Here is a 57,171-nt window from a genome sequence, read left to right as displayed (position 1 = left end):
TCTGGATCTTCATCGACTATGCGGGCCTCATCGCTGGCAAGCCAGCTCCCACAATGTCCGTGCCGTTCACAAACATTCCCACACCACACAGAAACCTGTGGGAGCTGGCTTGCCAGCGATGGGGCCGGGACAGGCGCTACAAATCCCACAGCACAAAATGATTTCTCCCACACTGGCCCCCATCCCCCATGTCAGCTAGCATCGCCCTTTTGCCAGGACTGCCGACCATGAAGATTGTTTCCTTCAACATCAACGGACTGCGGGCCCGTCCGCATCAGCTGGCGGCGCTGATCGAAAAACATCAACCGGACGTGATCGGCCTGCAGGAAACCAAAGTCCACGACGACCAGTTCCCGCTGGAAGAAGTGCGCGCGCTCGGCTACCACGTGTACTTCCACGGACAGAAAGGCCATTACGGTGTCGCCCTGCTCTCGCGCCAAGAGCCGATCGCTATTCACAAAGGTTTCGCCACCGACGAAGAAGATGCCCAACGGCGTTTTATCTGGGGCACCTTCGCCGATGCCAATGGCGTGCCGGTGACTATCATGAACGGTTATTTTCCCCAAGGCGAAAGCCGCGACCACCCAACCAAATTCCCGGCCAAGCAACGTTTCTACAGCGATCTGCAAGCGTTGCTGGAAAGCCAGTTTCACAACGAACAGCCGCTGGTGGTGATGGGCGATGTGAACATTTCCCCGGAAGACTGCGACATCGGCATCGGCCCGGACAACATGAAGCGCTGGCTGAAAACCGGTAAATGCAGCTTCCTGCCGGAAGAACGCGAGTGGATGGCGCGCCTGAAAAACTGGGGCCTGACCGACAGCTACCGGCACCTGAACCCGGACGTGACCGACATGTTCAGCTGGTTCGACTACCGCAGCCGTGGTTTTGAGGATGAACCGAAGCGTGGCCTGCGCATCGACGTGATTCTCGCCTCCCATGGTTTGCTGCCACGGGTGAAGGACGCCGGCGTGGACTACGAATTGCGCGGGATGGAAAAGCCCTCCGACCACGCGCCGATCTGGCTTGAGCTGGCCTGATCCCAAACCTTACGCAATTCCTGTAGGAGTGAGCCTGCTCGCGATAGCGGTGTACCGGTCAACATTTATGTCGACTGATCCACCGCGATCGCGAGCAGGCTCACTCCTACAGGGGGTCCGCTGTCATCTTTCGGTCATGCGCCTGACTTAATCTCCCCGGCAATCCCCCAGGCCTGATTCGGTGCCGGCATGTCCCTGCGTGTGTTCTGCGTTTTTCTATTCAGCGCCTGGCTTCCGGTCTGCGCCGCTGCCCTGCACTTGCCGGAAAACGGCCCGGCCCTGCGCATCCAGGGTTCCAACACCATCGGCGCCGAACTCGGCCCGGCCTTGGTGGAAGGTCTGTTGCAGGAACAAGGCCTGTTGAAAATCCATCGCGAAACCCCGGACGCCGCCAACGAACAGCGCATCGTCGGCCAGACGACCGAAGGTCAGCGCGTGGTGATCGAAGTGGCCGCGCACGGTTCCAGCACTGGTTTCGTCGCCCTGAAAAACGCCAGCGCCGACCTCGCCGCCGCTTCCCGCGAAATCAAGGACAGCGAGTTGCAGGCCCTGCAAGCGCTGGGCGACCTGAAAAGTCCGGGCGCTGAGCAGGTCATCGCCATCGATGGCCTGGCGATCATCGTTCATCCCGACAATCCATTGCAGCAACTGGACACCGAGCAACTGGCGCGGATCTTTGCCGGCGAGGTGAAAACCTGGGAAGCGCTCGGCGGACGTGGCGGCCCGATACATCTTTATGCACGCGATGATCAGTCCGGCACCTACGACACGTTTAAGGAACTGGTCCTCAGCCATCGTGGGAAAAGTCTGAACAGCGCGGCGAAACGTTTCGAATCCAGCGAGCAATTATCCGATGCGGTCAGCAGCGATCCGCAGGCCATCGGTTTTATCGGTCTGCCTTATGTCCGCCAAGCCAAAGCCGTGGCCATCAGCGACGGCGCATCACTGCCGATGCTGCCCCTCGGCAGCCTGATTGCCACGGAGGATTACCCGTTGTCGCGACGGTTGTTCTTCTATCTACCGCCACAGCGCCAGAATCCTTGGGCGAAAGCTTTGGTGATGTTTGCGCAAAGTCGCCAGGGCCAGCAGATTGTCGCGGCCAATGGTTTTGTCAGCCAGACCGTGCACGCCATGAGCGTGGCGCCGAATGCGCTGATGCCCGAGGGTTATCAAGCGCTCAGTCGGCACGCCCAGCGTCTGACGGTGAATTTCCGCTTCGAGGAAGGCAGCGCGAGCCTGGACAACAAGGCGCGGCAGGATATGGCGCGGGTGCTCGACTATATAAAGCGTCATGACAAGAGCGAGCGGGCGGTGACGTTGGTTGGCTTTGGCGATGCCAAGGATGACCCGGCACGTGCGGACCTGCTGTCGAAGCTGCGGGCGATGGCGGTGCGCCGTGAGCTGGTCAGGAACGGTGTGGTGCTGCGCGAGGTTCGCGGCTTCGGCGCGTTGATGCCGGTGGCGGCGAATGATGCGGACGAGGGGCGGATCAGGAATCGGCGGGTTGAGGTTTGGGTGTACTGACTCAGCCCCTGATGTAGTGAACCGGCTTACGCCATCGCGGGCAAGCCCGCTCCCACGGGTTTCGATGGTGAACACGAGACTCATGTCCACTGCAGATCCCTGTGGGAGCGGGCTTGCCCGCGATGAACGATAACGCGGTGTTACTGACCGCTACGCAGCATTTCCTTCGGCACATACTTGCCGATTTCGAACTTGCCGATTGCCGCGCGGTGCACTTCGTCCGGGCCGTCGGCCAGGCGCAGGGTGCGTTGCATGGCGTACATGTAGGCCAGCGGGAAATCGTTCGAAACCCCGGCGCCGCCATGCATCTGGATCGCGCGGTCGATCACTCGCAGGGCGACATTCGGCGCGACCACCTTGATCTGCGCGATCTCGCTTTTGGCGATCTTGTTGCCGACGGTGTCCATCATGTACGCGGCTTTCAGCGTCAGCAGGCGCGCCATGTCGATCTCCATCCGCGAGTCGGCGATCTTGTCGATATTGCCGCCCAGACGCGCCAGCGGTTTGCCAAACGCGGTACGGCTGACTGAACGTTTGCACATCAACTCCAGCGCGCGCTCAGCCATGCCGATCGAACGCATGCAGTGGTGAATCCGTCCCGGGCCGAGACGCCCCTGGGCGATCTCGAAACCGCGACCTTCACCGAGCAGAACGTTTTCATACGGCACGCGCACGTTGTCGAACAGCACTTCGGCGTGACCGTGCGGCGCGTCGTCGTAACCGAACACCGGCAGCGGGCGGACAATTTTTACCCCGGGGGTGTCGACCGGCACGAGGATCATCGAGTGCTGCGCATGACGCGGCGCATCGGGATTGCTCAGGCCCATGAATATCAGGATTTTGCAGCGTGGGTCGCAGGCGCCGGAAGTCCACCACTTCTTGCCGTTGATTACCCACTCGTCGCCATCGCGCACCGCACGGGCAGCCATGTTGGTCGCGTCGGACGAAGCAACGTCGGGCTCGGTCATGGCGAACGCCGAGCGGATCTCGCCGCGCAGCAACGGTTCGAGCCAGCGCTGTTTCTGCTCTTCGTTGGCGTAACGCACCAGCACTTCCATGTTGCCGGTGTCCGGCGCCGAGCAGTTGAACGGCTCCGGCCCCAGCAACGAACGGCCCATGATTTCCGCCAGCGGTGCGTACTCAAGGTTGGTCAGGCCGGCCCCCAGTTCCGATTCCGGCAGGAACAGGTTCCACAGGCCTTCGGCTTTGGCCTTGGCTTTGAGCTCCTCCATGATTGCCGTTGGCTGCCAGCGATCGCCCTCGGCAACCTGGCGCTCGAACACGGCTTCGGCCGGGTAAACGTATGTGTCCATGAACGCGGTCACGCGCTCACGCAGTTGTTGAACCTTGGGCGAATAAGCGAAATCCATGGGCAGCACCTTCTCTGATGGAGGTTGTTCAGGTCATGCAATCGATGCTAGAACAGCGCTGATAATTTACCTAGCCTATTCTCGGCGTGTATAAACATTCATCACCGATATATGATCGGCTGATAGCCAGCCCTCACATCGCCCAAATAACAAGAGATGCCGCGTTATGAATCTGAGCAAGGTCGACCTCAACCTTTTCATCGTCTTTGACGCGATCTACACCGAAGCCAACCTGACCCGCGCCGGGCAGATTGTCGGTATCACCCAGCCGGCGGTGTCCAACGCGTTGGCGCGGTTGCGCGAAACCTTCAACGATCCGTTGTTCGTGCGCACAGCGCAGGGCATGGTGCCGACGCCGATGGCGCAGAACATCATCGGCCCGGTGCGCAACGCCCTGTCGCTGTTGCGCGTATCGGTGCAGGAAAGCCGCATTTTCAACCCGGCGCAAGCGGTCAAGACCTACCGCATCAGCATGACCGACCTCACGGAAGCAATCATTCTGCCGCCCTTGTTCCAGCGCTTACGCCGACTGGCGCCGACGGTAATCATTGAAAGCTTTCTGTCCAAACGCCGGGAAACCACCAAGGAACTGGCGGCCGGGCGTCTGGATTTCGCCGTCGACGCACCGCTCAACACCGACCCGCAAGTACGCCACGTCAAGCTGATGGATGACCGTTACGTCTGCGCGATGCGCAAGGGTCACCCCATGGCGGGCAAGGAAAAACTCTCGCTGGATGATTACCTGTCGCTGACTCACATTCACATCTCCAGCCGTCGCAGCGGGCTGGGTTATGTCGATCTGGCGCTGGGCAAAATGGGCATTCAACGCAAGATCGCCCTGCGCTCTCAGCACTATCTGATGGCCTCGCAAGTGATGCAGCAGACCGACATGGTCATGACCGTGCCGGAACGTTTTGCCCGACGCCATGACCTGCAATCGTTCAATTTGCCGGTGAATGATGTGCCGTCGGTGGAAACGCACCTTTATTGGCATGAGAGCACCGATCAGGACCCGGCGAATCGCTGGATGCGCGAGCAGATGATCGAGTTATGCCAACAGGTGACGGCGCAGGAGAAGAAACTGGATAAGGTGTAGGGCTTGAAAACCGTGGCGCAGCCATCGCGAGCAGGCTCACTCCTGCAATTGATCGCATTCCAACTGACGAAACGCGACCAATTGTAGGAGTGAGCCTGCTCGCGATGAGGCCAGCCAGGACACCACAAATGATCCTGCTTGACGTAAACGTCAACACGCCATTAGCTTAGCGCCATGCCCTTTCTCCGAGCGCTTTCATGAGCAGCCAGACCTACAGCATTTCCGACCTCGCCCGCGAGCTGGACATCACCACGCGGGCCATCCGTTTTTATGAAGAACAAGGCCTGCTGCGCCCCGAGCGCCGTGGCCAGGAGCGCATCTACTCGCCGCGCGACAAGGTCAGCCTGAAACTGATTTTGCGTGGCAAGCGCATCGGTTTTTCCCTCGCCGAATGCCGCGAGCTGATCGAGCTGTACGACCCCTCCAGCGGTAACACCAGACAGCTCAACAGCATGCTGGCAAAAATTGCCGAACGCCGCGAACAGCTCGAGCAGCAATTGCTGGACATCGAACAGATGAAGCTCGAGCTCGATACCGCTGAAGAGCGCTGCGTGCAGGCGCTGGAGCAGACGCTCAAGAGCCAGCAAATAGCCCAGTAACCGGGCACTACATCTTTCCCTGTGGGAGCGGGCTTGCCCGCGATGGCGTCGGGTCAGCCAACATCATTGCAGGATGTTCCGGCCTCATCGCGGGCAAGCCCGCTCCCACAGGGATCACCACGAATCCACGAAGCAGGTCCCGCCCATGTCCCTCCCCTCCCAAGTACGCCTGATCGAAGTCGGCCCGCGCGATGGCCTGCAGAACGAAGCCCAGCCGATCAGCGTCGCCGACAAGGTGCAACTGGTCGATGCCTTGAGCGCCGCTGGCGTTGGCTACATCGAAGTCGGCAGTTTCGTCTCACCGAAGTGGGTGCCGCAGATGGCCGGCTCCGCCGAGGTGTTCGCGCAGATTCAGCGCAAGCCCGGCGTGACCTACGGTGCGCTGGCGCCGAATCTGCGCGGTTTCGAAGATGCGCTGGCAGCCGGGGTCAAGGAGGTCGCGGTGTTTGCCGCCGCGTCCGAAGCGTTCTCGCAGCGCAACATCAATTGCTCGATCAGCGAAAGCCTGGCGCGGTTTGCGCCGATCATGCAAGCGGCGCAACAACAAGGCGTTACCGTGCGCGGTTACGTTTCCTGCGTGCTCGGCTGCCCGTACGAAGGCACGGTCGCGCCGGAGCAAGTGGCGATGGTCGCGCGCGAGCTGTACGCGATGGGCTGCTACGAGGTTTCGCTGGGCGACACCATCGGCACCGGCACCGCGGGCGCGACGCGCCGCCTGTTCGAGGTGGTGTCGGCGCAGGTACCACGAGAAAAACTCGCCGGGCATTTCCACGACACGTACGGCCAGGCCATGGCCAATATCTACGCCAGCCTGCTCGAAGGCATTGCTGTGTTCGACAGCTCGATCGCCGGTCTCGGCGGCTGCCCGTATGCCAAAGGCGCGAGCGGTAACGTTGCCAGCGAAGACGTGGTGTACCTGCTCAACGGCCTGGGTATCGAGACCGGTATCGACCTGGACGCCTTGATTGCCGCGGGTCAGCAGATCAGCACGGTACTCGGTCGCCCGAGTGGTTCGCGCGTGGCCAAGGCGCGCAGCGCACAGTGAGGTGTTACCGCTGAGTTCCTGGTGTGGGCAAAAGCGAGTAACACGGAAACAAATTGTCTGGCTTTGCCCTCGCTGAAAAAACCAGAAAATTTCAAGCCGTTGATTCTAAAGGTTTTTTAAAAGTTGGCACGACACCTGCTATCTCTATCGCATAACAAGAATAAAAAGCCGCAAACCAATAAAAACAAGACGAAACGACTCTGACATAACAAAAACAACACGGCAGAGACGCAGCTAACAGATTTTTTTGGAGAAGGTGTGCTTTTCAGGGTGCTCTCAGGAGTGACCCGCAACCGGGCAGAGAACAATAAAACTACCTTCAGGTAGCTCCCGAATCGGTTGGATCGTTAAACGAGAAAGCAGATCAGCGCTCAAAAAAATACGTTTGCTCTTGACCCCGGATGGGGGTCGCCAAAAACAGCGGTAAAGGGCCACGGTTGCCAATAACAACAACAGACCGACCCTCAATAATAAAAAAGAGCACGCAACGACAAATTAAAGGGGAGCTTTGGCTCCCCTTTGTGCTTTCTGTGATTCCCGAAAACCATACAAAACACTGTGGGAGCTGGCTTGCCAGCGATTGCGGTAGATCATTCAACATAGATTCTGCCTGACCTGACGCCATCGCTGGCAAGCCAGCTCCCACAGGGTTGTGGTTACCGCTCGATTGTTTTCATTTCCTCAATACTGATCTCGCGCATCCTGAATTTCTGAATTTTCCCCGTCACCGTCATCGGAAACTCCTCGACGAATTTGAAGTGCCGTGGCGTCTTGAAGTGCGCGATGCGTTCCTTGCACCAGGCCTGCAACTCCAGCTCGGACGCGCTGTGGCCGGGGTGGAATTTGATCCACGCGACAATCTCTTCGCCGTAGCGCGAGCAGGGAATGCCGATCACTTGCACGTCGGCCACCGCTGGATGAGTGAAGAAAAACTCCTCGAGCTCACGCGGATAAATGTTCTCGCCGCCACGAATGATCATGTCCTTGTTACGCCCGGCGATGTTGACGTAACCGGCCTCGTTCATGCTCGCCAGATCACCGGTGTGCATCCAGCCCGCCTCGTCGATGGCTTCGGCGGTGGCCTGCGGGTTGTTCCAATAGCCGAGCATCACGCTGTAACCGCGGGTGCAGAGTTCACCGATGGTGCCGCGCGGTACAAGGTTGCCGGCCTCGTCGATGATCTTGCTTTCCAGTTGCGGCTGGGTGCGGCCGACGGTGGTCACGCGCAATTCCAGCTCGTCGTTCGGCCCGGTCTGCAGCGACACCGGGCTGGTTTCGGTCATGCCATAGGCGATCTGCACTTCGCTCATGTGCATCTCGCTGATGACCCGACGCATCACTTCGATCGGGCACGTCGCGCCGGCCATGATCCCGGTGCGCAGGCTAGACAGATCGAACTCGCGGCGTTGCGGCTGATCGAGCATGGCGATGAACATGGTCGGTACGCCGTAAAGTCCGGTGGCGTGTTCTTCGGCGACGGTTTGCAGGGTCAATAACGGATCGAAGGCGTCATTCGGGTAGATCATCGTGCTGCCGTGGGTGATGCAGCCGAGGTTGCCCATGACCATGCCGAAGCAGTGATACAGCGGCACCGGGATCACCAGACGATCACGCGGGGTCAGGCCGATGCTTTCGCCGACCATGTAACCGTTATTGAGAATGTTGTAGTGGCTGAGGGTCGCGCCCTTGGGGAAACCGGTGGTGCCGGAGGTGTACTGAATGTTCACCGGTTGATCGAAGTGCAGGCTGTTGCTGCGTTCGCGCAGTTGCTCGGGCGAGACGCTCTGCGCGAGATCAGGCAATTGCGACCATGGCAGAAAACCTCGCGGCGGCTGCGCATCGAGGCTGATCACCCCACGCAGATCCGGCAGGCGCTCGCTGCTCAATTGGCCGGTGGCGTGCCCGGCCAGTTCCGGCAGCAGCCCCTGCAACATGCCGTGGTAGTCGGATGACTTGAACGACCCGGCGCAGACCAGCCACTGGCAGCCGGATTGCTTGAGCACATATTCGAGTTCGGCGCTGCGATAAGCCGGGTTGATGTTCACCAGAACCACGCCGATTTTCGCCGTGGCCACCTGCGTGATGCACCACTGCGCGCAGTTCGGCGCCCAGATACCGAGGCGGTCGCCGGCTTGCAGACCTAGCGCGAGCAGCGCCCGGGCATGCACGTTCACTGCCTCGGCCAGTTGCCGCCAGGAATAGCGCAACTGCTGATGGCGGACCACCAGCGCTTCACCGTCCGGGTATTGCGCGACGGTTGCGTCAAACTGCTGACCGATGGTCAGCGCGAGCAAGGCCTTGTCCTGCGAACCACGGGTGTAGCTGCGCTGCGGTGCGGCACTGGGTTGATCCATGATGACCCCCTTCTTGTCTTTATTAGTGGGTGTATCGAAATTCCCCTGTAGGAGTGAGCCTGCTCGCGATGGCGTCAGATCAGTCACCCTCGTCGTCGGCTGATAAATCGCCATCGCGAGCAGGCTCACTCCTACAGAAAGCACTGCGCTTTTCAATCCTGAATGATCTTACTCTCGCCCAAGTTGACGTTAACGTAAAGTGTGATTGACAGTCATTCGTCGCAGGCTTACGTTAACGTAAAGGTGATAACTGACCGACCGTTTTCACTGCCACTACAAAAAAGCCAAAAGGTGCCGCATGAGCTATCCATCCCTGAACTTCGCCCTCGGTGAAACCATCGACATGCTGCGCGATCAGGTCCAGTCTTTCGTCGCAGACCAGATCGCCCCGCGCGCGGCGCAAATAGACAGCGACAACCTGTTCCCCGCCGACCTGTGGCGCAAATTCGGTGACATGGGCCTGCTCGGTGTCACCGTCCCGGAAGAATATGGCGGCGCTGGCCTCGGATATCTGGCGCACGTGGTGGCGATGGAAGAAATCAGCCGCGGCTCGGCTTCGGTGGCGTTGTCCTACGGCGCGCACTCCAATCTCTGCGTCAACCAGATCAACCGCAACGGCAATCACGAGCAAAAAACCAAATACCTGCCGCAGCTGATCAGCGGCGAACACGTGGGTGCGCTGGCGATGAGCGAGCCGAACGCCGGTTCCGACGTGGTTTCGATGAAACTGCGCGCCGACAAGCGCGGCGATCGTTTCGTGCTCAACGGCAGCAAGACCTGGATCACCAACGGCCCTGACGCCAACACTTACGTGATCTACGCCAAGACCGATCTGGAAAAAGGCCCGCACGGCATCACCGCTTTCATCGTCGAGCGCGACTGGAAAGGCTTCAGCCGCAGCAACAAGTTCGACAAGCTGGGCATGCGTGGCTCCAACACCTGCGAGCTGTTTTTCGATGACGTTGAGGTGCCGGAAGAGAATATTCTCGGCGTGCTCAACGGCGGCGTGAAAGTGTTGATGAGCGGCCTCGATTACGAACGCGTGGTGCTCTCCGGCGGGCCGACCGGGATCATGCAGTCGTGCATGGACCTGATCGTGCCGTACATCCATGACCGCAAGCAGTTCGGCCAGAGCATCGGCGAGTTCCAGCTGATCCAGGGCAAAGTCGCCGACATGTACACCCAGCTCAACGCCAGCCGCGCCTACCTTTATGCGGTGGCGCAGGCTTGCGAGCGCGGCGAAACCACCCGCAAGGACGCCGCCGGGGTGATCCTCTACACCGCCGAGCGCGCCACGCAAATGGCCCTCGACGCGATCCAGATTCTTGGTGGCAACGGGTACATCAACGAATTCCCGGCGGGCCGTCTGCTGCGCGACGCCAAGCTGTACGAAATCGGCGCCGGCACCAGCGAAATCCGACGCATGCTGATCGGCCGCGAACTCTTCAACGAAACGAAATGAATTTCGTCAGCTGCAAGCCGCAAGCTACAAGCTGCAAGAGAAACGCGCTCTTGCCCCAACTTGCAGCTTGCCGCTTGCCGCTTGTAGCTAAAAGCTGCTTACGGAGCAAGCCCCCCATGATTTTGCACACTCAGCTCAATCCGCGTTCAGCCGAGTTCGCCGCCAACAGCGCGGCAATGCTCAAGCAGGTCGACGCCCTGCACACGTTGCTCGCCCAAGTTGCACAGGGCGGCGGCGCCAAAGCCCAGGAACGACACACGTCTCGGGGCAAATTGCTCCCGCGTGAGCGCATCAACCGCTTGCTTGATCCGGGCTCGCCGTTTCTGGAAATCAGCCAGTTGGCCGCTCACGCGGTGTATGGCGAGGACGTGCCGGCGGCGGGCGTAATCGCCGGGATCGGCCGGGTTGAAGGCGTCGAGTGCATGATCGTCGCCAACGATGCCACGGTGAAAGGCGGTTCGTATTACCCGCTGACCGTGAAGAAACACCTGCGCGCACAGACCATCGCCCAGCAGAATCGTCTGCCGTGCATCTACTTGGTGGACTCGGGCGGCGCCAACCTGCCGCGTCAGGATGAAGTGTTTCCTGACCGCGAGCATTTCGGGCGGATCTTCTTCAATCAGGCCAACATGAGCGCGATGGGCATTCCCCAGATTGCCGTGGTCATGGGCTCGTGCACCGCAGGCGGTGCGTACGTGCCGGCGATGGCGGATGAAGCGATCATGGTGCGTAACCAGGCGACGATTTTCCTCGCCGGCCCGCCGCTGGTAAAAGCCGCGACCGGTGAAGTGGTCAGCGCCGAAGACCTTGGCGGTGCCGATGTGCATTGCAAGACCTCCGGCGTGGCTGACCATTATGCCGAGAGCGACGAACACGCCCTCGCCCTCGCCCGCCGCAGCGTCGCCAACCTCAACTGGCGCAAGCTCGGCGAATTGCAGCAGCGCACGCCGATTGCGCCGCTGTACGCCAGCGATGAGTTGTACGGCGTGGTCTCGGCCGATGCCAAGCAGCCGTTCGATGTGCGCGAAGTGATTGCGCGGCTGGTCGACGGTTCGGTGTTCGATGAATTCAAGGCACTGTTTGGCACCACCCTGGTCTGCGGTTTCGCCCATCTGCACGGTTACCCGATTGCGATCCTGGCGAACAACGGCATCCTCTTCGCCGAAGCCGCACAGAAAGGCGCGCACTTCATCGAACTGGCCTGCCAGCGTGGCATTCCGTTGCTGTTTCTGCAGAACATCACCGGTTTCATGGTCGGGCAGAAATACGAGGCCGGCGGCATCGCCAAGCACGGCGCCAAACTGGTAACGGCAGTGGCCTGCGCCAAGGTGCCGAAGTTCACGGTGATCATTGGCGGCAGCTTCGGCGCCGGTAACTACGGCATGTGTGGACGAGCGTACGACCCGCGTTTCCTGTGGATGTGGCCGAACGCGCGCATCGGCGTCATGGGTGCCGAACAAGCCGCCGGTGTGCTGGTGCAGGTCAAGCGCGAGCAGGCTGAACGCAGCGGTCAGGCGTTCACCGCCGAACAGGAAAACGAGATCAAGCAGCCGATTCTCGACCAGTACGAAGAACAGGGTCACCCCTACTATTCCAGCGCACGACTGTGGGACGACGGCGTCATCGACCCGGCGCAGACCCGCGATGTACTGGCCCTGGCCCTTTCCGCGTCGCTGAACGCGCCAATCGAACCGAGCCGCTTCGGCGTGTTCCGGATGTGATGCTTTCTGTAGGAGCGAGCCTGCTCGCGAATAAGGTCTGTCAGGCAGCGAATGCATCGCCTGATACATCGCTTTCGCGAGCAGGCTCACTCCTGAAGAAACCGTGGAGACGGATGAATATGAGCGACTTCAATACCCTTGAACTGCAAAGCGACCCACGCGGTTTCGCCACGCTGTGGCTCGACCGCGCCGAGAAAAACAACGCCTTCAATGCCGAGATGATCCGCGAACTGATCCTCGCTCTGGACAAGGTCGCCAGCGACGCCAGTCTGCGCTTCCTGCTGGTGCGCGGCCGTGGCAAGCACTTCAGCGCCGGCGCCGATCTGGCGTGGATGCAGCAATCGGCCGAGCTCGATTACCACACCAACCTCGACGACGCCCGCGAGCTGGCCGAGCTGATGTACAACCTCGCCAAGCTGAAGATTCCTGCACTGGCGGTGGTGCAAGGTGCCGCGTTCGGTGGCGCGCTGGGGCTGATAAGCTGCTGCGACATGGCGATCGGTGCCGATGACGCTCAGTTCTGTCTGTCGGAAGTGCGTATCGGCCTGGCGCCTGCAGTGATCAGCCCGTTCGTGGTCCAGGCAATCGGCGAACGCGCGGCGCGGCGCTATGCGCTGACGGCCGAACGCTTCGGCGGACAGCGGGCGCGTGAGATCGGTTTGCTGTCCGAAAGTTATCCGCCAGCCGAACTCGAGCAACAAGTCGACCAGTGGATCAACAATCTGCTGCTTAACAGCCCTGCGGCCATGCGCGCCAGCAAGGACTTGCTGCGTGAGGTCGGCCATGGCGCGCTGACCCCGGCGCTGCGCCGCTATACCGAAAATGCCATCGCCCGTATTCGCGTCAGCCCTGAAGGCCAGGAAGGCCTGCGCGCCTTCCTGCAAAAACGTCCGCCGAGCTGGCAAGCCGCAACCACCACCGAGGAGCCGCGTTGATGAGCGCACCCGTTCTCACCACTCTGTTAGTGGCCAACCGTGGCGAAATCGCCTGCCGCGTCATGCGCACCGCCAAGGCCCTGGGCCTGACCACCGTCGCGGTGCACAGCGCCACTGATCGCGAAGCGCGGCACAGCCGTGAAGCGGACATCCGCGTCGATCTGGGCGGCAGCAAAGCGGCCGACAGTTATTTGCAGATCGACAAATTGATCGCGGCGGCCAAGGCCAGCGGCGCTCAAGCGATCCATCCCGGTTATGGATTTCTCTCCGAGAATGCCGGTTTCGCCCGCGCCATCGAAGCGGCCGGCTTGATTTTCCTCGGTCCCCCCGCCTCGGCCATCGACGCCATGGGCAGCAAATCCGCGGCCAAGGCGCTTATGGAAACGGCCGGCGTGCCGTTGGTGCCGGGTTACCACGGCGAAGCGCAGGATCTCGATACCTTCCGCGCGGCCTGCGAGCGCATCGGCTATCCGGTGTTGCTCAAAGCCACCGCCGGGGGTGGCGGCAAAGGCATGAAAGTGGTCGAGGACGTCAGCCAGCTGGCCGAAGCGCTGGCCTCGGCGCAGCGTGAGGCGCAGTCGTCGTTCGGCGACTCACGGATGCTGGTGGAGAAATACCTGCTCAAGCCGCGGCATGTGGAAATCCAGATCTTTGCCGATCAGCTTGGCCATTGCCTGTACCTGAATGAGCGCGATTGCTCGATTCAACGACGTCACCAGAAGGTCGTCGAGGAAGCCCCCGCGCCGGGCCTGTCCACGGAACTGCGGCGGGCGATGGGCGAAGCGGCCGTGCGCTCGGCGCAGGCGATCGGTTATGTCGGCGCGGGGACTGTGGAGTTTTTGCTGGACGCACGCGGCGAATTCTTCTTCATGGAAATGAACACGCGGTTGCAGGTCGAGCATCCGGTGACTGAAGCCATCACCGGTCTGGACCTGGTGGCGTGGCAGATTCGCGTCGCCCGTGGTGAGGCGCTGCCGATCAGTCAGGAGCAGGTGCCGCTCAACGGTCATGCGATTGAAGTTCGCCTGTACGCAGAAGATCCGGCGAATGACTTTCTACCGGCGACCGGACGTTTGGCGCTGTACCGCGAATCCGCTGACGGACCGGGGCGTCGCGTAGACAGCGGCGTCGACGAAGGCGATGAAATCTCGCCGTTCTATGATCCGATGCTCGGCAAGCTGATCGCCTGGGGCGAGGACCGTGAACAGGCCAGATTGCGCTTGTTGAGCATGCTTGACGAATTTGCCATCGGCGGTTTGAAGACCAACATCAACTTCTTGCGGCGGATCATTGCGCATCCTGCATTTGCTGCCGCTGAACTGGATACCGGGTTTATTCCGCGCTATCAGGAGCAACTGCTGCCAGCGGCGCAACCGTTGAGCGATGCGTTCTGGAACGCGGCGGCGCAAGCGCTGGCGCAGAGTCTGCCGCAGCGTACGCGCGTGGATGATCCGGCTTCGCCGTGGTCTCACAACAGCGGTTTACGCACAGGCTTGCCAGGCGAAACAACCCTGCATTTGAGTTGCGAAGGTCAGGATAAAGCGCTGACGTTGAATGACACCGGCAATGCCAGACTGAGCGGCGAAGCACTCATCGTGGAAGAAGCAGGTGTGCGCCGTAGTTTGCGCACCATTCGCCAGGGCGATGCGCTGTATCTGCAATGGGACGGCGAGTTACGACGTATCGAAACGTACGACCCGATCAGCGCCGTCGATGCCAGTCACAGCCATCAGGGCGGTCTGACTGCACCGATGAACGGCAGCATCGTCCGCGTGCTGGTCGAGGCCGGCCAATCGGTTGAGGCTGGGGCGCAATTGGTGGTGCTGGAAGCGATGAAAATGGAGCACAGCGTTCGCGCGCCGCATGCCGGGGTGATCAAAGCGCTGTATTGTCAGGAGGGCGAAATGGTCGGCGAAGGCAGCGCTCTGGTGGAGCTGGAAGCCGTGTAAATGAAGGATCGATCCTGCGCCTGGCGAGGATCGATCTGACTAGTAACGCGCCGTGGCCTGCACCACGACGCCAATGATTCGACACTCATCGGTCAGCAGGGCTTTCGGCCAGGTTGGGTTGAGCGGTACCAGGTACCGCTGGCCGCCCTGTTCGTCGAGTTTGCGGAAAATCGCTTCCGGGCTGTCGGGCCACTGGGCAATCACCAGTTTGCCCGGCACCGCCTCAACCGCCGGATCGACCAGAATCAGCATGCCTTCGGCAATGCTCTGGCCAGTCGGCGCGGTCATCGAATCCCCCGCTACCGTCAACCAGAACGCCGCGCCGCGTGCGTGATAATCGGTGAGTTCGAAGCGCTGTTTAGCGGAGGCCCTGGTGTAGGACGCCGGGTCGCCTTCGCGCACCTCGCACGTCGTCTGCCAATCGCTGACCGGGTAACGGAAGTACGGGTTGTACTTCTGCGCCAGCGGCATCTCATCCTCCGGCGTAACTTGCGGCTCACGAATCACCAGCACCACTTCGAGAAAATCCAGACCCAGCGCCTGCAGCACGCGGTTCATCTCGGTGACACCGGGTTCGCGACGCTTGTTCAGCCAATGACCGATCCCGCCCTGGGACATGCCGACGCGCTCTCCGAGCTCTGTTTGAGTGATTTTGAGTTCACTCATCTTGGCCTTGACCAACTCAATCCATTTATCCATGTGCAGCACCTTACTGTCGACGCCTTCGGCCGGCAAAACACAAATTGTAGTATTTAAATTCTAGTCACAACTACGCACAGTACTATGCTGAGAGGACGGATTCTCAATCGAACAAGGAGTGCCTCGTCATCATGACTATCAGCAGCAAAGACTTGCCCGATCTGCAAATGGACACCACGTTTACTTCGCCTCAGGGCAACGCGGCAGCGCAACGGGCGCTGGACTATTACTTGAAACCGGCTGTGTCAGAACCCGAGGTGGATGAGCGTTTTTTCGACGTCAAACGTCACCTCAGCGGTGAAGAAGCCCTGGTGCATGCTTCGGACCTGTTGCGCTGTGCGGCGGCGACAGCGTTCAAGGCCGCGGAAACCCTGCAGGGCGCGAGCCGCGATCTGGCGTTTTCCGTGGTGCACATGGTGGATATGGCGCGGGCGATGGTCGACCATTCGCTCGATGGCGAAGAAGCCTGAGCACAGCAGACGGAACGAGACAGGAAAGGATTTTCCAATCAGGCGGATAAAAACATTTGACTTGCAAATGATAATGATTATTATTGCAAGCAGCTGGTCGCGAGATCAGTCGATGGACCAGAGACCTTAGGTCGGTCTTCTGGACTATCTCCTCATCAGGCTAATCACGGTTTTTGACCCGGCTTTTTGCCGGGTCTTTTTTTGCCCGTTTTTCGGGCTTATGGCTTCAGGCTAATGAAGTCTTTGGGTGTTGCGCATTCGATGGCGCGGATAATATCAAAAGAATATCGGATGACAAGCGAAGCCCGGCCACATTGGGGCAAACTTTACCAATTAGCACTTGAGAATCACTCGCACACTCTCTAAGCTGCTTGCGCGTCACGGAGGACGCCCCCCGCTGCAGCCCCCGCAATTCCCCTCGGTTTCAAACCAGCCTGCGTGTAAAGTGACGGCCATAAAAATCGTGTTCAGGAATCGATTATGTCCGTGGCCAAATCCTCGTTCGACATCAGCGCCAATTTCGACAGCGGCAACATTCAAGTCATCGATCTCAGCAATCCGCTCAGCCCGGTTCTGGCGATTCGCCCGGATACCCGCAGCGCACATTTTCAATGGTTCCACTTCAAGGCCAGTGGTCTGCATGTCGGCCAGGAACACTGGTTCCGGCTGATCAACGCCAGCCAGTCTTCGTATAACAAAGCCTGGACCGGCTACCAGGCCGTGGCGTCCTACGATCACGTCAACTGGTTCCGCATTCCGACCATTTTCGAAGGCGACTCCCTGCGTTTCGGCCTCGAAGCCACCCAGACCCACGCCTGGTTCGCCTATTTCGAACCGTACAGCCGCGGCCGCCATGACTGGCTGATCGAGCAGGCACTGAGCAAGGCCGGCACGCAACTGCTGGCGACGGGCAAGAGCGTCGAAGGTCGTGACATCCAGTTACTGCGCAAGGGCAGCGGCGACGAAGGCCAGCGCAAGGTCTGGATCATCGCTCAGCAACACCCGGGCGAGCACATGGCCGAGTGGTTCATGGAAGGCGTGATCGAGCGCCTGGAAAGACAAGACGATCCGGTGCTGAACAAACTGCTGGCCAGCGCCGATCTGTACCTGGTGCCAAACATGAACCCGGACGGTGCCTTCCACGGCCATTTGCGCACCAACGCCATGGGCCAGGACTTGAATCGCGCTTGGCAGAACGCCAGCCAGGAGATCAGCCCCGAAGTACTTTTCGTACAGCAGCAAATGGAAAAGTATGGCGTCGATCTGTTCATCGACGTACACGGGGATGAGGAGATCCCCCGCGTGTTCACTGCCGGTTGCGAAGGCAATCCCGGGTTCACGCCGCGCATCGAAAAGCTCGAAGAGCACTTCAACACACACCTCAAGCAAACGACCAGGGATTTCCAGACCCAGTACGGCTACAGCCGCGACGAACCGGGCCAGGCCAACATGACTCTGGCTTGCAACAGTGTCGGGCAGAAATACGACTGCCTGTCGCTGACACTGGAAATGCCGTTCAAGGACCACGATGACCACCCCGACCAAATCACCGGCTGGTCGGGCAAGCGCTCGAAACAATTGGGCAAGGATGTGCTGACCACCATCGCCGACATGGTCGATATCCTGCGCTGATCCCCTGCCCTCGCTGATCGGCAACCGGCGCATCGACTTGATGCGCCGGTTGCGGCGATCAGCCGCGATCGCGACCGCGCAACATGCTGTCGAGCACTTCGTCACGCCGTATCCAGCCATGGAACAACGCTGCCGCCAGATGCACCAGCACCGTCAGAAACAACAGATACGCCAGATAGCCGTGCGCCTTGCGCAGCAGCGCGAACAACTGAGCATCGGCGGGCACAATGGCCGGCAATTGCAACGCCGTACCGAGCATCACCGGCTCGCCCGAGGCGCTGATCATCGCCCAGCCGAGCAACGGCAACACCAGCATCAATCCATACAACAACCAATGCGAAGCCTTGGCCGCCAGCGCTTGCCAGTCCGGCAGATCAGCCGGCAGCGGTGGCTGGCGTGTGCTCCAGCGCACCAGCAGACGGACGATCACCAGCGCCAGAATGGCAATGCCCAGCGGCTTGTGCAGATGGATCAGCCATTCATGCCGCTCGGACACCGAGGTGACCATGCCGGCACCGATAAACAGCATGGCGATGATCATCACGGCCATCAGCCAGTGCAGCAGCCGCGCCAGCAAAACGAAATGGGTCGGTTGGGTGCTCATGGGCGAGCCTCCTGTTTGGCGGCGGGCAACTGGCTGACTTCGCTGGTGCGGCGCAGGTAGGAATCGGCATAGCCGGCCGATCGGGCGGCGAGCAACGGGTCGTCGGAACCTTGAATGCCGGCCGGCAATACCAGCGGGTCGTAGTTGATGTCACGGCACTCGCCGCTCAGTTGCGGTTGGGTTTTCTCCAGCACCAACGTGCCGGCATTCAACACTTTGCGCTCGGCGGGCCAGTTCTTGCTGGCGTCGTTGACCGGATCCTCAGGATTGGCGAGGGTGATATTCAATTGAAAACGCAGTGGCCCGGATGCCAGGCGTTGCACCAGATCCTTTTCAAGGAAATCGCCGCCCTCGGGCGCGGTAGCACCGGCAGCGTCACGCGCAACGGGGGTCATGCTCCAGCGCACCGCCTGTTTCTTGCCGTTACCGTCGACCAGGTAAAACGCGTTGACGCTGTTATAGGTTTCGGTGGCGTAACTGGCCGACGGTCTGGCCGTCTTGATCCAGGTCAGAAAGGGCACTGCTTCCGGGTGCGCGGCGAAGAACGCCGGGACTTTCGTCGGGTCCGGCTTACCGGTGGCCGGGTCCGGCGACTGCGCCTGCTGTAGCTGATAGAACGCCTCTGGCGTGCCCACCGGAAACACCGGCATGCTGTTCATGCCGGTGCGCCACTGTTGGCCGTTGGCCTGGGTGAAACGCAGCGCCAGACTGCGGATCGGCACGCTGCCGTCCGGCGCGTACGGGTTGCCCGAAGGCAGTGCGAAACGTCCGACCACCGGCGTTTGCGCCTCGTTGAACACTTGTGCAGTGGAGAACGCACGCGCCTCGCCACTGCTCTCGAAACGGCCGATCACGCAGACGCCTTTGCCGTGGTTTCGGCGAAAACCGGGATGCACACCGTTGTTCTTTTCCAGCACATCCACCAGCGCTTTTGGCGTCAGCCGTTGTGGGTCCAAGTTGCCATGCACGTAGGCAAACGCCCCGGCCACAGCGGCGACAACCACGGCAATACCGCCCAGGCGCAATATCAGACTTGCAGCACCCAAGGGTGGACGCTGCGCCCTTCCGGGCGGCGTTGTATCAGGTGAGGTGCGGTCAACCATGAAAGACTCCAGAGCCAAAGGCCAGAAGGAAAGGTGCTATGAGACGTATGCCTCGCAGGTTTATTCCTTCAGAACTGTAGTTTCTTTCACCGCACCGTGTAGGACGCTGCGCTTGAGCGATTCAAAGCTGCTCGAAGCGAGGCTCGCGCTTCTCCAGAAAGGCTTGCATCCCCTCTTTCTGCCCGGGCGTGCTGAACAAACCGTGAAACACCCTGCGCTCAAACAACACGCCGTTGCGCAGTCCCGTTTCCAGCGCATGGTTAACCGCTTCGCGGGCAGCCAGCGCCGCCGTTCGCGGAAATCCGGCGATGCGTCGTGCCACGGCCACTGCCTCTTCAAGCAACTGATCGGCGGCCGTCACGCGTGATACCAGTCCTGCCTGCTCGGCCTCCCTCGCGCCCATCGCACGCCCGGTGAGAATCATGTCCATAGCCTTGGCCCTGCCGATGGCCCGCGTCAGCCGTTGAGTGCCACCCATGCCCGGCATGACGCCCAAGGTGATTTCCGGTAAAGCAAATTGTGCGGACTCAGCGGCGATGATTACGTCGCACATCATCGCCAGCTCACAGCCACCGCCGAAGGCGAACCCGGCGACGGCTGCCACTTTTGGCGTTCGAAACCCAGCGAAAGCATCCCATCCGGCGAAGTAATCTTCGGTAATCATGTCCAGGCACGACTTGGTGTAATCTCCTTGATGTCCGCGCCCGCAGCAAAGTACTCGGGGGTACCGGTAATCACGAAACACCCTACGTCAGGATCGGCGTCCAACCCGCGCATTGCGCCCAGCAATTGGTGCATTACCGCCGTACTCAGGGCATTTCGTGCCTGTGGTCGATTCAACCGGATCAATACGACCCGGCCCATTCGTTCGATCAATACACTCATGGTCATCTCATCGCTCGGAAAAAGTCTGTCGGGAAAGTTTTCGCAGCACGGTCAGGAGTCCCAAATGGCGCCGTAGGCAGGAATGCCGCGTGCTTCCATTTCCTCCACGACCTGCTCGGTCAGTTTCTGATTGGAAATGCAAATGACTGCTTCGGCGCCGAACGACTGCACGGCGGCATAAGCGAGTGTCACCAGATCAGGTTTTCCGAGCACATCGGTATCCCAGATCAGCGCGTCAGGCTGGACTTGCAGGATTTCATCGACCAACGCGTCGCCATAGGTTGTCCTCGGGCTGCGCGTGGACCAGATCAGGCGTATGGGCACTTGCCTGGCCAGTAAATGGGGCAACACGGGCCCGATACCACTGCCGGTGGCGATATACACCACTGACTTGAACAGCGTTTCGATGCGTGCAACGCCTGCAGTGCTGATGCCCTTGACCCAGACATGCGTCGGCGCCTGCTCGATAAAGGCACCCGTCCAGTCGCCGGCACGGGAAATGATCAGTCGGAAACCTTCCTCGCCCGGCGCAGGAATATTCGCGAAGGAGTGCCATTCCCACAGCGGGCTGCGACTGATCGCCGTGGCGGAACCGGCGAACGGCGTGTGATGCGCAAAGCGGGCTATCACCGCGTGTGAAGAAGTGCGGACGAGGCTGACAGGCACTTTACGCAACCGCAGCCAAGGCAGCGCAACGCTGAGCGTCACCAGCAGCAGCACCCAGAACGAGACCGTGCGAGGAACAGCGTCGAACAACGCCGCCGTCGGATTCTGCTCGCGGGCAGACACCACTGTGATTACCCAAAACAACGCCAGCGCAGCCCATCCGGCGAAACGGTGAGTTCGCTCGAAGGCATTATGGAATCGCGCGCGTACAGCCGGGATGGCCATGATCGCGACCAGCAACATCAGCCCGAGCAACCCACCATTGAGGCCGAGCAGCGTCATCGAAACATCACCCGGCCCTGCGTACCGTTGCCAGATCATCGAACCGAACAGCAGCGCAAACCAGGCAATCGCCGCCATCGCGCCACCGCTGTGCAGCCCACCGAAGTGATAGACCTTGGCCAGCGAGCGGCGAATAGCCAGCGGCCAACACGTCGGCGCCCGCGTCGCCAGCCAGAACAACAGATTGATGACGTACTGCTGACGAATCAGGATCGCCAGCGAAAGGTTGGCCATCACCAGCCCGGACAGCACCGGCAAATCCACACTGGCAGAAGACCACCATTGGCCGATTTCAAGCCCGTAGCCCAGCACCGCGACGTTGCACGCCAGCACCAGCATCACCAGGCGGTTGTAATGCGAGAACAGCGACAGCGTTCCCAGCCGCCGCCAGAGTGCACGGCGCGGCGGCAAGACAATCTCCGTTTGCATCGCGCTCATGCAGGCACCTGCGACGCTGTGCCAGTCGCTCGCGTCTGGTGCGCGACTGCCCATTCGAGTAGCAAGCGCTTGTCGACTTTGCCACGGGACGTCAGCGGTATCGCATCCACGGCCAGAATCAGCGACGGCACGCAGTAATAGGCAAGTCGGTTTTCACAGCAGGCGCGAGCGGCCTCAACGTCGATGCTGGCGGGATAGACGAATGCCACCAGATGCCGGCTGTCGAGTTTGAGCGTGACCGCGCGTTCGCAGTTCGGCACAGACTCCAGCACCGTCGATACCGAGTCGAGCTCCACCCGAAAACCGCGGACCTTGACCTGATCGTCGACACGCCCAAGGTGTTCCAGCTCACCGTCTTCAGTCCAGCGCCCGAGATCACGCGTGCGGAACATCATGCGCCCCTGACCCAGAAACGGGTCGGGTTGGTAGCGCTCGCCAGTCAGTTGGGGATTGCCCAGGTAGCCTGCCGTCACGCAATCGCCACCCGCCCACATCTCGCCCTGTTCGCCCGGGCCGCAAAGCTGCCCGGCCTCATTGAGCACATACACGGTGTTATTGGGCGTCGGCTTGCCGATCGTCAGCGCTCCCGCCCCCCGATAATGCTGCATCGTATTGACGATGGTGGTTTCGGTCGGTCCGCATGCATTGTAAAACGTGCAAAACGCCGCCCAGCGATCGGCCAATGGCTGCGGGCAAGGCTCACCCGCCAAAGCGACCACTTTCACCCGACTGCAACGAGCAGCATCCAGCGTGGCGAGCATCGAAGGCGTCGCGATCAGCACATCGCACTGTTCGGCGGTCCGCGCGATGTCCTTGCCGCGAATCAACAGCGTTGCGCCATGGGCCAGACACCCGAGTATTTCCCAGGCCGCCATGTCGAACGCGATGTTGAGGATCTGCCCGACTGTCAATCCGGGCCGCATACCGAGATTGCCGGGTGCGGTCAGCAAAATGTTGCACACGTTGCGCTGAGTCACGCGCACGCCGTTGGGCAGGCCGGTCGTGCCTGAGGTAAACAACACAAAACAGACCGGATCCACCAATGAGCCTGCACCCACGACGTTCTGCTCATCCGCTGACGCACTGACAACGCTGATGAACTCGTCCAGATGAATGCAGTGTTGGGCCGGGGTCAGGGGAATCGCTTGTGCCAGTTCGCCAAGGGTCAGGACCACACGCACCTTGGCGACGTCCATGATGTGACGCAATTGCGCAACGGGGGTAATGCCGACATGTTGCGGAATATAGGCGGCGCCGACTTTCAACACCGCCAGCATGCCCACCAGCATCGGAATCGAACGCTCGACAAACAACGCCACGTGGTCGCCAGGCAATACACCTTGCTCAAGCAACACGCCTGCGAGCCGATTGGCCTGGCGATTCAATTCACCATAGCGAATGAACCGCCCCTGATGCTGCGCGGCAATCGCTTCAGGCCGGACACGCGCCTGCTCTTCGATCGCACGATGGATCAATTGCGCATCCGGTTCGATCTTTGGGCCGCAGCCAAATCGCTGCCATGGATCGGTCTCGACCTTTACTGCGCTATCAAATCCCTGTGTTGCTCGGCGAGTGCTTGCGAACGCTTGCATGGAATATCCCTTTAGCTGATGTCAATCCTGTCTGGTCGCGTCCGCTGTGGCCTGGGTTGCAGCCACAGACAGATGCGCGTCTCAAATGGGTTGAGCAGCGAACGGAAAATCCATTACAAGGACGACAAGAAGCGGCGAATTTTCTTACATGCAGAGCGCATGAAACATTTAGTCATAGAGATGGAATAACCTGCGTCACGGAACGTCTTCCCTAGACTCCGCCCTTTGGCTCCGAGCATTGCCTGCAATGAACATCTCGACATGAACGTACTCGATGAACAACTGCGTGAACTGATTCCCCGGTTACGCCGCTTCGCCGTATCGCTGACACGCAACAGCAGCAGCGCCGACGATCTGGTTCAGGCCAGTCTGGAACGGGCTTTGTCGAGTTGGGGTGAAAAACGCGCCGACGGCGACCTGCGCGCCTGGCTGTTTACAATCCTGTACCGGCAGTTTCTCGACGCGCATCGCCGCTCTCGACGCTATGCGCGGATGCTCGAATTTTTTACCGGTCGCGACGACACCGAACCGTCGGTGGAGCGCACAGTGATCGCTCAATCTACCCTGCAAGCCTTCGACCGTTTGCCCACCGAACAGCGCGCGCTGCTGCTGATGGTCTCGGTCGAAGGCCTGTCCTATAAAGAGGTCGCCGAGATTCTCGGCGTCCCGCTCGGCACCGTGATGTCGCGCCTGTCCCGCGCTCGCCAGGCCCTGCGCCAATTGAGCGACGGCGAAATCAGCAGCCCTTCTTTACGGATACTCAAATGATCAGCCTGCCTCCCAACGAGCGTGATCTGCACGCGTACGTCGACCATCAGCTCAGCGACGCCGACCGGCGTGTGCTGGAAACCTGGCTGGCCAGCCACCCGGACGAAGCGGCGCAGGTTCGTGCCTGGCAGCACGACGCTCAGCAACTGCGTGCAGCGCTGAGCGGTGCGTTGCAGCAACCGGCCAATCCGGCGCTTGATCCGGCAGTGATTCGCCAGCGCCGCCAGCGTCAGTCACGGCGCCATCTGGCCAGCGCGGCGATGCTGCTGATCGCCGTCAGCATCGGTGGCTTCAGTGGTTGGCAGGCACGGGAAATGACCCTCGTGCGCGCCTCGGTGCTACCGATGACCGATGCCTTGCAAGCCTATCGCCTGATTGCCCAGCAAGGCCTGCTTCCGGCCGATTACCAGGTCGACAATGACGGCGACATGCAGCGCTGGCTCGATCGTTATTTCACCCAGGCCAGCCGCTTGCCGGATCTGACGGCGGCCGGGTTCGAACCGGTCAGCGGACGTCTGCTGAGCACCGATGAGGGGCCGGCGGCGATGGTGATGTACGAAGATGACAGCGGCCACAAGGTGAGTTTCTACGTGCGCCCGCCGGGACCGAAAAACACCTTTTTGCCGCGTGGCCGACGCAGCGATGGGGATTTGCAGGCCGAGTATTGGTCGGGCGATGGATACAACTATGCGATGGTCAGCCCGACAGATTTGCCGGCAGCGCAACGGCTCAAGCCGTCGCTACCCTTCTGAACGGGATACCGAGTTCCTGTGGGAGCCAGCAGGCTGGCTCCCACAAGTTGTATTTCGACAGCCTGCACTCACTCGGTCACCTCAACGAAAGCGTGGCCGATCAACCCGTCCTCTGGTTACACTGAACCGCCGCGCCTCTGGGCGCCGGTTTGACGAACACGGAGACCCCGCGAGTGCCTGCCCCACCGCCGAAACGATCCCCCCTGCTGGCGCGCTTGCCGGCATTGCGCCGCTGGCTCGGCAAGGGCGTGCCGGCCAGCGCCGGGCATGACGCCAATGCCCAGGTCATCCGGGATCACTTTCGAAAAAAGGCCTGTGAACAGGGTTACACCCTCAGCCACAGCCAGCAGCGCGTCATCGATTGCATGGCGCAACAGGCCAGCCTGTTGTTCGGCGCCAGCGCGCATACGCCACCGAGCCTGTATCTGTTCGGCGCGGTCGGACGCGGCAAGAGCTGGCTGCTCGACGGTTTCTTTCAGGCGCTGTCGATCACCGAGAAACGCCGACTGCATTTCCATCAGTTCTTTGCGCAATTGCACGCGGGCATGTTCCGTCATCGCGATCAGGACGATGCGCTGGAGGTCACGCTCGATGAACTGCTGGAAGACTGTCGGGTGCTGTGTTTCGACGAATTCCATGTGCACGACATTGGCGATGCAATGCTCATCACCCGGCTGTTCAAAGCGCTGTTCAAACGGCGGATTCTGCTGCTGGTGACGTCCAATTATCCGCCTGAAGGCCTGCTGCCCAACCCGCTGTATCACGCGCGTTTCAAACCGGTGATCGAGCTGATCCATGCGCGCATGCACGTCATGGAAGTGGGCGGTCCGCATGATTACCGCAGCCAGCAGCGGCATTTTCAACATCAAGTGTTTACTCACGGAAATTACGCGTGGCCCGGCACGCCCGCGCAACGCGCAGCACTCGATCTACCGCCCACTGACGCGCAGCCCGTTGCGCTGACCGTCGGCACTCGACAGTTTCAGGCGCGGTTCTGCACGGATCGACGCATCGGTTTCACCTTCAACGATCTGTGCGAACAGCCGACCGCCGTCATGGACTATCTGGAACTGTGTCGACGTTTCGATCATTGGGTCATCGAGGATCTGCCCGAACTGGGCGAATGCCCGATCGCCGCGCAACAGCGCTTCATCAACCTGATCGACGTGCTTTACGACCAGGACAAGCATCTGACACTGATCGGGCGACTGCCACTGCGCGAAAGCCTCGAAGGCGACGCCATCGATCTGGCCCGCACCCGCAGCCGCTTGGGGCAATTGCAAGCCATGCACGACCCGCACTGATACACCACCGATCCCCTGTGGGAGCCAGCCTGCTGGCGATGGCGGTGGGACAGGCAGAACATCAGCGACAGAGAGTCAGCTATCGCCAGCAGGCTGGCTCCCACAGGTTTCGTGGTGCTGAATCGCTTTGCCGTTATCATGTCGCCCCGCGCCGCTCCTTTATCGAAAGCGAACACCGACCATGCACACCCTTGCTCAATTGCGCGCCGGCGAACTGTCGGGCATTACTCGTCTGGATCTCTCGTGTGGCCTGACCGAGTTTCCGCGCGAGATTTTTGCTCTGGCCGACACCCTCGAAATCCTCAACCTCAGCGGCAATGCCTTGAGTCGTCTGCCGGATGACTTGCATCGGCTGAGGCGCCTGCGCGTGCTGTTCTGCTCCGACAACCAGTTCACCGAGCTGCCGGCATGTCTCGGCCAGTGCACGGCGCTGACCATGGTCGGGTTCAAGGCCAACCGCATCGCCAGCGTCCCGCCCGCCGCCCTGCCGCCCTTGCTGCGCTGGCTTATTCTCACCGACAACTGCCTCGAGCGTCTGCCGAGCGAACTCGGTGAGCGCCCTGCCCTGCAGAAACTCATGCTCGCCGGCAACCGCTTGCAAGCGCTGCCGCCGTCGCTGAGCCAATGCCATCGGCTGGAACTGATCCGTATCGCCGCCAACCGATTGACCGAGCTGCCGCAGTGGTTGCTGAGCCTGCCGAGCCTGACGTGGCTGGCCTACGCCGGCAACCCGCTGGAAACCGAGGCGGACGCGGCCGCGCTAGAGGCGACGCCGACAATCGACTGGTCGGCGCTGCATCTGCAACAGCAACTGGGTGAAGGCGCCTCAGGGGTGATCTCGCACGCGGACTGGCAACATGACGACGGTTCGCTGACCCCGGTGGCGGTGAAGCTGTACAAGGGCGAGATGACCAGCGACGGCTCCCCGCTGCACGAAATGAATGCCTGCATCACCGCCGGCCAGCACACCAATCTGATCCGCATCGAGGGGCGCATCAGTGGCCACCCTGACGGCCAACAAGGTCTGGTGATGCAGTTGATCGATCCGTCGTTTGCCAACCTCGCCGACCTGCCGAGCCTGGATTCCTGCTCGCGCGATGTCTACGCCGCTGATCGCCGCTTCAGCGCCGAGGTTGCGCTGAACGTCGCCAAAGGCATCGCCTCGGCAGCGCAGCATCTGCATCGCCAAGGCATCACCCATGGCGACCTGTATGGGCACAACATTCTGTTGAATCAGCACGGCGATTGCCTGCTCGGCGATTTTGGTGCGGCGTCGTTTCACGCTATCGAGGACAATCCGCAAACGCGCGCGCTGCAACGCATCGAGGTACGTGCCTTCGGGGTTTTGCTTGGGGAATTGCTCGCGCGCATCGATAGCGGGCTGAGCGATCGGCAGCGGCTGGCGCTCGAGGCGCTGGAGCAGCGTTGCTGTCAGGCGGATGTGCTGGGGCGGCCGGGGTTTGGTGAAGTGATCGAGAGCCTGGAAACACTGTGACCGCTGCGCGGTCAATCGCGAGCAGGCTCACTCCTACAGAGGATTTGTGTGGTTTGCAAATACCCTGTGGGAGCTAGCCCTGCTAGCGATGGGGCCATCACTGACGCCGCAGATCAGCCTGCCAGACCGACGAACATATCCTGCACGTCGTCATGGTTGTCGAGGCCTTCGAGGAACGCTTCGACCTCAGCCATCTGCTCGTCGCTCAGGCCGCTGACCGGGTTTTTCGGCTGGTAGCCGAGCTTGGCCGAGAGCACGGTAAAACCCTGTTCCGGCAGGGCTTTCTGCACCGCATCCAGATCGGTCGGATCGGTCAGGAACAACGTAGCGCCTTCTTCACCCGGTTCGAAATCCTGCGCGCCGGCTTCGATCGCGGCCATTTCCGGATCCGCGTCCGGACTCTCCGGTGCAGCTTCGATCATGCCGACGTGGTTGAACATCCATGCCACCGAACCGGAAGCGCCCAGTTGGCCCTTACGGAAAGCCACACGAATTTCGGCGACGGTGCGGTTGATGTTATCGGTCACGCACTCGACGATCAGCGGCACCTGGTGCGGGGCGAAACCTTCGTAGGTCACGCGATGGTACTGCACCGTCTCACCCAGCAGACCTGCGCCTTTCTTGATCGCGCGGTCGAGGGTTTCTTTAGGCATCGAGGCTTTCTTGGCCTGTTCGACCACCAGACGCAAATGTGCGTTGGTGGCGGTATCGGCACCGTTGCGGGCAGCGATGGTGATTTCCTTCACCAGTTTGCCGAAGATCTTGCCCTTGGCGTTGGCAGCCGCTTCTTTGTGTTTAACCTTCCACTGTGCGCCCATTACTCACTCTCTTTGATCTGTGGCGCCGAGACATCTATTGGCCGACGCGTGGCGGCAAGTTTATACGGCCTAAAGTCGGCAATCGACCAAAAAAACGCAATGCCGAATCGACAACTTCATCAGACCTTGTAGGGGGATTCTGAAAAACGTCTTTGACACGACCATTCCGCTCTGCGGTTTCGTACCCTCTGACTCCCGTATTGCCTGACAGAGCCTGTGCGAATGCTCAATGACAAGGAAAGTCCTTTCACCCTGACCCTGACCGACAGTGGCCTGAGCCTGCCGGTGGTGGGTTTCGACGGCGAGGAAGCGCTCAACCAGCCCTATCGTTTCGACCTTGAACTGATCGGCCTCGCCCCCGCCATGGCACCGGGCGCGCTTTTACAGCAACCGGCCTTTCTGCGTCTGGACGAGCGGCACGGGATTCATGGCGTGATCGACAGTGCCAGTTACGAACATCGCGGTACGCACCGGATCGGTTATCGATTGAGCCTGATGCCGCACCTGCAACGCCTGGCACAACCGGATAAACGCCGGGTGTTCGTGCAATCGAGCGTGCCGCAGATTCTCCAGCAACTGCTCGCTGAAAACGGCTTGGCCGCAGACGATTACCGAATCGAAATGACGGTCGGTCATTACCCGCTGCGGCCATTTTGCATTCAGTACGAAGAAAGCGATCTGGCGCTGCTCAACCGGCTCTGCGAAGAAGAAGGCATTCACTATCACTTCGAACACCGCGCCGACGGTCACGTTGCAGTGTTCGCCGATGACAGCCTGAGCCTGCCGCAAACGCCGGTATCAGTGCCGTTCAAGGCCGGCGAACAGACGCCTTCGCCCTGCATCAGCGCGCTGTACCAGCACCATCACGCTGCACCGATCTGCGCGTTGCGAACGGTGCGCGATCGCGGCCAACCGGCCAGCAGCGACGCGGCGGCCAATCAACGAATGGCCGATCCACCGCCCAGACCTGCACCTGAACAGCGCCACCATGAACAGCGCAGCCGCCGTCATCTGGAGCGCCAGCGCGGCCAGCAGCGCACGATCAACGGCCGCAGCGACCAGAGCGGTTTGTTCAGCGGCGATCTGCTGCAAGTCTCGGCGCATCCGATCAGCCATTTCAACGAGCAATGGCGAATCACAGCGATCCGTCATCGTGGGCAGCATCCATCGATTCTCGACCCGAGCCCCAGCGTACACCGCTACCACAACGATTTCCGTGCGCAGCCCTGGGCGAGCGATTTTCGCCCGGCGCTCAAACAACCGCGGCCGAGCATTGCCGGTTTTCATCTGGCCCGGGTCGTGGGTAGCACCGGGCAACCGGCGCAAATGGACGAACACGGTCGGGTCGCCATCAGTCTGTGGCCGGCGGCGCAGGCGCCAATGCACGATAGCGACACGCTCTGGCTGCCCGTCGCCATGACGCGCACTCAGCGCCGCCTTGCGCCGGCCGATCTGCCCTGCGCCGGCAGTGAAGTGTGGGTGAGTTTCCTCGATGGCGATCCGGATCGGCCGATCCTGTGCCTGGGCAATTCACCCGATCCGGCGCCCCGCCCGCCACCGCCGGCACGCGACAATGGCTTGTTGCTCGACTGGCTGCTCAATCGCGCCGAACCGTGACCGGCGCACTCAGCCTTTGTCGGCCAGGGCAAAAGCCTTGTGTAGTCGGCACTGGCGTAATCGCTAGCAGGCTAGCTGTGCTCCCACAGGGAATTTGCGTCGTTCACAAACCCTGTGGGAGCCAGCCTGCTGGCGATTGCAGGCGCCGCGGTCTGTCAGGCTGGCGCCAGATCGAAAAACGCCTGAATCAAGCGCAATTCCCGCCGCCGTTCCATGCAGCCGATCAGGTGCTGGTTCACCAGCCCTGCCCCGGCAAGCGGAATCGCCACCACTCGTGGGTCGTGGCTGACTTCCACCGAGGACACCACGCCCACGCCCAACTCGGCGGCGACGGCTTCGGTCACCGCTTCGCGGCTGTCGAGTTCCAGCAGCACGCGCGGCTGGATCGACGCCTGCGCGCAGGCCCGGTCGAAGGTGCGCCGGGTAATCGAACCCGGCTCACGCAACACCATGATCACCTGATCAAGCTCTTTGAGCGGCACTTCCCCACCGCGCAGTGCCCACGGATGTCCGGCCGGCACCAGAGCGCAGATCCGCGATTCGCTCAGGCCTTGCAAATGCAGCCCTTTGCGCGGCTCCACCTCAGTCAGCACCGCGACATCCGCATGTTCTGACAACAACGCCGCCAGGGTTTCCTGCGCATTGCCCAGGCGCAGATTCACCGTAACGCCGGGATACCGCGCACGAAGGCTGGCGAGCATCGGCATCACCAGGTGCGGGCCGTCCGCTGCGACCTCAAGCCGACCGGTGAGCAATTGCCGATTGGCTTCGAGCATCGTCTGCGCCTCATCCGCCAGGCCGAACATCGCGCGGGTGATCGCCGCGAGTCGGGTGCCCTCCTCCGTTAGCTCCACCCGACGCGCGGTGCGCCGCAAGAGGGTGATCTGATAGTGCTCTTCCAGCGCCTTGATGTGCCCGGTGACCGCTGGCTGACTGATGAACAAGCGCGCAGCGGCGCGGGTGAAGCTGCCTTCACGGGCGACGGCGTCGAAGGCGCGCAACTGGAACAGGTTCATGAATAACTCTCACTGATGGCTGGCATAACAATAAACAATTTGATTGATGCAACGGTGAATTGCAACGTATGCCCCGTAGCTTCATCCCCCAGCACAACCCAAGGACACCTGCATGCGTAACGCCGAACCCATCCTGCTCACCCCCGGCCCGTTGACCACTTCGGCCCGCACGCGCCAGGCCATGATGGTCGACTGGGGTTCCTGGGATGACCGCTTCAATCAACTGACCGCCAGCCTGTGCGAGCAATTGCTGGCGATCGTCAATGGCGCCACGACTCACCACTGCGTGCCATTGCAGGGCAGCGGCACCTTCGCCGTCGAAGCGGCCATCGGCACGCTGGTACCGCGAGACGGCAAAATACTGGTGCTGATCAACGGTGCCTACGGCAAACGGCTGGCAAACATCTGCGAAGTGCTCGGGCGCTCGTTCAGCACCTTCGAAACCGCCGAGGACGAGCCGACCACGGCCGCCGACGTCGACCGTCTGCTGCGCGCCGACAGCTCAATCACCCACGTTGCGCTGATCCACTGCGAAACCAGCACCGGTATTCTCAACCCGCTGGCGGAGATCGCTCTGGTCGTCGAGCAACACGGCAAACGCCTGATCATCGACGCCATGAGCTCGTTCGGCGCGCTGCCGGTGGATGCGCAGAAGGTGCCGTTCGATGCGCTGATCGCAGCCTCCGGCAAATGTCTGGAAGGCGTACCGGGGATGGGCTTTGTCTTCGCGCGCAAAGCATCACTGGCCGCTGCCGCCGGCAATTCGCATTCATTGGCGATGGATCTGTTCGACCAGCACACCTACCTGCAAAAGACCGGGCAATGGCGCTTCACCCCGCCGACCCACGTGGTCGCGGCGCTGCACGAAGCCTTGCAGCAATACAGCGAAGAAGGTGGCCTGCCGGCGCGGCATGCGCGCTATGCCGCCAACTGCCAGGCGCTGATGGAAGAGATGGCCAGACTCGGTTTGCGCAGCTTTCTGCCGGCAGCCATTCAGGCGCCGATCATTGCCACGTTCCATGCGCCGAATGACCCGCGTTATCAGTTCAAGGACTTCTACGAACGGGTCAAGGCCAAGGGTTACATCCTTTATCCCGGCAAGTTGACCCAATTGGAAACCTTCCGCATCGGCTGCATCGGCCACGTCACCCCGGACGACATGCGCCTGGCTGTCGCGGCTGTCGGTGAAGTGCTGCGCGAGATGGAAGTGCTCGATATCTGAACCCTACACAAATCCCCTGTAGGAGTGAGCCTGCTCGCGATAGCGGTCGTACATTAAACATCTTCGTCGACTGACACGACCTCATCGCGAGCAGGCTCACTCCTACATTTGAAGCGCATTTCAACTCAGGAATTCTGTTGCCATGAACTACACCCAACCAACCAAGCTGCAAGCCGCCATCCTCGACTGGGCCGGCACCGTTGTCGATTTCGGCTCGTTCGCACCGACGCAGATTTTCGTCGAGGCGTTCGCCGAGTTCGACGTGCAGGTGTCCATCGAAGAAGCCCGAGGCCCAATGGGCATGGGCAAGTGGGACCACATCCGCACGCTGTGCGATCAGCCGCAAGTCGCCGAGCGCTATCGCAAGGCGTTCGGCCGCACGCCGACCGACGATGATGTCACTGCCATCTATAACCGCTTCATGCCACTGCAGATCGAAAAAATCGCCGAGCACTCGGCGCTGATTCCTGGCGCGCTGGAGACCATCGCCAGCCTGCGCGAGCAAGGCATCAAGATCGGTTCCTGCTCGGGTTACCCGAAACAGGTGATGGACAAGGTTGTCGAACTGGCCGCGCGCAACGGTTATGTCGCCGACCATGTGGTCGCCACCGATGAAGTGCCGAACGGTCGCCCATGGCCGGCGCAAGCGCTGGCCAACGTCATTGCGCTGGGCATCGATGACGTCGCGGCCTGCGTGAAGATCGACGACACCGTGCCGGGCATTCTCGAAGGCCGCCGCGCCGGAATGTGGACCGTCGCGCTGATCTGCTCGGGCAATGCGCTGGGGCTCGATTATCAGGATTTCCGCGCCTTGGGCAGCGATGATCTGGCCAGCGAGCGCAAGCGTATCCACGCATTGTTCGCAGGCTCGCGCCCGCATTACATGATCGACACCATCAGCGACTTGCCCGAAGTGATTGCCGACATCAACCAGCGGCTGGCCAAGGGTGAAATGCCGCAGCAACATTGATTGCGCCGAAACGAACACCGCTGACTGTTCAGGGAGTCAGCGGTGTTTTCGTATTTCAAAGGCGAGTACTGTTCAAGAAACAACAACTTTTAATTTCCGAACTTACTCAGAGATCAGATTGCCTGCGGCGTCATAGGCAAGTCCATCCGGATACTTGATACTTCCATCCGGAAACTTTGTTGTTCCATCTGCCCAGACAATATGTCCATCAGCATATTCAATTGTGTCATCGGGCCAGACGATTCGTCCGTCAGGGTACTGCACCCGACCATCCTGGTGCTGAATGATGCCATCGGGACGCGTAACCGACGTTTTATCCGCATCGATCAGGCTACCGTCCGGCAATGTCGTCGAGCCATCCTGATGAGTCGTGGCGCCAAATGTCTGGATCAAGGCAATCAAAGCTATCGGATCAATATTGATGTTAACTGTCGGCCACGGCATTGGCGGTCGTTTCGTGCTGACCGGATCGGTCGGGCTGGTCGGGGATACAGGTTTGGTGGGTGCCACCGGCCGGGTTGGCGCTACAGGCTTGATTGGCGTCACCGGACGGGTTGGCGCTACGGGTTTGGTCGGCGTTGTCGGACGGGTTGGCGCTACGGGTTTGGTCGGCGTTGTCGGGCGGGTTGGCGCTACGGGTTTGGTCGGCGTTGTCGGGCGGGTTGGCGCTACGGGTTTGGTTGGCGTTGTCGGGCGGGTCGGCGTGACAGGCTTGGGTGGGGTAACGGAGGGCCGCGGCCGCGGGACAGGCGCCTTGGCCATCGCCTTTTTTACAGTATATCCATTTGCTTTGCGGGAAAATAAGTTAGTTCTCATAATTATTAAACTCATGCAATTAAAGTTGGTAACCGTGACCCTTGAAAACCCACTCAAGAATCTGGAGCAAACAGTATCCATCATGCTCAACCAACTCAAACACCAAGCAAACACAAGATATAAACAACAAACCGTTACATACATTTATTACAAACACGCCGATAACTTTTAATCGAAATTAATCTAAAACAACCAAGACTGATCTTCGCTACATTTCCTGCCCCGCCTACAAAAAACATGAATAGCTCGGTAGAAACATCGCTTGAGATTTAGAGTTGATACAGGTCGTCGGTTACTGGCTCATCGGTCTGCATGCGCTGGCGGGGATTTATCACCATTACGTGGTGCGCGATAACACGTTGCTGCGGATAATGCCCAAGCGCGGCTGAGCGTTAGCGGCCGGCAAGCATGGCGCGCCGGCCCTGCAAGCCACCGCTGTGCACGAACAGCAGCCGCGTGCCCGGCGCAAACCGGCCGGCCTCGACCTGCTGCTTGAGCGCCAGCAAGGCCTTGCCTGTGTACAGCGGCTCCAGCGGCACACCGCTGGCCTGTTCGGTCTGCTCGATGAACGCCAGCAAGGCCGGATCGACCTTGGCAAAACCGCCACGGCTGGCATCGAACAAGGTGTATCCGCCGCAGCCCTGCCCGGCCGGGTGCAGAATCGATTCGATTTGCGCCGCCACGCCGTGATCTTCCGGCACCGCCAACGCACCATAAACGTGTCGCGCACCGGCCTCGGCGAGCACCAGCCCGGCCAGCGTCGTTCCGGTGCCACAGGCCAGCCACCAGGCGTGAAAATCGCTCCAGCCCAGCGCCGCCAACTGCGTTTGCACCTGAGAATGAATGGCCGCACAGCCGCGTGCGCCGGCCAATCCCCCGCCACCCTCCGGCACCGCATACAGCTGTGGATATTGCGCCTGCCAAGGCTCCCAGAATCCAGACTCGTTACGGGCGCGATAGCCGCTGTAACCCAACCAGTGCAGTTGCATACCAAACGCCTGCAAATCCTCCACTGTCGGCGTTTGCTGCGCATGTCCGCGCAACAGGCCGACCGTGGCGAACCCCAAGCGCTGGCCCGCCGCTGCGAGCGCATGCAGGTGATTGGAATGCGCACCGCCGAGGCTGATGATGCCTTCGGTGCCGGCACGCTCGGCTGCGTTAAGGTGTTCGGTGAGTTTGAACCATTTGTTGCCGCTGATCAGCGGGTCGATCCGGTCGAGCCGCAGGATCGCCACTTCGATGCCGGCAGCGCTGAGCCAGTCCAGGCGAAGGTGTTCGAGAGGGGCTTGGGGTAGCCAGTTGGCGGGGGGCAAAAGCATGGATGCCGGCTCTGTAGCAAAGAGCCGGCATCTTAACAGCCAGGCGTTAAAAATCTGCCAGCGTACGCCAGTCCCTGTAGAAGCGAGCCTGCTCGCGAAAGCGTCGTGTCAGGCGACTTATAAACTGACTGACATTGCGCCTTCGCGAGCAGGCTCACTCCTACAGGTCCGGCGCTGAGCTCAAAGCTCAGCGGCCAGCCGCGAGCCTTGATTGATTGCGCGCTTGGCATCCAATTCTGCCGCCACATCGGCGCCGCCGATCAAATGCACGTTCTGCCCCGCCTCGACCAAGCCATCATGCAATTCGCGCAGCGGATCCTGCCCCGCGCAAATCACGATGTTGTCCACCGCCAGCACTTGCGGCTCACCGGTTTCGCCGATGCGGATATGCAGCCCATCGTCATCGATACCGAGGTATTCGACGCTGTTGAGCATCTGCACCTGCTTGTTCTTCAGACCGGTACGGTGAATCCAGCCGGTGGTTTTACCGAGGCCGTCGCCGACCTTGGTTTTCTTGCGCTGCAACAGGAACACCTCGCGCGCCGGTGCATGCGGCGCAGCTTTGATGCCGGCAACACCACCGCGGGCCTCAAGTTGCGTATCGATGCCCCACTCCTTCCAGAAGGCCGCGCGATCCTGACTGGTCGCCACGCCTTGATGGACAAGGAATTCCGAAACGTCAAAACCGATACCGCCAGCGCCGATGACGGCCACGCGTTTGCCTACCGGTTTACGCTCGAGAATCACGTCCAGGTAGCTCAGCACCTTGGCATGCTCGACCCCCGGAATCGCCGGTACACGCGGGGCGATGCCCGTGGCGAGAATGATCTCGTCGTAACCGCCCTCAAGCAGTTTCGCCACGTCGACGCGGGTGTTCAGGCACACCTCGACATGGGTGGTCTGCAACTTGCGCTTGAAGTAACGCAGGGTTTCAAAAAACTCTTCCTTGCCCGGCACACGTTTGGCGATGTTGAACTGGCCACCGATTTCGCTGGCCGAATCGAACAGCGTCACCTGATGGCCACGCTCGGCGGCCACGGTCGCGGCGGACAAACCGGCAGGGCCGGCACCAACCACGGCGATCTTCTTGATCTGTTGCACCGGTAGGTAATTCAGCTCGGTTTCATGACAGGCGCGCGGGTTGACCAAGCAACTGGTGAGCTTGCCGCCGAAGGTGTGATCGAGGCACGCCTGGTTGCAGCCGATGCAGGTGTTGATTTCGTCGGCTCGGCCTTCGGCGGCCTTGTTGACGAAATCCGGATCGGCAAGGAACGGCCGCGCCATCGAGACCATGTCGGCATCGCCCTCGGCGAGAATCTGCTCGGCGATTTCCGGGGTGTTGATGCGGTTGGTGGTGATCAGCGGAATGCTCACCGAGCCGCGCAGCTTGGCCGTGACTTTACTGAATGCAGCGCGCGGCACTTTGGTGGCGATGGTCGGAATTCGCGCTTCGTGCCAGCCGATCCCGGTGTTGATAATGGTCGCGCCGGCCTGCTCGATGGCTTTGGCCAAGGTGACGATTTCGTCCCAGGTGCTGCCGCCCTCGACCAGATCGAGCATCGACAGACGGAAGATAATGATGAAGCTCGGGCCCACCGCTTCGCGCACCCGGCGCACGATTTCCACCGGCAGGCGCATGCGGTTTTCGTAACTGCCGCCCCAACGGTCGGTGCGGTGGTTGGTGTGCGCGGCGAGGAACTGGTTAATGAAATAACCTTCGGAGCCCATGATTTCGACGCCGTCGTACTCGGCAGTCTGCGCCAGCACCGAACAGGTAACGAAATCGCTGATCTGCTTCTCGATGCCTTCCTCGTCCAGCTCCTTGGGCTTGAACGGGTTGATCGGCGCCTGGATTGCACTCGGCGCGACCTGCTTCGGGCTGTAGGCATAACGGCCGGCGTGAAGAATCTGCATGCAGATCTTGCCGCCGGCCTCGTGCACCGCGCGGGTGACGATACGGTGCTTGAGCGCTTCCTCTTCGGTGGTCAGCTTGGCTGCGCCGGAATACACCCCGCCCTCGTCATTCGGGCCGATACCACCAGTGACCATCAGGCCGACACCGCCACGCGCACGTTCGGCAAAGTACGCCGCCATGCGCTCGAAACCGCCGGGTTTCTCTTCAAGGCCAGTGTGCATCGAGCCCATCAGGGTGCGGTTGCGCAGCGTGGTGAATCCCAGGTCCAGCGGGGCCAACAGGTGCGGGTAATGAGCGGCGGTCATCGGTAACTCCACAACGAGCGATCACGGAAAAGTTGCGAGCGCTCTGCGGCGCGCGTCATTCATGTTCGACAGACTAAGAGCCGCCTCGCTGTGGCTCAATGACCGTAACTGACAACTTATTGATCCAAATGCGCAGCGCCCCTTGGCAATCGCGGCCATGCGCCCTACCCTAGTCGCCATACCCTGCACCCGGTCGTTGTTGGTTTTCATGCGCAAACTTTTGTACCTGACGTTTTCCATGGCCCTTGTGGCTGCCCTCACCACCTACGCAATGTGGGCAGCGGACCGGCCGGCCGGGCATTACCTGTCGGACCTGCGCATAAAACTGGCGGTCGACGAGGGCACACCCGCCGACCGCGGCAATCTGCTGGGCATCCAGCCCGAACTGTTTCCCACCGACTATCAAAGCCCCGAACGCCTGCACCGCAAACTCGCCGCCTATTTGCAGCAAGCGCAGGATCAAGGCTTGCTGAACGAGAAAACCGTCGTGGTCTTGCCGGAAAACATCGGCACCTGGCTGCTGCTCAGCGGCGAAAAAGACGAGCTGTATCAAGCCCCGACCGTGGACGAGGCGATGAACTGGCTAGCGGCAAGCAATCCGTTGTTGTTCGCTCGCGCCTGGCTGCGCGCCAGCGGCAATGACCGTCTCAATGACGCCCATCTGCGCATGAAAGCCAAGTCCATGGCCAAGCAATACCAGGCGCTGTTCGGCGGTCTGGCCAAGGAATTTCGCGTGACCCTGGTGGCCGGCTCGATCGTATTGCCGGAGCCGGAGATTCGCGATGGACGGCTCAGACCGGGCAGTGGCTCGCTCTACAACAGCAGCGTGGTGTTCGGCCGCGACGGCGTGCCACTTGGCCAGCCGCAGCGCCAGATGCACCCCGTGTTCGCTCAGCGTGACGTAATACAGGCCGAGGACAAAGAGCGCATCAACGTGGTCGACACCCCGGCGGGACGTCTCGGCGTGTTGATCGGCAGCGACAGTTGGTACCCACAGAACTACCGCACGCTCGACGAGCAAAACGCGAAGTTGGTGGCGGTGCCGGCGCAGTTATTCGGCCAGAATGCCTGGAACCAGCCGTGGCGCGGTTACAAAGGCTCAAGCACGCCCGGTTCGGTAAGCCTCAAGCCCGGTGAAGTCACTGAAGGCCAGGCCTGGCATCGCCTGACCCTCACCGCCCAGCCACCGAGCAGTCGGGCGATTGCCGGCATCAGCGTATTTCTGCACGGGCAATTCTGGGACAAGACCAGCTCCGGCCAAAGCTTCCTCAGCAGCAACGGTCAGCATTTTGCCGATGGCGATGCCCGTGGCGCGCGTCTGCTGAATATCTGGTTGTAAGCCATGAAGCCCCAGCCGATGCGCCTTGGTGATCTGTCGGTAGGCTTCGTTCACAGCCTCGCCGACGCCGTGCGCAGTCACGGCCTCGACCCACAGCCACTGCTGGAACAATACGGCCTCGACGCAGCACGATTGGCCGAAGCCGGCGCGCGCTTGTCGATCCCTCGCTACATGCGCCTGGGCCACGCAGCGATTCAGTTGACTGGCGATGCAGCGCTGGGTTTGCGCATGGGCCAGCTCAGTCGTCTGAGCCAGGCCGGCCTCGCTGGTATCACCGCGGCGCAAGCGCCGACCGTGCGCGAAGCTGCGCGCTGCCTGATCCGTTTCGAACCCTTGTACGGCTCGAACTATCGCGGCCAGTCGAGCTTTCACGAAGATGCTCACGGCGCGTGGCTGCGCTTCTATTCGATCAGCCCGTACAACGCTTACAACCGCTTTGTCGTCGATTCAATCGTGGCAGGCTGGCTCAATCAGCTCTCCTCCGTGAGCCGTCAGCCGCTGCGGGCCGAGCGCATCGAGATCGAATTTTCCGAGCCCGATTATCGCCAGGCCTACAGCTCGCTCGGCGATTGCCCGATCCAGTTCGGTGCCGAGGGCAACCAATTACGCCTGAATCTGGACAGCCTTGCGCAGCGCAACCCCGAGCATTGCCCCAGTACCTGGCGGCATCTGCTGCAGCTGTGTGAACGGGAACTTGAGCAACTGACGCGAACCCGCAGCCTGCGCGAACGCATCACGCAATTGCTTGGGCCGCTGCTTAACGGTGGCCGCGAACCGGACCTCGAAGAAGTCGCGGCACGCCTGAAACTGCCGACCTGGACACTGCGACGCAAACTGGCCGAGGAAGGCACGCAATTTCGCGCCATCCTCAACGACACGCGCAGGGATCTGGCGATGACCTACATCCGCGACACCGAACTGGCCTTCGGCGAGATTGCTTACCTGCTCGGTTTTGCTTCAGCCGAAGCATTCCAGCGAGCGTTCAAGCGCTGGAGCGGCCAGACGCCGGGCGAGTTTCGCCGCAGTCATCGCATACGGGCTTGAATCAGCTGCAAGTTTCAAGCTGCAAGCTGCAAGCTGCAAGCTTAAAGCTCGGTTGCGTCGTCTGCGGGTTCGGGTTGATCCAGTTCGTAGGCTTGGTATTCGAGCAGTTCTTCTTGATATTCATCCATCGTAAAATCCCCCAACCGCTCGCTATGAAAAATGGCCTGATCAATCGACCTGTGGCCCGAGCATAAAGTGCCCGTATGAAGGAACAGTGAAACGTGGCCTTCATGAATAAAACGTAGCAGGTGGTTGGGGATTTATCGTGGTGGGATTGTCAGGGGAATGTAACCAGATATAGCCGGGCGCAAATCAGTGTAGGAGTGAGCCAGCTCGCGATAACGTCAGACCTGTCAACATTATGCTGGCTGATCCAACGCTATCGCGAGCAGGCTCACTCCTACAGGGAATTGCGGTTATTGACCGGACGCAGGCATCGCCGGAATCGGCTCGGACGGCGGCGGAATGTCCGGGTTTGCTGGCGGTGTGATGGTTTCGCTGGCCGGCGCTGGCTCTTCAACGGGCGCTGGCGTAATCGGCGCCGGCTCCGCAGGCGGCGCCACCGGCTGGGAATCGACTGGCGCGGTTTCCGCCGGAGCTGGCGCAGGCTCAGCAGCAGGTGCAGGCGCAGGCGTTGCCGCAGGTTCCGCTGCCGGTGTCGGCACCAACGGCGCGGGTGCCGGTGCAGGCGTCGCTTTCGCTTCAGGCACACCGAGGTCAGCCTTGGGCTTCTCCTCGATATGCGCCGCCTTCTTCGCATCCGCCGGCAGGAACTGTTCGACCAGGGTGAAGAACCGCTCGTAGAACTTCTGCGCAGTCACCGTTTCACTGGCGACCTTGACCATCGAATCGTCAGACGAGCCGATCGGCATCGACACCGAGCCCAACACACCTACGCCGAGACTGGCCGAGTTGTTGGTCTTCTTCAGCGCATAGCGATCCTGCAAGGCATTGGCAAACATCGTCGCATGGTGCCCGGCGCTGCCGTCATCGGCGCAGACCACATTGAAGCTGATCTCCATGTGGGTATCGCCGGTCTGCTGGAAGCTCTTGTGCCCGCTGACCAGTTTCGGATCGCTGCTGGTAATGATGTAGCCCTGACTGAGCAACGCCCGCCGCGCCGCTTCGCAACTGGCCACATCCGTCACCGGATAATTGCGCGAAAACGTACCGGAGTCATCGAAGTTCTCGTGCTCATACATCGGCTTGTCTTTCGAACAGCCGGCAACGGCAGCCAACAACAGCGCCAACCCGGCTACACGCAAGGGAATGGAAATCAACATTGAACATCCTGAGAGAAAACAGTCCGGGGCGTATTGTGCAACAGATCGCAACCCCGCGGCGCATGGAATAGTGTCTTGAAACGGTTACAACTTCAATTCGAGGCTCATCACACGCGCGCTGGCGCGCCAGCACAGAAAGATTGAGTGCAAGAGGGAAGGATCGTTCACTGTACGGCCTTCCGGCGCCGCCAAGTTAGCTCCAGAGTTTCAATCGGCTACATCGGCCATGGAGTGGTCGACTGTCACGCCGCCATCGCTTGCAGGCAAGCTCCCACAAGGGATCGGGTGCACCACAAGGCCACGTGTCAGCTTACCCGCTGTTGATCTTGATTCACTGCCAACGGTTCAAGGTCAAAAGCAAAAGCCCCTCACCCTAGCCCTCTCCCGGAGGGAGAGGGAACCGACCGTGGTGATTGGAAGAGGTACGCCGACTTGAAATACCGAGTCGTACTCAAACTTTGAAAAGCCCATAAATCTGCTCCCTCTCCTCGGGGAGAGGGCTGGGGTGAGAGGCGAATCCACCAAAAACTCAAAGCCAACCCCCCCGCTTCTAACCACTCAACAATGAGCGTTAGCTCGCGTGCTTTTGATCTTGATCTTGCCTAACCAGCGACATCGGAAGGCTGAGCGGAGGGATTGATCCGGGCGTGGGAGCGTAGCGACCGTCTGGCGCAGCCAGACACAGCGGAAGGAGGTGCAGCGCAGCAAACCGTAGCCGCTGCGCCCGGATCAGTCCCGGAGCGAAGGGACCCGAGCCTGCGAGGGCCGAACGCAGGAGCAAGCGTTTTGGGTTACCTTTTTGGCGTTTGAAAAAGGTGACCCGCCGTAAGGGCGGAACCCTAAGCCGCCGTTACCGCAGCAACGGATATACACCCAAAACAACCAAAGCCTGGTCGGCCCAAAGGCCGCCAAGGCGCAAAAAAAAGCCCCGACCTAAAAAAGGCCGGGGCTCCCATGTCTCCAGTCAGCAATCAGAACCGCTCGATATCCGCCTGACTTTCCAACTGCTTGCGATACGCCGCGAAATCCTGCTGCCCCTCACGGGAAGCCAGGAACCGCCGGTACTGCGCCTTCTCTTCATCGGTCGGCGCCGCCGCTTCGTTAACGCCATTCAAGCGCACGATCATCAGGCTACCGTCCGGCAGCGTCACACTGCTGAAGGTCGGCTTGTCCTTGGCGGCCGGCTTCGGCATGCGGAACAGCGCCTGCAGCACCGCTGGATCAACACCTTCCTGACCACGGGTAGCCGCTTCGGTGACTTTCCAGCTCTGACCGTCAATCGCCTTGTCCAGTGGAGCCTTGCCATCGCGCAGATCAGCAATCAGCTTCTCGGCACGGGTCTTGGCGGCTGCGCTGGCATGCTCTTTGGTCAACTGGGTGCGGATCGCCGCATTCACGCTTTCCAGCGGCAGCTGCGCAGGCTTCAGGTGTTCCTTGGCGCGCAGCACGATCACGGTTTCCGGATCCAGCTCGATGGCGGTGCTGTTGGCACCTTCATCAATCACTTCAGGGCTGAATGCCGCGGTAACCACGGCACGGTTGGCCGCAATACCTTCGCCACCTTCACGGCCGAACGGCTTGGACGTGTGCACGGTCAGCTTCAGATCCGCTGCTGGCTGCGCCAGGTCAGACGCTTCGAACGCCGAATCTTCCAGTTGCTTGGTCGCTTCAACGAAACGCTGCTCGACCTGTGCGGCTTTCAGCTCGCGGGTCAGTTTGTCTTTCAGGCTGGCCAGAGTCGGCACTTCAGGCGCTTCGACACCCAGCAATTTGATCAGGTGATAACCGAAATCGGTGCGAACCGGCTCGGAGACTTGATCTTTGCCCAGCGAGTACAGGGCTTTTTCGAACGCTGGATCGTAAACACCAGGGCCTGCGTAACCCAAGTCACCGCCATTGTTGGCCGAACCCGGATCCTGCGAGAACTCTTTGGCCAGCGCTTCGAACTTCTCGCCCTTGGCCAGACGCGCCTGGACTTCGTCGATCTTCGCCTTGGCCTGAGCTTCGGTGGTCTTGTCGTTTACTTCGATCAGGATATGCGCCGCACGACGCTGTTCCGACAGGTTGGCGATTTCTTTCTGATACGCGGCCTGCAGGTCTTCATCCTTGACGGCAACCTGATCGAAGAACGATGCCTTCTTCAGCTCGACGTAATCGATGATTACTTGATCCGGGGTCATGAACTCTTTGGCGTGCTCATCGTAGTAAGCCTTGACCTCGTCGTCGGTGAGCTTCACCGCTGCCGGGTCAGCCTTGACGTTGAGCGTGGCGAAATCACGGGTCTGTTTTTCCAGACGGGCGAATGCCAGCACTTCGGCGTCGGTCACGAAACCGCTGCCCGCGACACCCGCGCGCAGTTGGCCGATCAGCATTTCCTGAGCCAGCATCTGGCGGAACTGCATGCGGCTGTAACCCAGCTGACGGATCACCTGGTCGAAACGCTCGGAACTGAACTTGCCGTCCACCTGGAATTCAGGCGTTTGCAGGATCACCTGATCGAGTGCACCTTCGGAGAAAGCGAATTTGGCCTGTTCGGCACCTTGCAACAGCAGCTTGCGATCGATCAGACCCTTGAGGGCCGATTCGCGGAGCATTTTTTCATCGAGCAAGGAAGCATCGAAGTCTTTGCCCAACTGTTGCATCAGCTGACGGCGTTGCATGTCAACGGCCTGGCTCAGCTCGTTCTGGCTGATTTCTTCACCGTTGACCTTGGCCGCCTCATTCTTGTGAGTCGTGGCCTGGAAAATGGCATCGAAACCGGTCAAAGCCATCAGTGCAACGATGACTCCGATAATGGTCTTGGCAATCCAGCCTTGTGAATTGTCCCTGATATTCTGCAGCATGCGTCCCCCAGAAACGGTTGAACTTCAATATTTAGGCAACCGTGGAGCGTGGGTAGAATCCGGATAGAAGAAAGGCGCATCCGAGGATGCGCCTTCTCGTAACTGGCGGAGCGGACAGGGCTCGAACCCTCGATCCCGGCGTTACAGGCGACTTTCTCAGTGGCCTGCTCTACCGCTCCGCTGCCAAGTCAGGCTTGACCCCGACCCGGATGGGTAAAAACCTGAAACTCAGTTAACAGCTTCTTTCAGTGCTTTACCGGCTTTGAAACCTGGCTTCTTGGCAGCCGGGATTTCCAGAGTCTTGCCGGTCTGTGGGTTACGACCGGTACGCGCCGGACGGTCCGTCACGGAGAAAGTACCGAAACCAACCAGAACAACGGAGTCGCCAGCCTTCAGAGCGCCAGTGACGGATTCGATTACAGCGTCCAGCGCACGGCCAGCAGCAGCTTTCGGGATATCAGCGGATGCAGCGATAGCATCAATCAGTTCCGACTTGTTCACTCTAAGTCCCCTTATATCTATTTTGAGATGATTCTAAGTTTTTTTGGTGAAAGCAAAAACGAGTGCTGAATGGCCTACAGACACTTAAGAGCCGCTTTATAACAAGGGCTCTAAAAAACTGTCAAGGAAGCCACCCAGGCAAAAGCCTATTAATGCGTGCTAATTCTTTCCTTAGAGTCAGACTCTCGTTTTTCGTCCTTGGCGACTATCTCCGGAGCCACATCCGGCAAGGGCTCCGGCGCGTATTGCAGCGCAATTTGCAGGACCTCGTCAATCCATTTAACCGGTTTAATCTGCAGATCCTGCTTGATGTTGTCAGGAATCTCCTTCAGATCGCGCACGTTCTCTTCCGGAATAATCACGATCTTGATTCCGCCGCGGTGAGCGGCGAGCAGTTTTTCCTTCAGACCACCAATGGCCAGCACCTGACCACGCAACGTGATCTCACCGGTCATGGCAACATCGGCGCGCACCGGAATGCCGGTCAATGCCGAAACCAGCGCGGTGCACATACCGACACCAGCGCTCGGACCGTCCTTCGGCGTAGCGCCTTCAGGCATGTGAATGTGCGTGTCGCGCTTCTCGTGGAAGTCCAGCGGAATGCCCAGACTCTTGGCGCGACTGCGCACCACAGTCTGCGCGGCAGTGATCGATTCGACCATAACATCGCCAAGCGAACCGGTCTTGATCAGCTGCCCTTTGCCCGGAATCACCGCCGCTTCAATCGTCAGCAATTCGCCACCGACCTGAGTCCAGGCCAGGCCAGTCACCTGACCCACCTGGTCCTGCTGCTCGGCCAGACCGTAGCGGAACTTGCGCACACCGAGGAAGTGCTCGAGCAGATCGGCTGTCACTTTCACCGAGAAGCGTTTTTCCATCGCGTGTTCTTTCACGGCCTTGCGGCAGACCTTGGCGATCTGGCGTTCGAGGCCACGCACACCGGCTTCACGGGTGTAATAACGGATGATGTCGCGGATCGCTTCCGCGTCGAATTCCAGTTCGCCCTTCTTCAGACCGTTCGCGGCGATCTGTTTTGGCGAGAGGTATTTGACGGCGATGTTGATCTTTTCGTCTTCGGTGTAGCCCGGTAGACGGATGACTTCCATCCGGTCCAGCAGCGCCGGCGGAATGTTCATCGAGTTCGAGGTGCACAGGAACATCACATCGGAAAGGTCGTAATCGACTTCCAGATAGTGGTCGTTGAAGTTGTGGTTCTGCTCCGGATCGAGCACTTCCAGCAACGCCGACGCCGGGTCGCCACGCATGTCGCTGCCCATTTTGTCGATTTCATCGAGCAGGAACAGCGGGTTGCGCACGCCCACTTTTGTCATCTTTTGAATCAATCTTCCCGGCATCGAACCGATGTAGGTACGGCGATGACCACGGATTTCCGCTTCATCACGCACGCCACCGAGGGCCATGCGCACGAATTTGCGGTTGGTGGCATGGGCGATCGACTCTGCCAGCGAGGTTTTACCCACGCCCGGAGGACCGACCAGGCACAACACCGGGCCACGGATTTTCTTCACGCGTTTCTGTACGGCGAGGTACTCGAGGATGCGTTCCTTGACCTCTTCCAGGCCGTAGTGGTCGGCATCGAGGATGTCTTCCGCGCGCGCCAGGTCCAGACGCACCTTGCTTTGCGCCTTCCACGGCACCTGCACCAGCCAATCGATGTACGAGCGCACCACGGTGGCTTCGGCGGACATCGGCGACATCTGCTTGAGCTTGTTCAGTTCGGCAGTGGCCTTGGCCAGGGCGTCTTTCGGCAGACCGGCAGCGTCGATACGCTTTTTCAGGTCTTCGATTTCGTTGTGGCCTTCGTCGCTGTCGCCGAGCTCTTTCTGAATGGCCTTCATCTGCTCGTTCAGGTAGTACTCGCGCTGACTGCGCTCCATCTGCTTCTTGACCCGACCGCGGATGCGTTTTTCAACCTGTAGCAGGTCGATCTCGGCATCCAGCAGCGCCAGCACGTGTTCAACACGCGCCGACAGGTCAACGATTTCGAGGATTTCCTGCTTCTGCTCGATTTTCAGCGCCATGTGCGCAGCCATGGTGTCGACCAGACGCCCCGGCTCATCGATGCTGTTAAGCGACGACAGGACTTCAGCCGGGACCTTTTTGCCCAGCTGGACGTATTGTTCAAACTGCGACAGCAATGTGCGCACGAACACTTCGGACTCGCGTTCGGCGGCGTCGACTTCGTCGATCAGCGAGACTTCGGCACGGCAGTGGCCGTCGACTTCACTGAAGCGCTCGACCGTTCCGCGCTGTTCGCCTTCGACCAGCACCTTGACGGTGCCGTCAGGCAGCTTGAGCAGTTGCAGAACCGTGGCAACGGTACCTACGCGATAGAGAGCATCTTCACCGGGATCGTCGTCAGCCGGGTTTCTCTGGGCCAGCAGCAGGATCTGCTTGTCGCCCGTCATCGCGGCCTCGAGGGCTTCGATGGATTTCTCGCGCCCCACGAACAGCGGGATAACCATGTGCGGATAAACCACGACATCACGCAATGGCAAGAGAGGCAATTCGATGGTTGTCTTCATGATTTCGCCTCTACGGCGGCCATAGGGCCGTAATCAGATGGAATTGAACTTGAAACCAAGATGGGGGCTGCCTTGAAAAAAAACAAGCGCAATGCGGCTGTAAAAAACCAGATAAAAAAAAAGAGGCCCGAGGGCCCCTTCTTTACTGCGACAGGGTGGACGCTTACGCGTCCGGCGCTGCCTTGGCAGTCGGCTCACTGTTCTCGTAGATATACAGTGGCTTGGATTTGCCTTCGATCACGCTTTCATCGATCACGACTTTGCTCACCTCGGACTGCGATGGGATTTCATACATCGTGTCGAGCAGTACACCTTCGAGAATCGAGCGCAGGCCACGGGCACCGGTTTTACGTTCCAGGGCACGCTTGGCGACCGATTTCAGTGCGTCGGAACGGAATTCCAGATCGACGCCTTCCATCTCGAACAGCTTGGCATACTGTTTGGTCAGAGCATTTTTCGGCTCGGTGAGGATCTGCATCAACGCAGCCTCATCCAGCTCGTCCAGCGTCGCGAGGACGGGCAGACGACCGACGAATTCCGGGATCAGACCGAACTTGACCAGATCGTCAGGCTCGACTTCACGCAGGGATTCACCGACTTTCTTGCCCTCTTCCTTGCTGCGCACTTCTGCGTTGAAGCCGATGCCGCCCTTGGTGGAACGGTTTTGAATAACCTTTTCCAGACCGGAGAACGCACCACCGCAGATGAACAGGATGTTGCGGGTGTCGACCTGCAGGAATTCCTGCTGCGGATGCTTGCGGCCACCTTGCGGCGGTACCGAAGCGACCGTGCCTTCGATCAACTTGAGCAAGGCCTGCTGCACGCCTTCACCGGATACATCGCGGGTGATCGACGGGTTGTCGGACTTGCGCGAAATCTTGTCGATTTCATCGATGTAGACAATGCCCATCTGGGCCTTCTCGACGTCGTAATCGCACTTCTGCAGCAGCTTCTGAATGATGTTCTCGACGTCTTCGCCCACATAACCGGCCTCGGTGAGGGTGGTTGCGTCAGCGATGGTGAACGGAACGTTCAGCAAGCGGGCCAGAGTCTCGGCCAGCAGGGTTTTACCGGAGCCTGTCGGGCCGATCAGCAGGATGTTGCTCTTGCCGAGTTCGACGTCGTCAGCCTTCTTGTCACGCTGGTTCAGGCGCTTGTAGTGGTTGTACACCGCTACGGCCAGAACCTTTTTCGCACGCTCCTGACCAATGACGTACTGGTCAAGGATGCCGCTGATTTCTTTAGGCGAAGGCAATTTATGCGCGCTGCTTTCGGCCTGGGCTTCCTGCACCTCCTCGCGGATGATGTCATTGCACAGGTCGACGCACTCGTCGCAGATAAAGACCGAGGGGCCGGCAATCAATTTGCGCACTTCATGCTGGCTTTTGCCACAGAAGGAGCAATAGAGCAGCTTGCCGTTGTCCTCGCCGTTGCGGGTGTCAGTCATTCGTTCGATCCAAATCCGATAGGCTTGCAACACAAGATGAAGGCTATTGCGGGCTTTTTCAAGCCCGCCGCTGATCGGACTTGCCGACCAGGCCTCTATGCGTCGCTTATTTTAAGCTGGGCGCTGGTTGATCACTTCGTCGATCAGGCCATATTCCTTCGCCGCTTCTGCACTCATGAAATTGTCGCGATTGGTGTCGCGCTCGATTTCTTCCAGAGTACGGCCGCTGTGCTTGGCCATCAGCGTGTTCAGACGCTCGCGAATGAAGAGGATTTCCTTGGCGTGGATTTCGATGTCCGACGCCTGACCCTGGAAACCGCCCAGTGGCTGGTGAATCATCACGCGCGAGTTCGGCAGGCAGAAACGCTTGCCCGGGGCACCTGCGGTAAGCAGGAACGCGCCCATGCTGCATGCCTGACCGATGCAAGTGGTCGATACGTTGGGTTTGATGAACTGCATGGTGTCGTAGATCGACATGCCTGCAGTCACCGAACCGCCCGGGGAGTTGATATAGAGATGGATGTCCTTGTCCGGGTTTTCCGCTTCAAGGAACAGCAGTTGCGCACAGATCAGGTTGGCCATGTAGTCCTCTACAGGACCCACCAGAAAGATCACTCGCTCCTTGAGCAGGCGCGAATAGATGTCATAGGCGCGTTCGCCACGAGCAGATTGCTCGACAACCATCGGGACCAGGCCGCCGGCGGCCTGGATATCAGAGTTCTGCTGAATATACGAATTACGGAACATGCTCTGCAGTCACTCCCAAATAGTTATGTCTTGAATACGCATAAGCCAGCTCGAAGGCTGGCTTATGTGTGTACTTCTAACGCAAAAACAATCAGTCGGCTGCTGGAGCTTCTACCGGTTTGACCGCTTCTTCGTAAGAGACCGATTTGTCGGTCACGCTAGCTTTCTGCAGAACAGTATCCACAACTTGTTCTTCCAGCACAACCGAACGCACTTCGTTCAGTTGCTGCTCGTTTTTGTAGTACCACGACACGACCTGCTCAGGCTCCTGGTAAGCCGAAGCCATTTCCTGAATCATCTCGCGAACGCGGGCTTCGTCAGGCTTGAGGTCGAACTGCTTGACCACTTCAGCCACGATCAGACCCAGCACGACGCGGCGCTTGGCTTGCTCTTCAAACAGCTCGGCCGGCAGTTGGTCAGGCTTGATGTTGCCACCGAATTGTTGAACAGCCTGCACGCGCAGACGATCAACTTCGTTGGACAGCAGCGCCTTCGGTACTTCGATCGGGTTGGTGGCCAGCAGACCGTCCATCACCTGATTTTTTACTTTGGACTTGATTGCCTGACGCAGCTCACGCTCCATGTTCTTGCGAACTTCGGTGCGGAAACCGTCGATGCCGCTTTCCTTGATGCCGAATTGCGCGAAGAACTCTTCGTTCAGCTCAGGCAGCTTAGGCTCGGACACAGTGTTCACGGTAACGGTGAACTCAGCGGTTTTGCCAGCCAGGTCGAGGTTCTGATAGTCCTCTGGGAAGGTCAGGTTCAGAACGCGTTCCTCACCGGCCTTGGCGCCGACCAGGCCTTCTTCGAAGCCTGGAATCATGCGGCCGGAGCCCAGTACCAGCTGAGTGCCCTTGGCGGAACCGCCAGCGAACACTTCGCCATCAACCTTGCCAACAAAATCGATGTTCAGTTGGTCTTCGTTCTGCGCAGCGCGATCGGCCACTTCAAAACGGGTGTTCTGCTTGCGCAGGATGTCGAGCATCTTGTCCAGATCAGCGTCGGACACGTCGGCGCTCAGGCGCTCAACGGTGATGCCTTCGAAACCGGCAACGGTGAACTCAGGGAACACTTCGAATACAGCAACGTATTCCAGGTCTTTGCCAGCTTCGAGCGACTTTGGCTCGATCGACGGCGAACCCGCCGGGTTCAGCTTCTGCTCAACCACAGCTTCGTAGAAGGACGATTGAATGACGTCGCCTACCGCTTCCTGGCGAGCATCGGCACCGAAACGGCGCTTGATTTCGCTCATTGGCACTTTGCCTGGACGGAAGCCAGCAATCTTGGCCTTTTGGGCAGTCTGCTGCAGACGCTTGTTGACCTGAGTCTCGATGCGCTCAGCCGGCACGGTGACGCTCATGCGGCGCTCGAGAGCAGTAGTATTTTCAACAGAAACTTGCATGGATATTCCTCGTTGCACAGACGTTAGCCGGCCGTTTCCGACCCCAGAATCAAGGGCATGCATTCTAGTGGGTCAAACTCAAGAAGTCACCCTACGGAAAACGGGTAAAAAAACAGCAGGCAGTTTATTCGGAGCGATACTTCAAAGCAGCGCGCTCCGCAGACGAATACAAACCATCACGCCAGGGCTCTGCAGCAACCGCTTCTATATATAGAAGCGACTGCCAGTCACTCCTGACGGCCGCACTTGCGAGCAAGTACGCCGGGCAGCGCGGCATCATCGAGCAACATGATTACGACGAAGCGCCCTGCCCTTGCACCTCGAAACCGGCCATGCCGAATTTCAAAAGCGCTAAAACAAAAAAGGCGCCAGACTGTTAAATCTGGCGCCTTTCGAAATATGGGGTGGACGATGGGGATCGAACCCACGACAACGGGAGTCACAATCCCGTGCTCTACCAACTGAGCTACGCCCACCATATTGCGTAACAAAAAAGCCAAACAACTTCTTTGTTGAACCTCACCCGCCCGAAGACTTGAATGAAGCTTTGATTGGTGCGGATGAAGAGACTCGAACTCTTACGCCTCGCGGCGCTGGAACCTAAATCCAGTGTGTCTACCAATTCCACCACATCCGCGGATGAAGCTTTTAAAGCAAAGGCGCCAGACTGTTACATCTGGCGCCTTTCGAAATATGGGGTGGACGATGGGGATCGAACCCACGACAACGGGAGTCACAATCCCGTGCTCTACCAACTGAGCTACGCCCACCATATCGCGCTACTTGTGCCAATGCTGCCTAATGGCGCACCCGGCAGGACTCGAACCTGCGACCATCCGCTTAGAAGGCGGATGCTCTATCCAGCTGAGCTACGGGCGCCTTATTAATCTGTACTCTTAAAGGACTACAAACTAAGTGCTTTCCAGTGTCGCAGAACCTCGATTCCGCTTCACCTTCTTAACCAGTGCTAGGCTGTGCCCGACAAGTGCGACGAATAGTATAGAGGGCTCCGAAGGTCGTCAAATCCTTTTTGAAAAAAATTCATTTAATTAAAGGAGTTAGAGGAATTTACTGACCAAGCGCCTTTGCCCTCACCGCTCGACATGCGAGAATGCGCTCTCATTTTTTCCCCTCTCGATGGTTAATCACGCGCAATGACTGCACAACTAATCGACGGCAAATCGATCGCCGCCAGCCTGCGCCAGCAGATCGCCCAACGAGTTGCCGAGCGTCGCCAGCAAGGCCTGCGCACGCCCGGCCTCGCGGTGATCCTGGTCGGCAGCGATCCTGCCTCTCAGGTTTATGTCTCGCACAAGCGTAAAGACTGTGAAGAGGTTGGCTTCCTCTCTCAAGCCTACGACCTGCCCGCCGAAACCACGCAAGTCGCGCTGACCGATCTGATCGATCGCCTCAACGACGACCCGGCAATCGACGGCATCCTGCTGCAGCTGCCACTGCCCGAGCACCTCGACGCCTCGAAACTGCTGGAACGCATCCGCCCGGACAAAGACGTCGACGGTTTCCACCCGTATAACGTCGGTCGCCTGGCCCAGCGCATCCCGCTGCTGCGTCCGTGCACACCCAAGGGCATCATGACCCTGCTGGAAAGCACCGGTGCCGATCTGTACGGGATGGACGCCGTGGTCGTTGGCGCGTCCAACATCGTAGGCCGCCCGATGGCGATGGAACTGTTGCTGGCCGGCTGCACCGTCACCGTGACTCACCGCTTCACCAAGGACCTGGCCGGCCATGTCGGCCGCGCCGATCTGGTGGTCGTGGCCGCCGGCAAGCCGGGCTTGGTCAAGGGCGAGTGGATCAAGGAAGGCGCGATCGTGATCGACGTCGGCATCAACCGTCAGGACGACGGCAAACTGGTCGGTGACGTTGTCTACGAAACCGCCCTGCCCCGCGCAGGCTGGATCACACCGGTGCCGGGCGGCGTCGGCCCGATGACCCGTGCCTGCCTGCTGGAAAACACGCTTTATGCGGCAGAAACGCTGCACGCCTGAGTGACATTTTCAGCTTTGAAAAAACCCGCCTTGTGCGGGTTTTTTATTGTTTGAGAAAAAACTGTAACCGTTCGCCGGAAACCCCTCTTTTTACAGGCCTTTTCACGAGATTTTCAGCTCGTTCAAACAACCATCGACAGATCTTCAGCCATACTCCTAGTATTATTTTTGGGTTTTGCTATGTGGTTCTGGGTGGTGAGCCCCAATGTTTATTGGGGTTTGCCTACCCTGCGACACCCACTGATATGCTGCGAAACACATGCAGTGGTACAAAAATTGGTACGAGCTTTTTCCATTCTGCGGCGTCCTGCCGATTGAACACCAATCCAAAATCCTACAGTTCGTCGCTTCACCCTCGCCCGCCCTTATTGCCTCGATTACTGTATAAACAAACAGTAATCAGCAAGGCATCCCCGTGGACAACCTCATAGAAGACACCGACGATTGGCTCGGTAACCCGACCCCGCTCGAAACCTGCCGACACCAGCTCAGGATGTACGAAAACGAATTCGAAGCGCTCACTCTCAAGCTGCAGCGGGCACTGGAAAATATTCAGGGACTGATCCAAGACAATGATGCGCTCATTCAGGAGCGGAACTCTCTGAAGGCAAAGCTTCAATATGCCGAGGGGGATTTACTGAGCGAAAAGCGAAGGCTCGCCGACATCGAGCACAATAGAAATCATCTGTTCGATGAGAACCAGCGCCTGCTCAGAGAAGCCCGAGATCGGGAGGAGTGGGGATTTCATTGCGAATGTTGCGCCGAAAAAGGTTTGTGACGAAGCCAGCGCGGGCGGGTCTACGCTGAATCAGATCCATCCGAGGGCATGGCAATGTGCGGACGACTTTCCCAGTACAGCGGCATTCACGACTTTGTGGCGGCACTGAGCATGCCAAACGCGCTCATCAACTCAACCGGCGAACAGCCCTTTGAGCGGTACAACGCCGCGCCAACCACTCAGCTTGCCCTCTTCCACCAGGAGGGCCAGTTCCTGCACGCGGACATGGTCCGCTGGGGATGGCGACCGCACTGGGCAAAAGACCGCGCCGCGCCGATCAATGCCCGCGTCGAGAAAGTCGCTCACGGCCCGTTCTTCCGCGCGATCTGGCCGCACCGGGCGATCATTGCGATCAACAACTGGTTCGAGTGGGTCGACGAAGGCGGGCCAAAGAAGCAGCCCTACCTGATCAGGCACCGCGACCAATCCCCAATACTCTGCGCTGCGATCGGCCAATACCCCAACGAGGAGCACGAACCCAGCGAGCACGACGGCTTCGTGATCATCACCGCCGACAGCGCCGGCGGCATGGTCGATGTTCATGATCGGCGACCGGTAGTACTCCCGCCAGAGCTCGCCCGCGAATGGCTCGACCCGGCCACGCCAAAAGAGCGCGCTGAGCAGATGGTGCTGCATGAGGGAGAACCGTCCGAAGCTTTCGAATGGTTCAAGGTCGATCGCGCCGTGGGCACCGTTCGCAATCAGGGACCTGACCTGATCAAGCCGATTGACGACCGCGGCCTGTTCTAAGTCGACGTCAGCGCTCGCAGACGGTTTTCTGTCGCGTTGTCGAAGAGCACGTAGAGTTTATCGATGGTGGACTCAGTTAAGGCGCGCGCCGACTCCAGGCCATATACGAACCCCTCAGCCCTGGCGCCTGCCTTGGCTGCAATGATCATCGAATCTGCACGCGCAATCTCAGCCAGAAGCTTGTCCGCTGCGCGCTCAATGTTCGGGCTCAGTTCTACACCTTCCATGCCGCCTCCTGCCTATGGGGATCAGCAACAGGATAGCGACATACGCATCAGGGCACATCCTTGAAGAAGACGTGGTGCCCCAGTTTCAGTGTCTGCTTGGCCTTCGCCGCCCAGGCCGGCGCCTTGATGCTGGTGGCGTAGTAGTGGGTGGCGCCGCCGGTAGGATCAGGCACCTTGCCATCGATCACCTGGTCGGCCGCGACACGGCACTGCGCCAGCTCGCGGAACGGGATCTGCTTCACGCCGATCAAGAATTGATAGTTCGGATCGGTCTTGTTCCAACAGCTGAACTGCCACGGTTTTTGACAGACGCCAGCGTAGCCTTCGCCCCACCACGACTTTTCCTTTCCATCAAATACGCGGTTGCGGATCGTCCATGCCACAGCGATCTGCCCGGCGGTACCTTCCCCCCGAGCCTCGCCCCATAACGTTCGGGCGAGGATGTCACGATCTTTTTCAGTTGCGGTCATGCTTTTCTCCAGGCAAAAAGAAGCCCGCTCAGTGGCGGGCTATCAGGATTGAGGGCGCGCTGGCCAATCAGGGGCATAGGGCCAGCCCTCGCGCTCTGGCGTTTTGCTCAGCGCGATCAGGTATCGTTTCCAAGCCTTCCAGAGCGCCCGGTCTTCTTCGGTGATCTCGTCCAGGTCTACCCCGGCCTGCAAAGGGCTGATTACGGTGTTGGCCTGCTCGATCAGCAACCGCAAAGCCGCCATGGAATCCCGATTCTGGTCCTCAAGTGCAACTTTCTCGATTAACCATGCGGGTATCTCGTCAACCAGCGTTTCGCCGGGATCAATCGGCCATCCGGGCTCAACGCCTCGCCATGAGTTTTGCGTGATCGCGTAAGGCATGCTCATCGCTCCATCCCGTAACCACAAACATCGATGGTCGCCGAACCACCAGCAGCGGCGACCGCGTATGTGATAGCCATGTTTCCATCCATCACGAAATCAAACTGAACCCGCGCACCCGCGTCGGCGATCATCATTGGAGAAGAGCCTGCAGCTGGGACGGAAATAAATACGACCTGGCCGGCGGCGCTCACCCGGAGCACAACCGATTGGCAACCCTGCGGAACGACTGGCCCTAGTCCTACCGCTGTGTAAGCCGTGGCAGTTCCCCCTGACAGGCGCCGGAACGGTGTGATGCTGGTGTTGGTCGTATAGAAAATCATGTTGGTGGCCGAAAGCTGGAAACCGTAAAGGGTCCCGCCTGCACCGGTTCTCAGTGCACAAATAAATCGGCGCGAAGAATCACCCGCTTTCGTTCGTGCTCTTCCGAAATACGGCGCGCTGTAGACTGTTGGCGAAAGCTCGATGGCCGCAACACCCGCGTTTTCGTAGAGATACGCGAAGTAGAAAACGTCAGGGTTCAACCCACCGATACCTGAAATCGTGATGGGCGCGGAAAGCCTCAGGTTTTTGCCGGTGCTCGGAATGAACGCGGCTCCAGGCGAAAACGTAATTGAACTGCTGCTGTTCCAGGTCGGAATCAAGCCATCGATGTAACCGTCGGATACGCCGCCTTGGGCTGGAGTGATGGTTTTGTTTACGGCAACCTGCAGCTTGCTGAATGCCGCAATGATGCTGTCCGTTGCGACCACTGCACCAGACGCGCCGGCATCCAGCCCGGTAAGGACCGAAGCCAGCACCCGCGGGTTCGTGAGGTACTTGTTGGTGATGCCTTCGGGGATACCGTCCGAGTTGGAGATGTTCAGCGCGGCGCGCACGCCAGCCTGCGTGGGGTCATTTCCCAACACCGCCAGCACGCCCCCAAACTGGTTGGTCAGCGCTCGAAGAGCATCGGCCGAATCTTTGGGATAACCCTGCATGGGCGCAATGGCATAACCACCTGCCGCGTTCGTCGCACCGATATAGTTTGGCGAGATCGAAAGCGTGGTGTTGCTCGCGATGTTCGTCACCTCGTACCAACCACCATCTGGGCCGCGGAAAGCATCGCCGACACGGGAGTTGGTAACGAATGATGTGCCCGTGCCGTTCACGGTATTGGAATTTTGCACGACAGAAACCGTCCCGGCTTTATACCAGGGCATCGAATATCTCCAGTGGGTTTGAGGGTCAGGCCAGCAATTTGGCGCAAAGAAAAGGACGGTGCCCCTGATCAGTCCACGCGTTGGATGCAAGGCTGTACATCAGGATTCGGCCATTGGCGTAATCAACGCCGAGCGCACAGCTGCCACCGGACGAGTTGTTGTGACAGGTCATCGTGAATGGGTTGATTGAAACGAACTCGCCAGCCCCGAGCGCCTTGTTGATGCCCCAGATATAGCGCTGTCCGACGCTCAATTGCTCGGCGCCGAGATATGCCCAGTTGCCGGCAGCGAATGTCACCACAACCGCCGGAGCGCCGCTGTCGTAGCAAAGCACGCCGTTCTGATCCCACAAGCGAAGACCGTAAGTCGACGTGCCCATCGACGCCCAAGCAGCCACAAAATACTGACCGCTCAGCGAC

At 59.8% G+C, this 57,171-nt stretch carries 48 protein-coding genes, 4 tRNA genes and 2 pseudogenes (1 of these 54 only partly in view); 25 read left to right on the top strand and 29 right to left on the bottom strand.

Annotated elements, in window-relative coordinates:
• Positions 1-227 precede the first annotated feature (227 nt).
• Both xthA and BLU24_RS12180 read left to right on the top strand, forming a co-directional pair.
• Positions 228-1,040 (top strand): exodeoxyribonuclease III, encoded by an 813-nt coding sequence (gene xthA, locus BLU24_RS12185; RefSeq protein ID WP_093100516.1) that lies wholly within the window; start codon positions 228-230, stop codon positions 1,038-1,040.
• A gap of 189 nt (positions 1,041-1,229) precedes the next feature.
• Entirely contained in the window at positions 1,230-2,564 is a 1,335-nt protein-coding gene (locus tag BLU24_RS12180; RefSeq protein WP_093100514.1) for a substrate-binding domain-containing protein, read from the top strand.
• A 140-nt stretch (positions 2,565-2,704) separates the two neighbouring features.
• Here BLU24_RS12180 and BLU24_RS12175 read toward each other — a convergent pair whose 3' ends face one another.
• Positions 2,705-3,934 (bottom strand): acyl-CoA dehydrogenase, encoded by a 1,230-nt coding sequence (locus BLU24_RS12175; protein ID WP_090284425.1) that lies wholly within the window; start codon positions 3,932-3,934, stop codon positions 2,705-2,707.
• Between the two features lie 166 nt (positions 3,935-4,100).
• Between BLU24_RS12175 and BLU24_RS12170 the strand changes: the two genes are divergently transcribed.
• From BLU24_RS12170 to BLU24_RS12160, 3 genes are all read left to right on the top strand, one after another.
• Entirely contained in the window at positions 4,101-5,030 is a 930-nt protein-coding gene (locus BLU24_RS12170; RefSeq protein WP_090284427.1) for a LysR family transcriptional regulator, read from the top strand.
• A 197-nt stretch (positions 5,031-5,227) separates the two neighbouring features.
• Positions 5,228-5,629, top strand: a complete 402-nt coding sequence (locus BLU24_RS12165) for a MerR family transcriptional regulator (protein ID WP_093100512.1) — start codon at positions 5,228-5,230, stop codon at positions 5,627-5,629.
• 145 nt (positions 5,630-5,774) lie between these two features.
• Positions 5,775-6,674, top strand: coding sequence for a hydroxymethylglutaryl-CoA lyase (locus BLU24_RS12160; RefSeq protein WP_093100510.1), 900 nt, complete (start codon positions 5,775-5,777; stop codon positions 6,672-6,674).
• 656 nt (positions 6,675-7,330) lie between these two features.
• On the opposite strand, the gene BLU24_RS12155 is transcribed toward BLU24_RS12160, so the two are convergent.
• Positions 7,331-9,028, bottom strand: coding sequence for an AMP-binding protein (locus tag BLU24_RS12155; RefSeq protein ID WP_093100508.1), 1,698 nt, complete (start codon positions 9,026-9,028; stop codon positions 7,331-7,333).
• Positions 9,029-9,326: 298 nt separating this feature from the next.
• Here BLU24_RS12155 and BLU24_RS12150 point away from each other — a divergent pair, with 298 nt between their 5' ends.
• From BLU24_RS12150 to BLU24_RS12135, 4 genes are all read left to right on the top strand, one after another.
• Positions 9,327-10,490, top strand: coding sequence for an isovaleryl-CoA dehydrogenase (locus BLU24_RS12150; protein WP_093100505.1), 1,164 nt, complete (start codon positions 9,327-9,329; stop codon positions 10,488-10,490).
• A gap of 116 nt (positions 10,491-10,606) precedes the next feature.
• Positions 10,607-12,211, top strand: a complete 1,605-nt coding sequence (locus tag BLU24_RS12145) for a carboxyl transferase domain-containing protein (RefSeq protein ID WP_093100502.1) — start codon at positions 10,607-10,609, stop codon at positions 12,209-12,211.
• Positions 12,212-12,330: 119 nt separating this feature from the next.
• The gene (locus BLU24_RS12140) at positions 12,331-13,146 is read left to right on the top strand and encodes a gamma-carboxygeranoyl-CoA hydratase (RefSeq protein WP_093100499.1); all 816 of its coding nucleotides are present in this window, start codon (positions 12,331-12,333) and stop codon (positions 13,144-13,146) included.
• The gene (locus BLU24_RS12135; RefSeq protein WP_093100496.1) at positions 13,146-15,095 is read left to right on the top strand and encodes an acetyl/propionyl/methylcrotonyl-CoA carboxylase subunit alpha; all 1,950 of its coding nucleotides are present in this window, start codon (positions 13,146-13,148) and stop codon (positions 15,093-15,095) included. The genes BLU24_RS12140 and BLU24_RS12135 overlap by 1 nt, the downstream gene beginning before the upstream one ends.
• 39 nt (positions 15,096-15,134) lie before the next feature.
• On the opposite strand, the gene BLU24_RS12130 is transcribed toward BLU24_RS12135, so the two are convergent.
• Positions 15,135-15,794 carry a LexA family protein gene (locus tag BLU24_RS12130; RefSeq protein WP_090284443.1) on the bottom strand — a complete coding sequence of 220 codons (660 nt, stop codon included), beginning with the start codon at positions 15,792-15,794 and terminating at the stop codon, positions 15,135-15,137.
• A 131-nt stretch (positions 15,795-15,925) separates the two neighbouring features.
• Here BLU24_RS12130 and BLU24_RS12125 point away from each other — a divergent pair, with 131 nt between their 5' ends.
• Both BLU24_RS12125 and BLU24_RS12120 read left to right on the top strand, forming a co-directional pair.
• Complete coding sequence (locus BLU24_RS12125; protein WP_090284444.1) at positions 15,926-16,264, top strand: DUF6124 family protein; 339 nt, start codon at positions 15,926-15,928, stop codon at positions 16,262-16,264.
• Positions 16,265-16,744: 480 nt separating this feature from the next.
• The gene (locus BLU24_RS12120) at positions 16,745-17,896 is read left to right on the top strand and encodes a M14 family metallopeptidase (RefSeq protein WP_093100493.1); all 1,152 of its coding nucleotides are present in this window, start codon (positions 16,745-16,747) and stop codon (positions 17,894-17,896) included.
• Positions 17,897-17,954: 58 nt separating this feature from the next.
• Here BLU24_RS12120 and BLU24_RS12115 read toward each other — a convergent pair whose 3' ends face one another.
• The 5 genes and pseudogenes from BLU24_RS12115 to BLU24_RS12095 all read right to left on the bottom strand — a co-directional run bounded on the left by BLU24_RS12115 (position 17,955) and on the right by BLU24_RS12095 (position 23,466).
• Positions 17,955-18,500, bottom strand: a complete 546-nt coding sequence (locus BLU24_RS12115) for a cytochrome b (RefSeq protein WP_093100491.1) — start codon at positions 18,498-18,500, stop codon at positions 17,955-17,957.
• Entirely contained in the window at positions 18,497-19,603 is a 1,107-nt protein-coding gene (locus tag BLU24_RS12110; RefSeq protein WP_093100489.1) for a catalase family peroxidase, read from the bottom strand. The genes BLU24_RS12115 and BLU24_RS12110 overlap by 4 nt, the downstream gene beginning before the upstream one ends.
• A 121-nt stretch (positions 19,604-19,724) precedes the next feature.
• A pseudogene (locus BLU24_RS12105) lies at positions 19,725-20,467 on the bottom strand (enoyl-CoA hydratase-related protein).
• 72 nt (positions 20,468-20,539) lie between these two features.
• Positions 20,540-21,874 carry a hypothetical protein gene (locus BLU24_RS12100; protein WP_093100486.1) on the bottom strand — a complete coding sequence of 445 codons (1,335 nt, stop codon included), beginning with the start codon at positions 21,872-21,874 and terminating at the stop codon, positions 20,540-20,542.
• Entirely contained in the window at positions 21,871-23,466 is a 1,596-nt protein-coding gene (locus BLU24_RS12095) for an amino acid adenylation domain-containing protein (protein WP_093100484.1), read from the bottom strand. The genes BLU24_RS12100 and BLU24_RS12095 overlap by 4 nt, the downstream gene beginning before the upstream one ends.
• Before the next feature lie 261 nt (positions 23,467-23,727).
• On the opposite strand from BLU24_RS12095, the gene BLU24_RS12090 reads away from it, so the two are divergent.
• From BLU24_RS12090 to BLU24_RS12075, 4 genes are all read left to right on the top strand, one after another.
• The gene (locus BLU24_RS12090; RefSeq protein WP_093100481.1) at positions 23,728-24,234 is read left to right on the top strand and encodes a sigma-70 family RNA polymerase sigma factor; all 507 of its coding nucleotides are present in this window, start codon (positions 23,728-23,730) and stop codon (positions 24,232-24,234) included.
• Complete coding sequence (locus tag BLU24_RS12085) at positions 24,231-24,986, top strand: anti-sigma factor family protein (protein WP_093100479.1); 756 nt, start codon at positions 24,231-24,233, stop codon at positions 24,984-24,986. Before BLU24_RS12090 ends, BLU24_RS12085 begins: the two co-directional genes overlap by 4 nt.
• A gap of 173 nt (positions 24,987-25,159) precedes the next feature.
• Positions 25,160-26,290 carry a cell division protein ZapE gene (gene zapE / locus BLU24_RS12080; RefSeq protein ID WP_093100476.1) on the top strand — a complete coding sequence of 377 codons (1,131 nt, stop codon included), beginning with the start codon at positions 25,160-25,162 and terminating at the stop codon, positions 26,288-26,290.
• Between the two features lie 181 nt (positions 26,291-26,471).
• The gene (locus tag BLU24_RS12075; protein WP_093100474.1) at positions 26,472-27,785 is read left to right on the top strand and encodes a leucine-rich repeat-containing protein kinase family protein; all 1,314 of its coding nucleotides are present in this window, start codon (positions 26,472-26,474) and stop codon (positions 27,783-27,785) included.
• A 113-nt stretch (positions 27,786-27,898) separates the two neighbouring features.
• On the opposite strand, the gene BLU24_RS12070 is transcribed toward BLU24_RS12075, so the two are convergent.
• Positions 27,899-28,603: a YebC/PmpR family DNA-binding transcriptional regulator gene (locus BLU24_RS12070; RefSeq protein WP_093100472.1), complete on the bottom strand. Its 705-nt coding sequence runs from the start codon at positions 28,601-28,603 to the stop codon at positions 27,899-27,901.
• A 222-nt stretch (positions 28,604-28,825) separates the two neighbouring features.
• On the opposite strand from BLU24_RS12070, the gene BLU24_RS12065 reads away from it, so the two are divergent.
• Complete coding sequence (locus tag BLU24_RS12065; RefSeq protein ID WP_093100470.1) at positions 28,826-30,220, top strand: type VI secretion system Vgr family protein; 1,395 nt, start codon at positions 28,826-28,828, stop codon at positions 30,218-30,220.
• A gap of 155 nt (positions 30,221-30,375) precedes the next feature.
• On the opposite strand, the gene BLU24_RS12060 is transcribed toward BLU24_RS12065, so the two are convergent.
• A complete protein-coding gene (locus BLU24_RS12060; RefSeq protein WP_093100468.1) occupies positions 30,376-31,236 on the bottom strand; it encodes a LysR substrate-binding domain-containing protein in 861 nt (286 codons plus the stop codon).
• A gap of 112 nt (positions 31,237-31,348) precedes the next feature.
• On the opposite strand from BLU24_RS12060, the gene BLU24_RS12055 reads away from it, so the two are divergent.
• Positions 31,349-32,458: a 2-aminoethylphosphonate--pyruvate transaminase gene (locus tag BLU24_RS12055; protein WP_093100466.1), complete on the top strand. Its 1,110-nt coding sequence runs from the start codon at positions 31,349-31,351 to the stop codon at positions 32,456-32,458.
• A 142-nt stretch (positions 32,459-32,600) separates the two neighbouring features.
• Positions 32,601-33,428, top strand: a complete 828-nt coding sequence (gene phnX, locus BLU24_RS12050) for a phosphonoacetaldehyde hydrolase (protein WP_093100464.1) — start codon at positions 32,601-32,603, stop codon at positions 33,426-33,428.
• 102 nt (positions 33,429-33,530) lie between these two features.
• Here the strand turns inward: phnX and BLU24_RS12045 are convergent, their stop codons facing one another.
• Positions 33,531-33,872: a hypothetical protein gene (locus tag BLU24_RS12045; protein WP_093100462.1), complete on the bottom strand. Its 342-nt coding sequence runs from the start codon at positions 33,870-33,872 to the stop codon at positions 33,531-33,533.
• Between BLU24_RS12045 and BLU24_RS12040 the strand changes: the two genes are divergently transcribed.
• Together BLU24_RS12040 and BLU24_RS12035 are read left to right on the top strand one after the other, a co-directional pair.
• On the top strand, positions 33,850-34,416 hold the full coding sequence (locus BLU24_RS12040) for a hypothetical protein (RefSeq protein WP_093100460.1): 567 nt from the start codon (positions 33,850-33,852) through the stop codon (positions 34,414-34,416). The two genes, BLU24_RS12045 and BLU24_RS12040, sit on opposite strands and share 23 nt — an antisense overlap.
• A gap of 103 nt (positions 34,417-34,519) precedes the next feature.
• Positions 34,520-34,633, top strand: a pseudogene (locus tag BLU24_RS12035) (cytochrome B); the annotation flags it as partial.
• Between the two features lie 3 nt (positions 34,634-34,636).
• Here the strand turns inward: BLU24_RS12035 and BLU24_RS12030 are convergent.
• Together BLU24_RS12030 and BLU24_RS12025 are read right to left on the bottom strand one after the other, a co-directional pair.
• Complete coding sequence (locus BLU24_RS12030; protein ID WP_093100457.1) at positions 34,637-35,563, bottom strand: 1-aminocyclopropane-1-carboxylate deaminase/D-cysteine desulfhydrase; 927 nt, start codon at positions 35,561-35,563, stop codon at positions 34,637-34,639.
• A 180-nt stretch (positions 35,564-35,743) separates the two neighbouring features.
• Complete coding sequence (locus BLU24_RS12025) at positions 35,744-37,783, bottom strand: NADPH-dependent 2,4-dienoyl-CoA reductase (RefSeq protein ID WP_093100455.1); 2,040 nt, start codon at positions 37,781-37,783, stop codon at positions 35,744-35,746.
• A 208-nt stretch (positions 37,784-37,991) separates the two neighbouring features.
• Between BLU24_RS12025 and BLU24_RS12020 the strand changes: the two genes are divergently transcribed.
• The gene (locus BLU24_RS12020; RefSeq protein WP_093100453.1) at positions 37,992-39,122 is read left to right on the top strand and encodes a nitrilase-related carbon-nitrogen hydrolase; all 1,131 of its coding nucleotides are present in this window, start codon (positions 37,992-37,994) and stop codon (positions 39,120-39,122) included.
• A 3-nt stretch (positions 39,123-39,125) separates the two neighbouring features.
• Positions 39,126-40,166, top strand: coding sequence for an AraC family transcriptional regulator (locus tag BLU24_RS12015; protein ID WP_093100450.1), 1,041 nt, complete (start codon positions 39,126-39,128; stop codon positions 40,164-40,166).
• A gap of 416 nt (positions 40,167-40,582) precedes the next feature.
• On the opposite strand, the gene BLU24_RS12010 is transcribed toward BLU24_RS12015, so the two are convergent.
• The 11 genes from BLU24_RS12010 to BLU24_RS11960 all read right to left on the bottom strand — a co-directional run bounded on the left by BLU24_RS12010 (position 40,583) and on the right by BLU24_RS11960 (position 51,814).
• Complete coding sequence (locus BLU24_RS12010; RefSeq protein WP_093100448.1) at positions 40,583-41,449, bottom strand: DUF2242 domain-containing protein; 867 nt, start codon at positions 41,447-41,449, stop codon at positions 40,583-40,585.
• A 971-nt stretch (positions 41,450-42,420) separates the two neighbouring features.
• Positions 42,421-44,292, bottom strand: coding sequence for a SurA N-terminal domain-containing protein (locus BLU24_RS12005; RefSeq protein WP_093100446.1), 1,872 nt, complete (start codon positions 44,290-44,292; stop codon positions 42,421-42,423).
• Positions 44,293-44,520: 228 nt separating this feature from the next.
• The gene (locus BLU24_RS12000; RefSeq protein ID WP_003183171.1) at positions 44,521-44,793 is read right to left on the bottom strand and encodes an HU family DNA-binding protein; all 273 of its coding nucleotides are present in this window, start codon (positions 44,791-44,793) and stop codon (positions 44,521-44,523) included.
• A gap of 149 nt (positions 44,794-44,942) precedes the next feature.
• Positions 44,943-47,339, bottom strand: a complete 2,397-nt coding sequence (gene lon / locus BLU24_RS11995; protein WP_090284491.1) for an endopeptidase La — start codon at positions 47,337-47,339, stop codon at positions 44,943-44,945.
• A 163-nt stretch (positions 47,340-47,502) separates the two neighbouring features.
• Positions 47,503-48,786: an ATP-dependent Clp protease ATP-binding subunit ClpX gene (gene clpX / locus BLU24_RS11990; protein WP_016775335.1), complete on the bottom strand. Its 1,284-nt coding sequence runs from the start codon at positions 48,784-48,786 to the stop codon at positions 47,503-47,505.
• A gap of 111 nt (positions 48,787-48,897) precedes the next feature.
• Entirely contained in the window at positions 48,898-49,533 is a 636-nt protein-coding gene (gene clpP, locus BLU24_RS11985; RefSeq protein ID WP_007951559.1) for an ATP-dependent Clp endopeptidase proteolytic subunit ClpP, read from the bottom strand.
• 91 nt (positions 49,534-49,624) lie between these two features.
• Positions 49,625-50,935 (bottom strand): trigger factor, encoded by a 1,311-nt coding sequence (tig, locus tag BLU24_RS11980; RefSeq protein ID WP_093100444.1) that lies wholly within the window; start codon positions 50,933-50,935, stop codon positions 49,625-49,627.
• A gap of 400 nt (positions 50,936-51,335) precedes the next feature.
• Positions 51,336-51,411: transfer RNA gene (locus BLU24_RS11975), tRNA-His, on the bottom strand.
• A 76-nt stretch (positions 51,412-51,487) separates the two neighbouring features.
• Positions 51,488-51,572, bottom strand: a tRNA-Leu gene (locus BLU24_RS11970).
• 57 nt (positions 51,573-51,629) lie between these two features.
• Positions 51,630-51,705: transfer RNA gene (locus BLU24_RS11965), tRNA-His, on the bottom strand.
• Between the two features lie 32 nt (positions 51,706-51,737).
• A tRNA-Arg gene (locus BLU24_RS11960) sits at positions 51,738-51,814 on the bottom strand.
• A 275-nt stretch (positions 51,815-52,089) separates the two neighbouring features.
• Here BLU24_RS11960 and folD point away from each other — a divergent pair.
• The 3 genes from folD (at position 52,090) to BLU24_RS11945 (ending at position 54,472) form a co-directional block, all read left to right on the top strand.
• Positions 52,090-52,944, top strand: a complete 855-nt coding sequence (gene folD, locus BLU24_RS11955) for a bifunctional methylenetetrahydrofolate dehydrogenase/methenyltetrahydrofolate cyclohydrolase FolD (RefSeq protein WP_090284495.1) — start codon at positions 52,090-52,092, stop codon at positions 52,942-52,944.
• Positions 52,945-53,359: 415 nt separating this feature from the next.
• A complete protein-coding gene (locus tag BLU24_RS11950; RefSeq protein WP_093100442.1) occupies positions 53,360-53,722 on the top strand; it encodes a hypothetical protein in 363 nt (120 codons plus the stop codon).
• A 54-nt stretch (positions 53,723-53,776) separates the two neighbouring features.
• Positions 53,777-54,472, top strand: coding sequence for an SOS response-associated peptidase family protein (locus BLU24_RS11945; RefSeq protein WP_093100440.1), 696 nt, complete (start codon positions 53,777-53,779; stop codon positions 54,470-54,472).
• Here BLU24_RS11945 and BLU24_RS11940 read toward each other — a convergent pair.
• The 5 genes in view from BLU24_RS11940 to BLU24_RS11920 are tightly spaced (at most 47 nt apart) and all read right to left on the bottom strand, a layout consistent with a single transcriptional unit that may run on beyond the window.
• Complete coding sequence (locus BLU24_RS11940; protein WP_093100437.1) at positions 54,469-54,699, bottom strand: hypothetical protein; 231 nt, start codon at positions 54,697-54,699, stop codon at positions 54,469-54,471. The genes BLU24_RS11945 and BLU24_RS11940 overlap by 4 nt on opposite strands.
• Positions 54,700-54,746: 47 nt before the next feature.
• A complete protein-coding gene (locus BLU24_RS11935; protein ID WP_093100434.1) occupies positions 54,747-55,169 on the bottom strand; it encodes a cell wall hydrolase in 423 nt (140 codons plus the stop codon).
• A 42-nt stretch (positions 55,170-55,211) separates the two neighbouring features.
• Positions 55,212-55,550: a tail fiber assembly protein gene (locus BLU24_RS11930; RefSeq protein WP_157720838.1), complete on the bottom strand. Its 339-nt coding sequence runs from the start codon at positions 55,548-55,550 to the stop codon at positions 55,212-55,214.
• 2 nt (positions 55,551-55,552) lie between these two features.
• A complete protein-coding gene (locus tag BLU24_RS28010) occupies positions 55,553-56,752 on the bottom strand; it encodes a hypothetical protein (RefSeq protein WP_231990205.1) in 1,200 nt (399 codons plus the stop codon).
• A gap of 25 nt (positions 56,753-56,777) precedes the next feature.
• On the bottom strand, positions 56,778-57,171 hold the 3' portion of the coding sequence (locus BLU24_RS11920; protein ID WP_093100429.1) for a hypothetical protein. Its footprint extends 269 nt past the window's final position; 394 of the gene's 663 nt are visible here — the last part of the coding sequence; the start codon falls outside the window, past its right edge; it ends in the stop codon at positions 56,778-56,780.

The sequence above is a fragment of the Pseudomonas sp. Z003-0.4C(8344-21) genome, assembly GCF_900104975.1.
Lineage (GTDB): Bacteria > Pseudomonadota > Gammaproteobacteria > Pseudomonadales > Pseudomonadaceae > Aquipseudomonas > Aquipseudomonas granadensis.
This window is presented reverse-complemented; position numbering and strand designations above follow the sequence as displayed.

Excerpts from the sequence above, each read along its gene's own strand:
- xthA (WP_093100516.1), top strand. The coding sequence starts at position 228 with ATGAAGATTGTTTCCTTCAACATCAACGGACTGCGGGCCCGTCCGCAT.
- BLU24_RS12180 (WP_093100514.1), top strand. The coding sequence starts at position 1,230 with ATGTCCCTGCGTGTGTTCTGCGTTTTTCTATTCAGCGCCTGGCTTCCG.
- BLU24_RS12175 (WP_090284425.1), bottom strand. The coding sequence starts at position 3,934 with ATGGATTTCGCTTATTCGCCCAAGGTTCAACAACTGCGTGAGCGCGTG.
- BLU24_RS12170 (WP_090284427.1), top strand. The coding sequence starts at position 4,101 with ATGAATCTGAGCAAGGTCGACCTCAACCTTTTCATCGTCTTTGACGCG.
- BLU24_RS12165 (WP_093100512.1), top strand. The coding sequence starts at position 5,228 with ATGAGCAGCCAGACCTACAGCATTTCCGACCTCGCCCGCGAGCTGGAC.
- BLU24_RS12160 (WP_093100510.1), top strand. The coding sequence starts at position 5,775 with ATGTCCCTCCCCTCCCAAGTACGCCTGATCGAAGTCGGCCCGCGCGAT.
- BLU24_RS12155 (WP_093100508.1), bottom strand. The coding sequence starts at position 9,028 with ATGGATCAACCCAGTGCCGCACCGCAGCGCAGCTACACCCGTGGTTCG.
- BLU24_RS12150 (WP_093100505.1), top strand. The coding sequence starts at position 9,327 with ATGAGCTATCCATCCCTGAACTTCGCCCTCGGTGAAACCATCGACATG.
- BLU24_RS12145 (WP_093100502.1), top strand. The coding sequence starts at position 10,607 with ATGATTTTGCACACTCAGCTCAATCCGCGTTCAGCCGAGTTCGCCGCC.
- BLU24_RS12140 (WP_093100499.1), top strand. The coding sequence starts at position 12,331 with ATGAGCGACTTCAATACCCTTGAACTGCAAAGCGACCCACGCGGTTTC.
- BLU24_RS12135 (WP_093100496.1), top strand. The coding sequence starts at position 13,146 with ATGAGCGCACCCGTTCTCACCACTCTGTTAGTGGCCAACCGTGGCGAA.
- BLU24_RS12130 (WP_090284443.1), bottom strand. The coding sequence starts at position 15,794 with ATGGATAAATGGATTGAGTTGGTCAAGGCCAAGATGAGTGAACTCAAA.
- BLU24_RS12125 (WP_090284444.1), top strand. The coding sequence starts at position 15,926 with ATGACTATCAGCAGCAAAGACTTGCCCGATCTGCAAATGGACACCACG.
- BLU24_RS12120 (WP_093100493.1), top strand. The coding sequence starts at position 16,745 with ATGTCCGTGGCCAAATCCTCGTTCGACATCAGCGCCAATTTCGACAGC.
- BLU24_RS12115 (WP_093100491.1), bottom strand. The coding sequence starts at position 18,500 with ATGAGCACCCAACCGACCCATTTCGTTTTGCTGGCGCGGCTGCTGCAC.
- BLU24_RS12110 (WP_093100489.1), bottom strand. The coding sequence starts at position 19,603 with ATGGTTGACCGCACCTCACCTGATACAACGCCGCCCGGAAGGGCGCAG.
- BLU24_RS12100 (WP_093100486.1), bottom strand. The coding sequence starts at position 21,874 with ATGAGCGCGATGCAAACGGAGATTGTCTTGCCGCCGCGCCGTGCACTC.
- BLU24_RS12095 (WP_093100484.1), bottom strand. The coding sequence starts at position 23,466 with ATGCAAGCGTTCGCAAGCACTCGCCGAGCAACACAGGGATTTGATAGC.
- BLU24_RS12090 (WP_093100481.1), top strand. The coding sequence starts at position 23,728 with ATGAACGTACTCGATGAACAACTGCGTGAACTGATTCCCCGGTTACGC.
- BLU24_RS12085 (WP_093100479.1), top strand. The coding sequence starts at position 24,231 with ATGATCAGCCTGCCTCCCAACGAGCGTGATCTGCACGCGTACGTCGAC.
- BLU24_RS12075 (WP_093100474.1), top strand. The coding sequence starts at position 26,472 with ATGCACACCCTTGCTCAATTGCGCGCCGGCGAACTGTCGGGCATTACT.
- BLU24_RS12070 (WP_093100472.1), bottom strand. The coding sequence starts at position 28,603 with ATGGGCGCACAGTGGAAGGTTAAACACAAAGAAGCGGCTGCCAACGCC.
- BLU24_RS12065 (WP_093100470.1), top strand. The coding sequence starts at position 28,826 with ATGCTCAATGACAAGGAAAGTCCTTTCACCCTGACCCTGACCGACAGT.
- BLU24_RS12060 (WP_093100468.1), bottom strand. The coding sequence starts at position 31,236 with ATGAACCTGTTCCAGTTGCGCGCCTTCGACGCCGTCGCCCGTGAAGGC.
- BLU24_RS12055 (WP_093100466.1), top strand. The coding sequence starts at position 31,349 with ATGCGTAACGCCGAACCCATCCTGCTCACCCCCGGCCCGTTGACCACT.
- phnX (WP_093100464.1), top strand. The coding sequence starts at position 32,601 with ATGAACTACACCCAACCAACCAAGCTGCAAGCCGCCATCCTCGACTGG.
- BLU24_RS12040 (WP_093100460.1), top strand. The coding sequence starts at position 33,850 with ATGTTAACTGTCGGCCACGGCATTGGCGGTCGTTTCGTGCTGACCGGA.
- BLU24_RS12045 (WP_093100462.1), bottom strand. The coding sequence starts at position 33,872 with ATGCCGTGGCCGACAGTTAACATCAATATTGATCCGATAGCTTTGATT.
- BLU24_RS12030 (WP_093100457.1), bottom strand. The coding sequence starts at position 35,563 with ATGCTTTTGCCCCCCGCCAACTGGCTACCCCAAGCCCCTCTCGAACAC.
- BLU24_RS12025 (WP_093100455.1), bottom strand. The coding sequence starts at position 37,783 with ATGACCGCCGCTCATTACCCGCACCTGTTGGCCCCGCTGGACCTGGGA.
- BLU24_RS12020 (WP_093100453.1), top strand. The coding sequence starts at position 37,992 with ATGCGCAAACTTTTGTACCTGACGTTTTCCATGGCCCTTGTGGCTGCC.
- BLU24_RS12015 (WP_093100450.1), top strand. The coding sequence starts at position 39,126 with ATGAAGCCCCAGCCGATGCGCCTTGGTGATCTGTCGGTAGGCTTCGTT.
- BLU24_RS12010 (WP_093100448.1), bottom strand. The coding sequence starts at position 41,449 with ATGTTGATTTCCATTCCCTTGCGTGTAGCCGGGTTGGCGCTGTTGTTG.
- BLU24_RS12005 (WP_093100446.1), bottom strand. The coding sequence starts at position 44,292 with ATGCTGCAGAATATCAGGGACAATTCACAAGGCTGGATTGCCAAGACC.
- lon (WP_090284491.1), bottom strand. The coding sequence starts at position 47,339 with ATGAAGACAACCATCGAATTGCCTCTCTTGCCATTGCGTGATGTCGTG.
- clpX (WP_016775335.1), bottom strand. The coding sequence starts at position 48,786 with ATGACTGACACCCGCAACGGCGAGGACAACGGCAAGCTGCTCTATTGC.
- clpP (WP_007951559.1), bottom strand. The coding sequence starts at position 49,533 with ATGTTCCGTAATTCGTATATTCAGCAGAACTCTGATATCCAGGCCGCC.
- tig (WP_093100444.1), bottom strand. The coding sequence starts at position 50,935 with ATGCAAGTTTCTGTTGAAAATACTACTGCTCTCGAGCGCCGCATGAGC.
- folD (WP_090284495.1), top strand. The coding sequence starts at position 52,090 with ATGACTGCACAACTAATCGACGGCAAATCGATCGCCGCCAGCCTGCGC.
- BLU24_RS11945 (WP_093100440.1), top strand. The coding sequence starts at position 53,777 with ATGTGCGGACGACTTTCCCAGTACAGCGGCATTCACGACTTTGTGGCG.
- BLU24_RS11940 (WP_093100437.1), bottom strand. The coding sequence starts at position 54,699 with ATGGAAGGTGTAGAACTGAGCCCGAACATTGAGCGCGCAGCGGACAAG.
- BLU24_RS11935 (WP_093100434.1), bottom strand. The coding sequence starts at position 55,169 with ATGACCGCAACTGAAAAAGATCGTGACATCCTCGCCCGAACGTTATGG.
- BLU24_RS11930 (WP_157720838.1), bottom strand. The coding sequence starts at position 55,550 with ATGCCTTACGCGATCACGCAAAACTCATGGCGAGGCGTTGAGCCCGGA.
- BLU24_RS28010 (WP_231990205.1), bottom strand. The coding sequence starts at position 56,752 with ATGCCCTGGTATAAAGCCGGGACGGTTTCTGTCGTGCAAAATTCCAAT.